Raw genomic sequence first — 57671 nt, forward strand, 5'->3', positions numbered from 1 at the left:
CTCCCGAGTACTTCTGGTACTTGGCGAGGGCTAAGTACTGGGTGAGCAATCAGAGCTTCCCGCACTACCTGCGCCGCCGCAAGGAAGGCATCTTCCTGCAGACCTGGCACGGAACGCCGCTGAAGCATATGGCTTTGGATATCGAGGAGATCCATGGCCGTGATGAGGGGTACGTCCAGCGTGTGCTCAATGCCACCAAGCAGTGGTCTCACCTCATCTCGCCGTCGAAGTACACCACCGAGATCATGAAATCGGCGTATTCATTCTCTGGAATTGCCGCCGAACTTGGATATCCGCGCAACGACATCCTCATGTCCAGCGACGCGCCAGCTAGGGAGGCAAAGATTCGTGAAGGGCTTGGTCTGGCTCCGGGAGTGCAAACCATCCTTTATGCGCCCACCTTCCGAGATGACGCAGGAACAGGCCGCGGTCGATTCAGCTTCGAACTTCCAATGGACCTGGAGGAATTTGACCGGCGTTTCGGTGCGGACACCGTGCTGCTGCTGCGCATGCACGTGCTCGTCTCCAACGCTATTACCATTCCGGAAGAGCTTCAATCACGGATCATGGATGTCTCAAGCTACGCGGATATCCAGGAGTTGTACCTGGCGGCAGACGTTCTGATCACGGATTATTCTTCCGTGTTCTTCGACTATTCCCTGCTGCGTCGACCGATCGTGTTCTACGCCTATGACTTGGAAAACTATCGGGATAACCTTCGCGGGTTCTATCTGGACTACCAGAAGGAAATGCCTGGCCCGATTGTGGAGACCGAAACGGAGCTGTGGGATACCGTGCAGCGAGCCCTGGAAGGCGAGGACATTGGGGGAGTCGAGCGTGAGAGCTTCATTGCCCGCTTCGCCCCATACGACGACGGATCAGCCTCACGGCGCGTCGTGGAACGCTTCTTCCCACGTAGCTGATGGCTAGTCAGTAAAGCCCGGCATCGATAGATCGATGCCGGGCTTTACTGCGGATGGCGGCCAACACGGAAGAAATATAGCTAATTGTCCCGGTAAATAGGGAAGAATCGTCAGGTAGCTCGCGAGCCACTAATGGAAAGCCTGCGTGATCCAGCACGGGCCGATGGTTGAAGGAACACTGTGAATAGATTTAGTACCCGCGTCATCCTAGGCATTGGACGACGTATCGAACATCGCGGCAAATTTCGCCTTGCCGCATTATTCTATGAACGGGCGCTGGCAACGAAGCTCCTGAAATCCGACGAAGTTCGTTTCCGGCTGGGATTCTGCCAGTTCAAGATGAAGAAGTATTCCTTGGCCATGGTCAATATGGAATCCGCCATCGCCCACCAACCGCACCGCTTCGGCTGGATCCAATCCCTTGCCTTGAACATGCAGCGGATGAAAAAGTTTGATCGCGCCCTTGAGCTGTTCGCGGCGGCTTGCGCTGGACAACCGCAAAATATTCGGTGGCATACTCGTTACGCAAAGTGCGCGGTTGCTGCCCGCAAGAAGGATCTTGCCGGGTCAATATTAGAGAATCTCGTTGTCAGGTTCCCATCCGAGCCTGCGAGCTCCGCGGCCCTCGCAGATCATCTGCTTCAAACCGGGCAGCGGTGGCGTGAGCTCGAAGTACGCCAAGCATACGTACCGGTACACGAGCTTGAAGCCAAGTGGATGTCGCTCACCGGCCAGGCGGCACAGTTCATGGCCCGGTTCGAAATATCCCGAGACTATTTCCTGCAGGCCACGGCACTGGATCCGGAGTATTCCAAGGCCTGGTATGGCCTAGCACGAGCCTACGAAGAACTGGGCGAACTCGAGAACGCACAACGAGCCGATGCCCAAGCCGTACTCACCAGCAATGACGAACAAACTTCGACGCTGGGTGTCGGACGGTTGCACGAACGAGCAAACGACTGGACACGAGCCTTGGAATCCTACCGGGAAGCGTTGGCCGCCTCCAGCCGCCCTGGGGACAGGCAGGGGCTCAACTATCGTGCAGGCGAAGTGAACAGCAAGCTGTTCAATCTGGAAGCGGCAGCCAGGCACTTCGGCGAAGCTCGGGCAACCGCAACTACGGTAGAAGGGCAGGTACTATCTGCATACGCCCAAGCACGGGTCTACGCCCGCGCTGGCAACTTCGCCGATGCCGCGGATACCTACTCGAGCTTCGTCGAATTGCTGCCGGAGCAAAGCCGTGTGGAAGAACCCGTGGCGCTCTACCGTTATGCCCATGCGCTACACCGGATGAACGACTATGAACAAGCGGCAAGTGTGTACCTTCGGGCGGCTAGCGCGTGGGGCTACCTCGACGGAACGTTGAAGGTCCCCGCCGCAGCCGGGCCGCGCGCCGCCCACCATATTGACCTAGCACAGGCGGCCGAAGAACGCGGGCGGTGGGATGACGCCGCGGAAGCGTATCGAGACGCGCTATGGCACACCTCTACGACCCAGCGGACGTGGCAGGCACGTGCAGGACAAGCACTGGCCAAGTTCGGTGAGCCGCAAGTTGCCTGCGGATACTTTGAGAATATGCTGCTATTCACCGAGATTTCGGTGGCAGGTTTGGGAACCGCGCTCAAGGGCGTAGGACGGCACCGGGGCGCCTTATACATTCACGCGAGCGAACAACTTCCCCTGGATGAGAAGCTGGTGCTTTTTGAGTCTTCTCACGGAAAAAACGTGCATTGCCATCCTCTGGCCATTTACCAAGCCATGCGCCAAGACGAACGCTTCGAGGGGTTCCGCTACGCATGGGTTTACAACGACCACAACGCGGTCCCTGCGCAGCTTTCGGAAGATCTGGATGTAGCGATTATCAAGCAACACTCGGATGCTTATATCCAGTTACTGGGAACCGCTAAATACCTGGTGAACAACGCTACCTTCCCGGCTTATTACTCAAGGCGTGAGGGGCAGCAAGTGCTTAACACCTGGCATGGTACTCCGCTGAAATTCATGGGAAAGCTCGTCAAGGGCGCCATTGGAGAACACAGAAATGTGCAGCGCAACTTCCTGCACACCACACACCTGATGGTGCCGAACCGGCACACGCTGAAGACGCTGTCGCAGGATCACGACCTGGATGGGATGTTCCCGGCTTCGGTGGCACTGACCGGCAGTCCACGTGTTGACTCGATGGTGAACCTCAGCGCGCGGCGACGTGCAGAGATACTCGCTGAGCTGGGGATCGATCCGCAGAACCAAGAACCCGTCGTGCTCTTTGCTCCCACCTGGCGCGGGCAGATCAATGACCGAAGCTATAACGTGAATTCATTGGTGACGGACGTAGCCCAAATGGCGCGAGGCGCCCATCAGATGTTGTTCCGCGCGCACCGCTTCGCCGAACAGCTCATTGGTGACGCGCAATTGGACGCCACAGTGGTCCCGGCATCGATCGATACCAACGAACTTCTGGCCGTTGTCGACGTGCTGATCACAGACTATTCATCGATTTTCTATGATTTCCTCCCGGCGCGAAAGCCTGTACTCTTCTACACCCCGGATTTCGAAGCCTATGATGCCGAACGCGGGCTGTATTTCGAGCGCGAAAGCTGGCCCGGAGAAGTCAGCGACAACATTGTCGATTTGGTCAGCAGCCTGCGCCGGACGCTGGACGCCCCAGCAGGCACCGCGCACCCGAACTTCGAGGAAAATCTTGCAGAGTTCGCTCCGATGGAGGATGGAAACGCGAGCGCACGGGTCATCGAATTCTTCTTCTTTGACGATCACGCGCACGTACTCGCCCCAGAGGCCGATACTCGGACCAAACTCCTCTTCTACCAGGGTCCATTCAAGCCCAACGGAATCGCAACGGCCTTCGTGAATCTGATTGGCTCCTTGGATTCCGATAAGTATCTCGTCGCGGTGGCCGTAGACATGAACGCGACGGGTTCCGACCCGGCGGCCCTGGAAATCCTCAATTCGCTGCCCAGCCATGTGAGGGTGCTGCCGCGCGCGGGAGCCACGGCGATGTCCGCCGAGGAACGCTGGGTATCGGACTCTTTCCATGCCCAGCGCGGTTTCAGCTCGGCGGAGGCAGAAAACATTCATCTGGGCACCATGGCGCGGGAAATGAACCGCAGCTTCGGCTCCGCTCGCTTCGACATGGCCATCAATTTTGAAGGATATTCACGGTTCTGGGCCGCGCTCTTCGCCGCGGCTCGCAGCCACGCAGCTAGCACGAGCATCTACCTTCACAACGATATGGTTGGCGAATGGCTGCTGCGCTTCGGCACCATGCCAGGCCTTTTCGCCACCTACGGCCACTATGACGCCCTCGTTTCCGTGACCGACAGCGTGGGGGAGATCAATCAACGGCAACTAGGTGAACGATTCGGTATCGACGAATCAATATTCACCGTCTCGGAAAACCTGTTGGATCTGAACAAGCCATCAGACTGGGCGGATCTGTCCGAACCGGTGCACGAGTTCAGCGGAGAGGGGTTGACGGTCTTTGCGAATATGGCACGCCTTTCCCCTGAAAAAGGGCAGGCGAAGCTGCTGCACGCATTCGCTCGGGTGCACGCCGCTCATGCGGATACCCGCCTGCTGCTCATCGGCGACGGCCCGCTGCGTCTGAGCCTGGAAGAACAGATAAACGAACTTGGCTTGGCCGGCAAGGTAGTTATCACCGGTCTGCTGGCCAACCCATTCCCGACCTTGAAATCTGCCGATTGTTTCGTCTTCTCCTCGGACTATGAAGGGCAAGGACTCGCAATGATCGAAGCGATGATGCTGGGACTGCCGGCAATCTCCACCGACGTCGTCGGTTCGCGCAGCGTCCTGTCGGGAGGTTTCGGACTGCTTGTCGAAAATTCCGTCGAGGGACTGGCCGAAGGCATGGAGCGTCATCTCAATGGGTACAGGGCCGAGCATGAGTTTGATGCCCAACGCTACCAATTGCAAGCGCTAGAACAATTCGAAACTCTGGTGAAAAAGCCAGTGCCTACCGGTTCACGTCTGGGCTAGGAGTCGAGCAGGGCGAGCGACTCCGTCAGGAACCGAGCCATGCTCGCGCCGGGCGTGATGTCCCCGAAGTATCTCTCAATGAGGGCATCACGTTCGGCATCCTTGGTTTCCAGCGCTTCACGGACTAGATCGGCAGTGTGCGCGGCTTGAACTGAGCTTAGGCTCGGTAGCTGTTCCAATGCGGGGGAGTCAGCCACGACGGCCTCCGAGGACACGGGTGTGGTGATGAATATGGGTTTGCCGGTAGCAAAGAAATCGTAGGCTACGGCCGAGATGTCAGTGATGCACGCGTCCGCCTTATGCCATTGCCATCCCCAGTGCGCGGTGTCGTCAAAGAGCAGCCGTCCAGCTGATTTCGGATTCGCCGAATTGAGTTTTTCCCGGATCTTGGCCACGTCCGCGCCGTATTGTTCTACGTTGACTCCGGAGCGAGGATGCGGGCGGAAGATGACGTTGAAGCCACCGTTATTGATCAACGAATCGATGACCTGCACGCCGTGGCTTGATACCGATCCGTAGTTCATTGAAGGACGGTCCCCCTCCCAGGTGGGTGCATAGAGCACCGTGGGCAGCGCACTGTTCAGCGCATAGGGAGCCAGATATTCCGCATCAATCTGCGGCCGGCCAACCAGTCGGGTTCGCTGTCCCACATCATAGTTACGCAAGTTCAGCGCTAGCCGGTCACGAGCGGCCTGGCCTGCACTGAAAACATAGTCATAGGCTTTGAGCTGGTTAGACCACATGTAGGCCTTTTCGCTTTCCCCATGGCAGATGAACACGTGGTTGGGTTCGTTGAATCGGAGCATCTGGAAATTGCGGATGTTCTGATTGATGTAGAACACCACGTTGAGATTCTGCGAATCAACTAATTCTTCGATATCGCCAATTGTGGGGGCGAGATACACGGGAAGCGGGCATTCTTCAGACAATGCCAACGCGGTACCGGCATTGCGGGTAATCACCACGACGGGAGCGGATCCGGCCAGGTGCTTCAACGGCTCATACCACTGGCGGATCTGATACGCATTGACCATCGCATCGGCAAAGTACAGTGCCACTCGATACCGTTGCCCACCGGTGGGCTGATGGAATAGGTGCCGAGCGTGCCGCTGGACGTAAGCGCGCTGCTGGCGGGCGTCTAAGCGCATCTTGGCAAATTTAGCTGCACCGGCCAAAACTGGAATCGCGCGCATTTATCCCTCTCATGAACCTCAGAAACTCATGAATCATTCTATGCAAGAGAATATTTCGGGAATTGGTGGACAGGCCAAATGACCGAAAAATTTCAAATCAGGTGATGATCTGGGTTCAAGCAAGCAAAAATCGCAGAAATGGGCGCCTTCTTGTCTCGATGCGGGAGGAAGGTGCGATATTGTGTGTTTAGTGCAACATTGATTCTATGCCGTTTGAAGCGTTCCCGGTTTGGGAACTGAGCTTCAAGCAAGCTAAGATGAAATGTCGGACTATGTTTTTATAGGAGTCATCATTAGCGATAAGCGTTCTGATCGATCGTCACATGGCGCACTCGATCGCAACTCGCCATTGGTTATATCAGCCATGGACCTTGGCCGAGCGCCAGGTTCCATGAAGGCTCTTAACGAACAAGTTCCGGCACCCGCTGATGTGGGTAACGCACTCATTGGTATTCGTGGAGGATCTGAGATTTCCTTAGATCTTCGCCTCGAAGCTGTGCACGAGGGCATTTTGGTATCCGGCATTGCCACGGTGGAAATCGCTGGCGAATGTGGACGGTGCCTTGCGCCTATCGGGTTCAACTACGGGGCTGATATTCAGGAACTCTTCTATTATGAAGAGAGCGATGAATTCGAAGAAGATGATGATGTAGATCAGTATTGGGTTGTCGGTGACTATATTGACATCGATCCGGTATTGCGGAATGCAGTGGGCACAGCCCTACCGTTCCAGCCGGTATGCCGGGATAATTGTTTGGGCCTCTGCAATGAATGCGGAGTCAGCCTCAACGATGAACCTGAGCACCACCACGAGGTAGTAGATCCTCGTTGGGCAGCGCTTGCGCAGCTGTCCGAGGCCGCCACAGAAGATGTGGCAACAGATAAAACGTCAGACGAGAGAGAAGAGAAGTAGTCGTGGCTGTTCCAAAGCGGAAGATGTCCCGTGCGAATACTCGTGCCCGCCGTTCACAGTGGAAGGCTACCGCACCGAGCTTGGTGAAGACCGTTGAAAACGGCCGTGTAACCTACAGCCTGCCTCACCAGGCAAAGGTTGTCACTGACTCAGCAGGTACCGAGTTGTTCCTTGAATACAAGGGTCGCAAGGTCGCAGACGTCTAAGACATGTCTTCTAAAGAAGAACTTTTGAAGCGTCTCGGAATCGACATAGATTCCGAGACGCTTCATCTTTCGTTGACCCACCGTTCGTACTCATACGAAAACGGTGGCATTCCCACTAATGAGCGCCTAGAGTTCCTTGGCGACTCCATCTTGGGCTTTAGCGTTGCAGAGCACCTCTATAAGACGTGCCCCGATCTCCCTGAAGGGGATTTAGCAAAGCTCCGTGCCGCGGTCGTCAGCACCCGCGCCTTGGCTGATATTGCCCGAGGCCTCGAACTTGGCCAGCACATTCTCCTGGGCCGCGGCGAAAGCCAGTCCGATGGCGCAAACAAATCTTCCATCCTTGCAGATACCGTAGAGGCCCTTATCGGCGCCGTCTATCTGGTGCACGGCATGGATGAAGCGCGTGACATGGTGATGCGCCTCGTCGGCCCGTTGCTCTCCGACCCGCGACTGCTCGGCGCTGCCACCGACTGGAAGACCGTCATCCAAGAAGAAGTCGCCGCCGCCAAAAACGGTGAAATGCGCTATGCGGTTACCGGATCCGGCCCTGACCATGCTCGCTCATACGTAGCGGAACTGCTCATTGGCGATAAGTTGCACGGCAAAGGCACCGGTCCGTCGAAAAAGGAAGCCGAGCAAGAAGCTGCGCGGAACACGTGGAATATGCTTCACCCCGGTGAAGATCTCCCGAAACGCTAAGGCACGGATATGCCTGAGCTGCCAGAGGTAGAAGTTGTCCGTGAAGGACTAGACAAATGGGTTCGCGCGCGATTGATCGAGTCTGCCCGGGTCCTGGACCCACGATCCGTTCGGCGACATGCCGATGGTGTGCATGATTTCGAGGAAACCCTGGCCGGATGCACCTTGGCTTCGGTGGTACGGCGGGGTAAGTTTCTCTGGATGGACCTCGAAGGCCTCTCTGAGCCGGCAGCCTTAGTGGCGCATCTTGGGATGAGCGGTCAGCTCCTGGTCGAAGAGCCGGATGCGCCGGATGAAAAGCACCTGAAGGTCCGATTGTCGCTCAGCGAACGCAGCGACGCACCATCCGAGCTGCGCTTCGTGGACCAGCGAATTTTTGGCGGAATGTTCCTGTCCCCGCTGGTACCGACCGAGGATGGGCATCCAGGCGGTGCCGGCAGCGATAAACCGTGTATTGCGCAGGCCGCCGCGCATATAGCTCGAGATGTCTTGGACCCATATAGGGACACGGATTCGCTTTATCTTTCGCTGCGTAAACGCACCACCGATCTGAAGAGAGCGATTCTTGACCAGGGGGTGATCTCCGGTGTTGGCAATATCTACGCCGACGAGGCGCTTTGGCAGGCAGGACTTTCCGGGCTCCGCAACACCGCGACCATCAGGCGCCCAGAGGTCGAACGCCTGGATGCTGCACTCATCGATGTGATGTCCCGTGCACTAGACGCCGGAGGGACCAGCTTCGACTCCCTATACGTCAATGTCAACGGCGCTAGTGGCTACTTTTCCCGTTCCCTGAACGCATATGGACGTGAAGGCAAGGCCTGCCAACGCTGTGCCGGAAACGGGCGAGAATCGGTGATCCGCCGCGATCCTTTCATGGGACGCTCTTCGTACAGCTGTCCTGTATGTCAGCCGCGGCCTCGGCGGCGCTGACGCACCCGGGCTCCTCACCGCCGTCGATCTTCTCATTGCCGAGCCCGAGACGCGCGGCACGGGTCGTCGGTGAGACGCTCACAGGCACCGCGCTTCGCGGCAAGTACCTCTGACTGGTCCTGAATGAGCAGGACGCACTGCTTATTCATCTGGGTATAACTGGACAGATGGTCGCCACATCGCCAGGGTTTTTGGTCGGTTCTCACGATCGGGTGCAGTTCGCATTTACTGATGGCGGCCGTGATCTTCTCTTCGACTATCAGCGCACCTTCGAACATCTTCTGTTTGACGAAGGCAGAGCGATATTTCCGTCGCCGATCTCCCATATTGCCCCGGACCGGTTCGATCCTAAATTTGACCAGGGCTGCTGTGGTCGCGCGAATCAAGATTATGAGCGTCAGGAATAAGCGCTCTATTGAATCAAGCGCTAGTTTCGGGCATCGGGAACATCTACGTCGACGAAGTGCTCTGGGCGGCCGAGAAGCACGGCGAGACCGTTGAGCCTTTGCTGTCCGGGGCGACGATCTCGGAGGTGATTGACTCGGCGCGTTAGGTGTTGGCCAACGCACTCGTTCAAGGAGAAGGATCCTACGATTCGCTCTACGTCGACGTGTCCGCAAGCAGCCGAGTATTTTTCCCGGTGCCTAACCGTGTATGGACTCGCAGAGCATCCCTGCACGCGCTGCGGAACGCCAATTGTACGGGAGCAGTTCATGAACCGTTTGAGCTATTTTTGTCCGGTCTGCCAGCGAAAACGCTTGTCGTGCTTGCATGCTGTCCTAGATTCTCCAAGAATGAGCTAGGTGAGCATCTGGCGGCCTAGTTTCGACACACTCCATGCCAACGAATAAGTTGTAGTAACTCACGAGGTCAACTCGCGATCGATCCGACTCGACTGCTGTCTTAGCCTGCGTTCCAGCGATCGCGGACCGTGCGCCTCCGCGTCCAATCAGATACTGGTCAGGCGCTGGATAGTGCTTGGGATGCGCCTCGAATTCGTGTACCCGGATTCAAGAGCTGACAGCGATTCTGCGACGAAGCTACCTGCGATGCAGTCCATATGCTGAAAGCGCGCGCCTTCCGTCGCTCGTCGCAAATCACAACGGTAGGATTGTTGTGACACAACAAGCCGAACTTCCTGAATCTATGCAGGTGGGATGACTCGGTCGTCGTTCGCGACAATAGCAACCCTTCGTGCAAGGCAGGTGAATAATTTGGCGAGACTCAACCTCAATGGTATCGAGGAGCGCATTTTCCCGCTTGCGGGCCGTGAGCCTGACGACATAGAGTGCACCTTCAACCTGTTGCTCGCTCACGTGAAGCCCCGGAGCCGGGTCTGCGCGTCGTTTTCGAGAACGGCACGGAGTCCAAGATGTACAAGCAGAGCCTAATGGCTCGCATGTACGAGCAGCAGGGTCAAATCCTCGCACGCACCGGTGTCGAAGTGAACGAGGTCCCCGACGGTGATGTGGAGAGCGGGCACATCTATGTCCTACAGTCCTTGAGTACGGACCCGCAGGTTGCGGCATTGGAGGACCTGCACAAGATCAGCTTCTCGACCACGAGTGTCGAGCAGCGCATCAAGAACGCGGAGTTGTCGCCGACGTACTTGAAGGCGCCGGTGCCCGTGGTCGCGGACTACCGGCTCTACAACGTGAGACCGTCAGCAATCGAATACCTTTTGCACCGCATTTTCGCCACAGTCCGTCTCGGCTTGACTCAGGTTGACCGCAAGAGGCAGGACTTCGATCCGTCCGAGGGGTTAATCGTGACTCGGGATGCCATCAATCAGGCTGTCGCGATGATCGTCTCCGGAGAGAGCGTGGAATACGTGTATGACTCTACGAGCCAGCAGCTGATTCCTCGCAAATAGAGGAGGGGAGCCGCAACAACAAGGAGAACTGATCAATGGCCACAGGTTATGAGCGGTACCGCAAGCACCCGGTCTGGGAGACTTTAAAGCTCAAACGCGAGTCACTCAATGCGGCCCGGTACGACGATGCCGTTACCGAGCAGAGTCGGATGGATATCATCGAGTGGCTCGACGAAGCGATTAAGACCAAGGGCGCACTGCAACCGGCGCTGTACCTCAGCTCGCTCGATGGACTCAGTGCCTCACTCAACCAGGTGCCTGTTGACACCGCTCAGTTCCGTCAGTTCGTCGCGAACCGGAGGCACCCAGGTCAGCCCTTCAATCAGTTGGAACTGGCGCTGCGCGCATTACCTCTCCCGCCGCCGAAGGACTTGAAAGCTGCCTACATCGAGCAACTCGACAAGGAGGTCAAAGCGCGGAACGAGATTCTGGGCGATCTCAGGACGCAGGTCACGGAGACCGAGACGTCGCTCCAGGTGCGCCGCGACGAGCTGAAGACGGTCCACGCCGAGGTCGAGAAGCTCCGGGGTGTGATCCAGACCGAGCGCGAGGCCATCGCAGAGGTCAGCAAGATCGCCGATGCAGACATGCGCGCGGCTTGGAAGGAAGCGCTCGAGACGTGGACCCAGGAGCGGAAGAGGATCGACTCCGAGAACGACGCGAAGGCGCTGGAGAGCGTCGCGACCCTCGCTGCGATCACGACCGCCGGTGAAGCGCTGGCCGAGCACGCTGCGGGAGACCTCAGCGCCGCGGACTGGTCGGGCCGGGCGAAGCGCGAGCGACGGAGCGCGCAGTGGATCCGTTTCAGCGCCCTGGCCGCGTTCGTCTTCGCAGGAGCGGTCGGCATCTTCATCGTCGGAGAGGCGATCGCCAACAACTTCGACATCTCGCTGGGCGGCGGCATCCTGAGAGCCTCGGTCGCGATCGTGATCGGCGCGTTCGGTGGACTCTTACTCCGGGAGTCGACCCGCCACTTCCGGGAGGCTGACACTGCCGAGGACGTAGCGCTGTCCCTGAAGGCGCTCGCTCCCTTCTACGCAAACGCGGACGACGACATCCGCCGTGCAGCCCGGGCCGACGTCGGCGACGCCGTGCTGGTTAAAAACGTACTCTCGCGGTTCTCACACCGCGACGCAGCGAAGCACTCGTCGGACGTCAACAACTCCGAACTTCCGGACCTAGTCAAGGAGGCTTCAAAGGTGCTCAATCTGCCCAATGGTAGTCAATCGAACCAATGATCCAACAACATCCGGTGCAATTAGCGTCGGGCTGTCGGCCTGCTCCGACCGGAAGCATCAAAGAACTGAGGACCTGTCAATCCTCCTGCCCCTCGGCCCGTCCACCTCGCCGCGGGCATCGACCCTGCGGTCACTCAGATGATCCGACACGCCTTCGTACGTGAGCATCAGGACTCTGACCTCCAAGGGAATACACACTGAATCTACCGACGAGGAGATCCTTGATCTATACATCCCCGGAGTCTGCCCAGCCGCGGATTATCCCCGCGATTCCGCCTTAACTGTGGGTCGTTTTCGTACGCGAGGGCGATGACCGGGTACGGTTGTGGTCCGTCGTGGACAACCGATGCGAAATCTCGAATGACAGAACTCTGCGCGCCTTCGACCTCGTCATGACCGACCAATTGGCTGGCCTTAGAGACCACCTCTGAATAGAACTTGAAGTCCCCGCTCAACTGGAGGCTCAATGGGCCGACCGCGGCAGGCTATCCGGTATTGGAGATCGCAGACACGCAGCCGGTGCCGTTTCCCGGATTCGATCACCTAATATTGGACCACGCCCGGTTGCAGCCCCTGATGCGTGAACATCGGTACGAGTCTGGGCGCACGGTCACGTCTTCCGTCGTGGGCGTGTACTTAATCACTGACACTCGCGACAAAAGGCAGTACGTCGGCAAAGCCGACGGAGCGGAGAACATACGCCAGGGCTGGAACGCCTACGCGACCAATGGCCACGGTGGCAACGTGGAGCTGCGCAAAGTCGATCCGATGTGATTCCGCTTTTCGCTGCTGCGGGTCATTGATCCTTCGACGCCCACTCCTGTCATCGACGCGGCTGAGAGCCATTTATAGGAAGCCCTCGGCACACGCAAGCACAAGCTAAATCGAAATTGATTACCTATGAATCGACACAAGGAGAGTTTCCATGCGCACGTCGCGAAGGGCCAGCCATGAGGACGCAGTCGCGTTGCTGCGTGAGGTCGCGCCAACACATTCAGATTTACTAGAAGCACGGGCGTACGTTCTTGAGAACCTCGCGAACGGCGCTGCCTTGGAACGCGAGGTTGTCGCTGGGTTCTTGAAGCGCAAAGACCAGACGATGCCGGGTGCACCCGAAGTGTCTGTCGATCTCGCAGACCCTGATTGGCGCGATGTGGTTCTTTCAGCGCCTAGCGTGATCGCTGTGCGGTTGAGCGAAGCGGTCCGCAGTGTGATTTCAGATCTGTACCGCGAGGGTGCCGTCGCTCAGCTTGCTGCAGGAGAGCGCGGCGATGCAGGAACGACGGTCCAGGTGCGGTCTTCACATGGATCTAGTGGCACTCGTAGCAGCGGGACGGTCCCGCACTCTGGCTTCTCCGCGTTCCCTGAACCGGGGAAGCGTTGGGCCCTTGTGGTCCAGCAGGAACATCCCCGCCATGTCTATGGGCGAGCCGAGCTGGCGGCAGACTTCGAGGACCTTCTTGGACCGCGGGGTGTCGAGGTCCTACGCGAAGCACTCGCCTGCTTCCGATCGGCGCACTACCTCGCCGCCGTCGATCTCCTTGCTGCCGCATCGGAGGCTGCATGGCACGGAGTCGCACGCGCCGGGCGCGGACAAGACGACAAGCTCGACCGGCTTGTCAACGCCGGAACAAATGCCGCCGAGGTAATTCAACGCGCACACGACTTGCTGGCCCGCGGCAAAGTCATCGACAAGCAGCAACTCAACGATGTGCGTGCGCAGGCGGCGCGGTTCAGAGACATTCGCAATTACGGCCTGCACCCAGTAGGTCCCCATGACGCTGACCGGGAGGACGTATTCACAGAGGCAGGAGCGACGGTATTGTTCATGACCGCGCGACGCTACTTTGCAATTCTTGCTGATGCGTACGACGCCCTGAGTGCTGCGGATCAGGCGACCAGCTGACGCTCATGCAAGACTGTCCGGTGTGTGATAGTGAACTGGTCGCGCTCCGGCGGTCGAAGGGGTGAAGAGGGTATGGTCTCGGAATACGAATGGCTCTATGTCACCGCCGAGGCGGATCGCCACCGCTGCAGCGCCAAGACCATCTGGCGACGTATCTGGTAGGGCAGACTTTCGACCTGGGCGGCCTTGATAGACGACCGGACATCAAGACATTGATTCGAGTCGCCGACTTGGACTGTGCATTCGGCTCGACTGCACATTATAAGCACGTCCGGAAGATCCGCGCGGCCGTTGACCGATTAGTAGGTAGCCGTCATCTCCGAGGGCCCCAAGACCATGCCAAGCAGGGAACACCCGGCGAAACCGTACCTCCGTACTAGGAGCAACCGGGTCGATCGGCGCTCCAGCGTTGAATTCTAGTGTGTTCGATTGCGTGCTGCCGATCCTGCTTCATGCCCGCCCCGCTGAGAGACAATACAACGGTGGAACGGCTTGCCTCCGGATGAGAGCGTAATTGCTCTACTACCAGCGAATTGCCCATGTTTCCGCGACCGATATTCTCGAAACAACACGACAGGCACACTTCTCCATGAGAAGCAGGCTTATTCTATTTTTGTTTCTGGTGACAGGCGCGCCGGGATCCGAGCGTCAGAGTTTTCGGCAACGCCGTGAACACCGTCACTGTCTGCCCACCATGACGTCGAGCGCTGCTCGCGTGTACCGCTGACCGTCGGCGACTCTGTGAGCTCCTAACTGTCGGTAGCTCCCTGCATACTTTGATATGTGCAGCGATCGGCACCCAAGACCGCTATAACTGCCGGCGGAAGATCCCTGTCTGGACACCGTTCCTGATAGACAAAGATCGGGGAGAGAAGATGAGCGGACCGACGACCGGAGTCGTCCGAGAGCCATTCCTGCTCGCCCAAGTGCGGGAGTCGTTCGGACGTGTGGTCTACAGCCACAAGACGCACGAGAAGCAGGCGGACATCTGCTTCACCAAGCACCGGTGGCAGCAGGGCGTGCTCGTCGGCCTCACGGCTGTCAGTTCCGGCACCTTTCTCGCCGCGGTCGTCGGACTCCTTGGCGACCCCGTAGTGTCGAGTCTCATGACTTCATCCATCGCCCTCCTGGTCACCTGGATCAGCCTGGGCGCGAAGACCTTCCGATTGGCGGACGAGTCCGACGCCCATCGGGGCATCGCCTCCCGACTTTGGGACATCCGTGAGTCCTACATCTCACTGATCGCCGATCTGATGTCAGGCACAGTTTCCGACGCCGAGGGCCGAGAACTCCGCGACGAGCTCCAAGAGGCTTCCCGCGACGCCTATTCCGACGCGCCTAGGACGACATCAATGGCCTTCACCCGTGCACAGAACGGGCTCAAGAACAACGAGGAGATGACATTCACGCCCCGCGAGATCGACCTGTTCCTCCCGGAAGCGCTCCGGATCGAGGAAGGCGAGGTATGACCATGAAGACATCAGAGATCTTCGACGCGCTGTTAGAGAATCTCAAGGTCGGTGACACGGCTAGAGCCGTCGCGTCGCGCCGGGACGAGATAGCCAAAGCGCTCAACAAAGACTTCCGGAGCAAGGACGGCTGCACGGACTACAAGCTCATGATCGGATCTTTCGGGCGGCACACGGCTGTCAAGGGCGTGTCCGACCTCGACATGATTTACATCCTCCCTTCCGGTATTCGGTCGCACTACGACGGGGACACGGGCCCGCGGAGGATACTCGAGCGCGTCCGCGACGACCTGAAAGCGCGGTACCCTAACACCTCGGTCCGGGTCGATCAGTGCGTCGTGCGGTTGCAGTTCACCACCAACGCCTTCAAATTCGAGGTTCAGCCAGCATTAAGAACTCCGACGGCAGCTTCGACTATCCGGACACGAAGGCTGAGGGCTGGAAGCTCACCAAGCCGCGCGAGGAGATCGCCGCGGCCAAGGAGTGCAACAACCAGACCTCGACGAACATGCGGCACCTGGCGCGAATGACCCGGGCATGGAAAAACCAGAACGGCGTCAACATGGGCGGCCTGCTCATCGACACCCTCGTGCACAGGTTCTTCTCCCAGACCAGCAACTACGATTCAGTGGGCACCGGCTCCTTCGGCCTGATGATGCGCGACTTCTTCGACTTCTTGAAGGTTGAACCGGACAAAGACTACTATCTGGCGTTGGGAAGCAATCAGCAGGTGCAGGTGAAGGCCCGTTTCCAACCGAAAGCCACGAAGGCGTACAACCGATGCCTCGAAGCGATCGCGGACGAGGGGAAGGCTGCAGCGAACAAGAAATGGCGCGAGCTCTTCGGGACGTCCTTACCGCTCAAGGCCAGCGAGTCTGCAAGGTCTTTCGATGACATCGAGGAATTCATCGAGGACAAGTATCCCGTCGACATCGTGCACTCGGTGACCATCGACTGCCAAGTCACGCAGGACGGTTGGCGAAAGGCTTCTCTGCTTGAGATGCTACGCAATCGCACCCTGCTCAGGGTGAACAAGGATCTCACGTTCAAGGTGACTTCCTGCACGGTCGCCCATCCGTACGAGATGAAGTGGAAGGTCCTGAACCGCGGAGAAGTCGCCGTGCGGCGGAACAACATCCGTGGGCAGATTATCGGTTCGAGCCAGCCGAATGTGCGGAATGAGCGAACAACCTTCCGCGGGGAGCACGTCGTCGAGTGCTTCGTTGTCAAGGACGGAGTGGTCGTGGCGCGGAACCGCATCGACGTGCCGATAAGCAGCTAAATACCGAGAAATCGGTGAGCGTCCTTTGGAAGTGTCGTGGACTGACCAGCGGAATACGCCGCGGCTGTGTCATCGGTGAATTTGATTCCCGCGCGCTACACCGCAACTCCCAGAAGAAATCAGTAGCGTGCTCCATTTAGACATTGCTGGAGAAACTGTCGCGGATAAGTCAGGGATCCTTGCTGAAGTAGGAGATATCGTGGAGGTATGTCTGAATCGATGACTTCATCAATCGTTCTCCGTAAATGTCGTCCATCTGACGGCATAACATCCATCGCGTCCGGGTGCGCTGGCAAATGAGTCTCACAGATCATCTCAGGATTGCCGGGTCACCTGTCCGAGTGTACCTCGATGGTGTGTCGCCTTGGCTCGCGGATTCCCGGGGAATTTCCCGCGAGGCGAGAAGCATGGTGCAGGCCCTCGGCCTCACCGATCTAGCTACCAGCCGACTAGTAGTGCCGCCGCGCGCCGGCGTCGACGCTGCGCACTCGGGTACAGCGATTGATTTCCGCGCTCGTATTGCGCTCGGCGGCTTCGACCCCCAGGACTCGATCGCGGCGCAGGGTGTGGCTTTGTTGCCTTTCCATGTGGGCGCGGTGGACAACGGCATGCATCGTGCGCGAGTGCTCACCGAAGCATTCGACATGGCCGTGCAGATCCTCAACGCGCCCTCGTCCGAAGATGAAATCGACCGCGCCTGTCTCCTGCTCGCGCACTGTGAGCAAGTCTACCGCGCTGGTGCCACTGCTCTGGCCGGCTCCCTCGGCAAGGCTCTCGATGCGGTCGAAGACGGGCTGGCCTTCGCTTTGGGGATCGATGGACCTTCGCTCGCCGATCTTCGTGCGCTAATGACGGCCAATTCTGACCAGATCGACCAGTGGCGGGAACTGATCGTTAAAGGCGAAAGGTTCGATCCAAACCCTTCCTTTCCCGGCTCAGCCCTCGTTGGCGGTGCCGACGCGGACTGGATCGTGGGTGATACGCTCATCGACAGCAAGGCCTACGCGAAGCTCACTGTGGACTCCCTGCGAAGTTTCCTCCGTCAGCTCCTTGGGTACGTCATGCTGGACTTCGAGGACGCTCTCGGAATTCGCGCCGTCGGCGTTTGGCTGCCCAGGCAGAAGCTGACGCATACTTGGTCACTTGAACGGCTCATCGGCGGGAGCCCCGAAGAGCTGCTGCCGAAGCTACGTGCAGGGTTTCGTTCGGCAGCTGGAGGCAAGCAGGTTGCCGCACGAGAACTGGCTACGCAGCGCCGCAAGCACCAGATCCTCGCCGAGAACAGGCACACCCCGCATAGAATGCTCGCCGATCTGGCGCGCAGCGGGGACGCCGACATCCGCTTCCGTGTTGGGCGGAATGCCGCGACTCCTGAAGAAACGGTCCGGGAGCTCGCCCGGGATCGATACGCGAAGACCCGCGAAGGCGTCGCGAGGAACGAACACGCGCCTGTCGATGTGCTCACGTCCCTCTCCAAAGACGCCAGTGTGGGCGTCCGGCGCGCCGCAGGCGCGAACCCAAGTCTGCCGAAGGAACAGGGGAAAGCCATAGGCACAAAGCCGGCAGAGCCGGCTCGATCCGATGACAGCGAACCAATGGGTGCAGCTCAAGATCCTGCCGACTTGGCAAACAAGGAGCTGCGGATCAGCCAGGTTCGCGAGGATAATGGGATGGATACTCAGTGGTTCGCCGACTTCCTCATGGCCGCGCGCGGCAAGCCGTTAAGGGCTCAGCACCTTCGCTTGCCGTTGCCACACGCAAGTAAGGTCTCCACCTTGCAGCAGGGGCGGTCTCTAGGCGTTCCCGGCTGGTTGAAAAATTGTCTGTCAGAATCGGTGAGATACGATCTGATGCTTGAACACCGGCCTGCCTGGGTACGACGCGCGGTTTCAGGGGATTTTCCCGTCTCTGACCCCGCCGTGCGCGATTGGCTACTAACCGATGTTGATCCCGAAATTCGCTGGTTGACTCTCCAGCGGACGCTTGATTGGCCTGATGATTCCCTGGCACAAATGCTCGGCAAACTCGCGACAGATCGCAAAGCGCGCACGCGATTCCGAATGGAAGGCAAAGGACGCTTTGCAGGAGAGCGCTATCGAACCCCGGCCGAGTACGAGCGGGAGACGCTTTCGCTCGTGGCTTCCCACCCGTCGACACCGCAAGACGCACTCGCAGAGCTGTTAGCTTCGAAGTCGCCGGATGTCCTCATCGCACTTGCTGCGAACTCGGAGCTATCAGTCGATGACCTCACTGCCTTGATTCCCCGGCTGAAGGCGATCGGATCTGACGAGTATCGCGAGCGGCTCGCTGCTTCGAAAGGTCTCCGACCAGCGGTGGCGAAGGCTCTTGTCGATGATCGCGACCAAGTTGTGCGCGCCGCGTTAGCCCGAAACGGAGCTGTGCTGCCCGAAATCCTGGGAAGATTGTCGGAGGATCCGGAGCCTCTTGTTCGCCTAGAGGTCGCAGCGAACCCAGCGACACCGGCCGAGCTGGTTTCCGAAGTCGTCATGCCCTTGCTCATTTCCGCCAAAGATGAAGTTCTACTCCACATCCTCAGGACAACCGAGAATCGTGAGGATCTTGAGCTGCCGGCAGAAATACTCGCCGACGCACTTGAGCGTCTGTCTAAGTCGCGCGTTCGTGAACCCGATATGCGCCTCGTCGTGGCATGCGACGACCGTACCAGCAGTCGGACACTGGGGCGGCTTTCCCGAAGCCGCGTCGATTTCGTACGTGAATCCGTGGCGAATAATCAGAGTGCTTCACCAGAAACACTTGCATTATTGGCCGCTGACTCAGAGCCGTCGGTACGTGCGTCGGTGGCCGCCAACGAAACCCTTGACGCCAGTTTGCTGGCGATGCTAGCGCGCGACGACGAGCCCGAAGTTCGTGCCAGCGCGGCTAGGAGTCCGCGGCTAGCACCCTCGATTTTGTCGAAGCTTCTCCGCGACGACGACCGGAGCGTGCGCTCTTCCGCGTACAGAAATCCATCAACCAAGTCCGAAGACAAGGCCGACATCGACACCGAGCGTGAACGAGCATGGAGAGACGATGCGCCGAGTCGGACCGACTTGGAAGAAATGGTAGCGAGCAAGCGCGCAGAAGTGCGAATGCAAGCCGCCTACGACCCGCGAACGCCTGGAGATATCCTATTCATGCTTGGCGGTGAACGCCGCAGTGTAAGAGTCAGACGAGCCGTCGCCGCAAACCCGAATACGCCAGCCGAGGCCCTCGCCTCGCTCGCGGATGACCAGGACGTCGAGATACTTCAAGCCGTTGCATTCAACGGCTCAACTCCGACTGAGGTGCTCGTCCGGCTCGCTGGTCAGAGCGTCGACCTCGCACTGCTCGTCGCGCTCAACCCTGACGTGTCGGTCAAGCTACTCGATGCCCTTGCCGAGGACGCGGAGCCGTTGGTGGGATGTGTGGCCGTAGGAGCCCGTTCTGAGCGGGCCGCACTAACGATGAGGAAGTACGGCGCGGAATCTCGCGAGGTTCTGTCCTAAGTGGACTCGGCAGCGATACCGGCCACCCGCCAGGCCTCTGAGCCAATGCGCCCGAGCATTCTGACTGACCAGAGCATCGAGAGTATGATGCCTGTGGTGATGCTAGGGCGATAGCCGCTTCATCTCGCGATTTGTCTCTTCAGTAAGACGACGTATGGCTAACAATTGAATACCGGCATGGTTGTCTTGAAAGTCGGTATTGTACACAATTTCCCACAAAGTCGACGAGTCAGAATGAATACGGATCACGAGTGCATACCATCTTCTTCGACGGTTCCACGGAACCCTTCGTGGCATAATGACTGATGCTGATGCTGATGCTGATGCCCTAGACACATGGGTGTAGGCGGGCGGCTAAGGTATAGGTTTGCAGAACTTCACATTGCTGGCTCTGGCAGCGTTCACATCTGCTTGAACGGGTTCCTGGATCAGCCCGTGTTCGTACTCTGAGAACTTTGCTATGAGGTTCAGCTTAAGCCGACCGTTGCGCGTCGAAGGGTCGATTCCGTCGGCACCTTCCTCATCGGCCACTTCATCGACAAGGGCCCACGACGAGCTGAAGTCGTCACTATAGAGACATGCGCCACAGGACTCGTCATATTCGCCGTCACTCTGCTGCTCGCTCCAGCCAACGTGACGCTCGACGGGCCCATTCTCGGCTAGTTCTTCGCTTCGCTGCCGCCGATACGGCACAAACAAACGCCACTCTTCGAATCAAGGGATGCTCCGAGAGCGGCGTACTTCTGCCAGCATCGTGTCTGGGTATTCGCGACAGCGCGCCGTGCAGTCGCATGTGACTCCGACGCGTCGAATTCGCGCTGCTGACGGGCGCGGTGCATTACGGATGTCAGGCGATGTGTCGGCTCCAGAATTCGTCGTCGGCCCAGGTCTCGGGGATGCCCATCCCTGCCAGATTTATCTGCGGTCGCGTGCTGAGCAGTTCATGGAGCCGTCGTGCCCAGCTGCTACGCGGCGAGACCGAGTCGAGTACCGACTGCGGCGAGACGAGCACGGGGTAGAGGCGCTTCCTCGATCGTTCTGGCAGGGCGTCCGTGCCTGCGAGCCACGAGACTGTGGGGGAGTTCGGAATCGCTGGGTAGATGCCGAGGCCGACGTTCCACAGGCGCCCGTGGTGCGCGCAGATGTTCCTCACGCGAACGTAGGTCTGCAGCCAGGACTCCAGCACCGGCGCTGTGAGGCCAATGCTTCTGGCGACCGCAGTCCGGTCGGTACGCCGACGCAGATTGCGGTACGTGTTGGCGAGCTGCCCGATGGTCAGGGTCTCGACCATGAGCCAGGACGGCGGCAGCTCCGGCGAACCGTAGGTCGTCAGGTAGTGCTCGAGGGCCGAGCGATGGACCAGTGAGTCTTCTCCGGCGTCCGGCTTTCCGCGCAGCCGCTCGTCACAGGTGTCCCGGACGATTTTGAGGAGCCCGGAGTGCTTGCCTCGGTGGCCGAAATGACCCGCCTCCACGTACCAGTGCGCGTCTCTATAAGTCGTCGACATGTGATCCGTGAGTGCCGCACGGACCGCGACCTCGACCCGCTCAAGGGCGTCCATGATCAGCAGCCGCAGAGCGCGGTCGAAGACGTATAGGTCGAGCACGTCGTCGAACTCCGTGCCCATATGGAATACATGATCGGGCTGACCCTGCTGGAATGGAATCGTGTAGGGCGAGAGACGGTAGTAGCCGATTTGCCGCAAGTACCGCGTGGCCCGCTCGGGTGCGGGGATGCTCAGACCGCGTTCGGAGAGGCGATCGACGAGCACGTGGAGGCTCAGCGGCGGCTTGTCATAACTCTGCGAGCCGCGCGGACGTGGTGGGCCGGCCATCTGCGCTCCTCCCGGTCATCGGCAAAGAAAATCCCCCAAGTGCGCATCGTGGAGAGGCGTGGGGGATATAGTGCATTCAGCATAACACGGCCAGGCAGACGTCTCATGTCTGCGCCTTCGTCATTGAGGGCATTCTATCTGATCGGTGGGATCCCAAGGCGTCGAGCGTGAGCTGCGCCTGGTGAACTCGGGATCGCGTGTGGCATGGGCGTATCGCTGTGTTCATGTGGATTTCGCCGCAACTGCAATTCCTCTCTGCGGTGGACGGGCCAACCGTGTGATGTCACGTAACCCGCGACTGTAGCTCAAGCTGTCCGATCAGTCCGGTTCTCCTGACAATGGCGAGTGCGAGTCGTGAGCAGGCCCTTAGGAATCAGATTGGGCATAATGGCATCATTCCAGGCCGGCCCGTTCGGCTAGCCGGTTCAGACGTCACTCACGCCTAGCGTAGGCCCCACCAATCTGTTGCCGTGTTCAGGTGGGAGAATGGAGCATCAGTTGCACAAGGAGGGGCGATGGCTAAGAACGAGCTCGTCGTTGGCGAGCCGCGTCTGGGATGGTTCATCGACGGTAACAAGGAGACCGATTCGATCTCGGTCATGCTGCGCGACACGGGCACGACGATCGAACTCACTGTTCCGCTACAGAGCATGTTCGGCTCGAATGACCCATACTCCCGCTGGTGGGCTCACGGCGTTATGTTTGGCGACGATCCGGAGCGTTCAAAGCACAGTTACGGCCCGCCAAAAGTAGTGCTCATGCATGACCACATTGGAGGTGTCGTGCTTGTCGGTTGCAGAGCCACCGGAGCGAGCAACAACCTTCATGTCGGCCAAGGTCGGATCGTTGCCAACTACGCCGTCCTCGGTGGACAATCCTTGAAGTACGACAAGGTCAACGGCATCCGTGCAGAGGTGCCAGCGCTTGCCTCTTGGACGCGGCTCAGCAGCATGAAGGTCGACGTCACGAGCAATGAGTCAAATCGGGTGCAATCCGTGCAGATGACTCTCACCAATGCCCCGAAAGTGAAACTAGCGAGGCCACTCAACTTGACGATGCAGTCAACATGGCGGACGGAGAACCAGCGGGGGAGTTTCCTTGCCTATGAGGGAGTGAAGTTAGAAACGCACATCGCGCAGCCACGAGGATGGGATGACCACCTCCTTCTCCATGGTGCCGTACTCGACCTCGTCTCTCTCGCGGCGTGGCGACCTTTCGGATTCGCTTCCGTCGAGGTCCTTCGCACTGACGACCCTGTTTTGAGCGCTGGCGGCACGGTTCTGTCTGACAAATGGTCGTCGGTCGTGACGCACCGGTTGCCACGACATGAGCCCTGGACGAAAGAGCCTCGTTTCTTGTTCCCCTGGGTTGAGATCGGCCCCCGCGGAGTTGCGCGATGGCTGAAACTTCGCACGGATTACTACCAGGCCGTCAGCCCTGTCCTTAACGTGCTTCGTTCTGACAATGTCTGGAGCCACGCGAGCGCGGTACAGAGCGGTATCGCGCTTGAAGCGCTCGGATATCTGATCGACATGACGAAAAACGATGGCGCTCACCTAAACTCCCGCCGACAGATCAACTTCAAGCCCGCGCTTCAGGTAATCCTCGACGACCTTGTCGAGCCACCGTTTAGCGATACCGCTGGTTGGATTAACAGGGCCAATGATGTGTACATGGGCGCTAAACACCCCGATCGACCTCAGCCGGATTCGCTAATCATGTTGAACACTCTTCGGGAGAATCTGCTCATCGTCCGCTACTGGATCGCGCAGCAACTCGGGGCCACTGCCAACTCGCTTAGTCAAGGGCTCCGTACCGACCCGCTCGCGCGTGAGTTCGAGGCGATCGACTGAATCCGCCCGCACGTGAGGGCAGGGTGTCCTCGGCGGCCATCTCGCTGTAGAGAGTCGGGCTCGCCGTATCGCCGATTGAGTTGTGCTGCTTGCCGTCCACGTCGAGGACGACGCGGTGCTCACCGCCCGAATCGGGCGGAAGAAACCACCATTGAAGGTGCTGTGGGCCCGCTACCTGAACACCGTGCCGCAAGGCAGCGAACGGCATTACCGGTACGAACGGTTCTGTCAGATCATCGCCGAACACGCCCGGGCCAGGGACCTGACCAGGCCGCTCACCCACGAACCGGGACACATCTCATTAGTACTACCACTTACTGTCCTAGGCTGCCCTACTGCAGAGCCACGCGATTCGAATGCCCAAGCCGTAGACCGGAGTCGGGCCGGAGTCATGCCAGTTGCCCTATGAGCTAGATCGGGTAGTCCTTCAGCCCGGACATCGGGTCTTTCCATCCTCGGTTCTTCGGATGGCTGGCCAGCCACTGACGGATATTGATCAGGACTTCGTTGACGTCGCGCATCAGACGTTTTTGCTTGCGCACGAAGGTCCGATCGGTCACGTTACTGCGTAGGGCGTGTGCAGGCTTCTGCCGTGCGGCTCGCACCCCACGCAGCGGCGCAAGTGCCCACTTCGCATTGTCAGGCTCCACACAATTTATCGTCATGAACATCTCGAGCCGCATGAGGGTGCCCAGAGGCTGTCCTGCAGGGTTCTTCTTGGGGACGCCCGCTCTGTCGAGCGCCTTGCTATCGATGTTCTCCGACAAGAGCTTGTCGAAGGAGTGAATGAAGTGGTCCCACTCACGCTGATCGGCACGCAGAATCCATCCGAAGTCGTCGGGCGGCTCGTTGGTCTTGAAGAGCTTCCCTTCCCAAACGTTTTCGAATAAGTTGTTGATGTTCTCGAGCTCCTGTGTCAGCCTCGTGAACGGGCCGATGCCGTCCGGCCAGCTGCCCATCTGTGTGCCGTACCAGACCGGGTGGGGATCGACGTTGTCGGCCTCGACCTGGAAGCTCGCCCATCGCTGCTGGTGCTCTGGCGTCAGATCCTTCAGGTCGCCATAGAACGCCGCAACGCGTCGATTGATTGGTGACTCAGGGTCTTCCGGGTCGTAATGGCTCATGTCGTACGCGAAGCCGAGATGCATCATCCCGACATGGTCCCTGTCGGGCTGATTGTCGTCGTATGCCTCGTCGGATAGCCCGAAATTGATGCCGAAGTCGCCCATGCCAAACCGGAACCGAGCGTCGTTGCGATATCCCTCGAGGACGTCAGCACTGAAGAAAGCCAACTCCAGCGTCGAGCGTCCGCGAGCCATGGCTCGGGAGAACGGAGCGTTCTCGTACCTCTTCGGGAGCTTCGCTCCATTCATAGCCTTCGCCATGGGGTAGAGTGCGACCCCGTAGTCGTCGCCGGAGAGCTCACGCAGCTCCTCGATCTGCACAGCTGGGGTCCGGCGTGACGGCCATGGTCGGATGTGGATGTTCATGTAGTCGGCGGGACCCACAACCTGGACGAGACCGAACTCGACAAGCTCAACGACGGCTCGGATTTTGTCGGAAGACGAGCAGTCGAAGCGGATGTGTAAGCCGTTGAAATCGCCTGACTTTAAGTAGCGTTTCTTCACAGTTTTCAGGAGGTCGCGCGCTGCCGGGCTGAGATCAGTTTTCTTGGCCATGTTGCGGCCTCAGCCGAAAGCCCCGGACATGACCATGGTCGTGAGCCCCTCAACTGTACCCGAAACGGCGGAACTCAGGCCTGCGCCTCCGACCCTCGCTGCGATCGCCTTGAGCTTGCCAACTTTCCCGACTATTTCAGTGGTCGATGGTTCTGTCGACTGCAGTTCGTCTCGGAGATCCTGGATACAAGCCAGCAGCTCCGACTTGACGCTCTCGTCCTGAACGTCGTTGGAAGCATTCTGCACGGAGTCAAGCAGCTTGATCGCATCGTCGATGCTGAGGCCTACTGTCTTCGCGACCGCGTTGCTCCCAATCGCTGCGGGGCCGCTGGTGTTCTGGATCGTGGTGTTGTACTGCACGCCAATATGAGTGCTGACCGCGGCGTCGACGGCGTCCTTCCTCGGCAGCTCCGCGAGCGGTGTATGCGCGGTGAGATCCGCGATCATGTCGACGAGCTGCGTGCGGATCTGGCCGAGAACGCCCGCGAACATTGATCCGGAGAAGATGAACCGCAGGTTCATAACGCGCTGGAACGGGCCGAGCTCTTGATTCCACAGATGCTCAGCGTAGCTGAGCGGCCCGTTCGTGAAAGACGGCGACTTTTTCGTCGCGATCTGCTCAAGCTCTTCGACGGGTTGGTGTAGTAGGAATTCGTCGCCCACAGCCTCGCGTCCTTTGGCCGGCAGCTGCAGGACGCTGTATGTCATGTTTGTCGCCCAGGAGTTCCCGCTCATGGTGTCCGCAGACAGGGGCGGCAGGGGGAGCGTGCGGTAGCTCGGAAGCTCATCGCCCTCGTCGTAGCCGTTCAATTCCTTGCGCGCCCACTGCCTGAGTGAATCGGACCCGGTCTCAGCGCCGAGCAGTAGGCACTTGCGCAGAAGGCCGGCGAGGGGTTCGTTTTCATCCAACATGTGATGTCGCAAAGATGCGAGCAGGCTTTCGTCGGTCATTGTGGTCCTTTTGTCTCCGGATTCGTTGCTCTAAATGTACCGAGGAGCAATGACATCCGCGACTTCGTCGATTGGCCCGACAAAGCGCCACCGCTAAAGCCAAAGTGCGCGATTTATGTGGCATAATAAAGTTCCATCTGAGTCGGCTGTCGGCTCGGGACTGGATGTACAGGAGACTCCGATGGTTCCAGATTCACCTGCCGAGGCGCTCGGCTCTAACGCAAGCATGGTTCGTGATGACGTGATTGACGTAGTGCGCAAGCGGCACGGGTATGCTGCCGACGCTCATCAGGCGGCGCATGCGCGCAACACTCGCGGCTACTCGACGCTATGGCAGGACCTTCTGGTTGACATCCAAGAGAGGTTTCAAAAACAAGGACATAGTCTCCATCGGCTGGCCCCGGCTGGTCACAGGGTGCCGATCGTCAACGGCTGCATCCTCTATGTGTGGCGGGTGCCGGCCTCGAGTGATCCCGTCAACTTCGCCACGAGCCCGACCAAAATGAGTTGCTTCGACGCGACCCTTCCGGATCCTGCATTGTTCGGCCTTGACTTTATGGGTATGCCGGGGACTGAGACCGAAGATCTAGTCGCGCAATCCGAACAGGACGATGAGCTCGAGACAGTGATGAGCTCGGTGGAGGGCACGATGCCGGTTGTGCTCGTTATGGTCCACTCGTCTCCATGGCAGCTCCAATCCATCGAGTGGGCGGTCGCCGAGTTCGACCGTGCGTCTGGCGAGATCAGTTTCCGGGGGCAGGAGACCATTTGGCAGCCTGAGCTCGTCGCAGAGCCGGGGATTTCCGAAGTAGAGTCCTTCGACAGTGGTGCTCCGATTGGTCCTGTCCTTGAGCCTCGGGAGCAGGAGAGGCCGAAGTTCGATGCATGACGATTCGCCGGGCTTGTTCGAGATGCCTGGCTATCAGAAGATGCATGGCCGGTTCGAACCGGCACGGCTCACTCAGGCACGGGTGAGGGCGGCGATGAGCAAGGCGCAGCTCGCAGGGATTGCGGGCGTTTCTGCGGCGGCGATCGGCCAGTACGAGGCCGGCATCAACATGCCTCGCACGGATGTCCTCGATCGCTTGGCTGACGCGCTGGATGTCCAGCCGGGCTTCTTCGGCGTGGGTCGTCCTCTGGCCCGGTTCGAGACGGTCAATGCGCACTTCCGCAGTCTGCGTTCGGCGCGAGTGAGTGATCGGCAGAAGGCGTTGGCGACGGCGACCTTGGTCTGGGAGCTGACGTTCGCCCTGGAGCGCTACGTGAGGCTTCCGGTTGTCGACTTGCCCGAGGTCTCGCCGGGAACGACGCCAGCGGAAGCTGCCGCGCTCCTGCGCCGCCATTGGAGTCTGCCGGGCGGGCCCGTAAAACACCTGGTCGCGACTGCCGAGGCGCATGGGATCGTAGTGTCAGTGCGCCCGGATGGAGAGATCGACGACGTCGACGCCTTCTCCGCCGTGATCGTGGACCGTCCCATTCTCCTCACGACGCCTCGTCGAAGTGGGAAGGTGTTCCCACACCGCTTCTCCGTCGCCCACGAGATCGGTCACCTCCTGCTGCACGGAGACACCGAAGAATATAGTGCCGGAATTGAGAAGGAGGCCGACGAGTTCGCCGCGGCGTTTCTCACACCTGCTTCCGCGATGGATTCATTCCTTCCTCAGCGCCTTGACCTCGCGGCCCTCGACAGGCTGGGCCGTACGTGGGGCGTCTCTCCGCATTCGCTGGTTCGAAGAATGGTTGAGCGGGGCCGTACCACTGAGTCGTCCGCGCGCAGGGCGTACCAGCGCTTGGCGATGACCGAGGACCCGGAGGCCGACCCGACGACCGCGTACCCCGGCGAGGTGCCTACGTTACTGAAGAAGGCGGCGGAGCTCGCAGCTGACCAAGGAGCCGGTGCCCCGGTGTTGGCCGAGCACCTGAAGATCACTCCTCGGCAATTGCGCGAACTACTCGGCGAGCCAGATCAACGACCAAGACTTCGACTCGTAGTTGGTGGGTAGGTCCGGAGTAACAGCTTGGGCGACGACTTTGGCTCTTGGTAGATTGATGAGCGTAAAGCCCCGGTGACTATTCGAGCTACGGCCTGGACTCCCGGGGCAATAGTTTTTCAAGGCACTATTGCACCCACTGTCTTTATGCCAAGGACACGATCGGCATTAAGTCGTCTGACCTCCGATGGGTCTACTACTACGCGAAACACAGGTCGTGAGCGAACGCAAAAACGGCGTTTTATTGTGTGGCAAGTGCCTCGCGGCTCCTCCGACAACAGCGGGGCTGCCGGTCTGCACTTCGCGTTGGTTTTGCTGAGCAGATTGAGTTGCTTAGGGAACGCAAGAATTCTAGAGGAGAATTAGTGCCTGAGGACGAATGGCTCGACGTGGCCGCCGCGGCAAAGCGCCACGAGTGCAGCACCAAGAGTATCTGGCGGCGCGTCTGGAAGGGCAATCTCCCTGCCCGCACCGAGAAGGTAGACGGCCGCGACGGTCGCCCGGTCATCAAGACGCTGATCCGAGTCTCCGATCTGGACCGGGCATTCGGCCTGACCGCTCACATTGAGCATGTCCGGAAGATCCGCGAGGCCGCGCCGCCGCTGACACGCGAGCAGACGACGTTCATCGCCCAGGTCTTCATGGATCACCTGCTCGAACAGGAAGCCAAGCGCAGGACGGAGGTCGCAGTCGAAACCGCATTTGCGCGACGATACAAAGAAGGCGTGGCTCGCGATTAGGTGAGAGCGATGATTCTTTACACTATTGCGTCGCACGAATATCCGGAACTTTAATCTATTCGCATCGATGAACTCAAACTCCGAGGCGAACCACGACGGGACTCAAGATCAACGTCGCAGGAACCAAGCCTGTGAAATGTGTGGTGTGATTAATGGCACTAATGTCGGACCGTGCAGATAATGTGGTGCCTGGGACCGAAAAACAGACAAGACGTGCACAGGGTCCATGCGTTGAGGAGAACAAAAGCCATGAGAATCCATCAACTTGACATCGAGAACTTCCGTGGCATCAAGAATCTCAAGTGGATACTCCCAGTTAGTCAACGATTGATCACGCTTATCGGGCCGGGCGACAGCGGCAAGTCCACGATCCTGGAAGCAATCCACTTGTTGTTAGGCGACCGCTGGAACGTGTCTTTCTCTGACGTAGATTTTTACGGTGTTGATCTAGCGCAGACGATTAAGATTGAGGCGGTGCTGACCGGCATACCTACGCCACTACTCAAGGATAAAACTTTCGGTTTCTGGCAGAGCGGTCTGTCGGCCGACGGGCAAGTCCATCAGGAACCATTAGACGGACTCGCGCCGTGTCTAATCGTTCGTCTGACTGTGGATGATTCGCTCGAGCCACAGTGGGAAGTCGTGAGGGCCGACGGAAATGCACGTAGTATTACGTCGAGCCAGCGGCGCGAGTTCTCTACTTTTCGAGTTGATGACCGAACCGACGCTCAACTGCGTTGGTCACGCTCCTCCGCTCTTGGACGCATGTCGGCCAAGGATGGCGCGGCTCGAGATGCACTGGCCGCCGCTGAGAGGGCTGCTCGTGAGGCACTCCACGGACATGACAGTAAGGCCTTGAAGGATCTGGTCAAGGAGGTGCAGAGCCGCGCCAACGAAGTCGGCGGCAGCGACTTAAAGGCCGTTAGGGCTGGCCTGGACGCTTCGCGATCGGGGATGGGGGCAAATTTAGCGCTTTACGAAGGTGTCGTTCCGCTAATGTCCTATGGTCTTGGTAGTCGTCGATTGATGAGCCTGGCTGTACAACAGATGGCGGCCGGTGAGCGGGCAATCGCTGTGATTGATGAGCTTGAAAGTGGGCTGGAACCACATCGGGCTGTTCGGCTGCTCGCATATTTGGACAGCGATCCATACTCACAGGTATTCGTGACTACGCACTCACCAATCGTTGTTGAGCAAGCTCCGATTGAAAGCCTGTCGGTGGTCCAAACATCGAATGGTGAAGTGACGATTACCTCGCTAGGTGACGCCGACCAAGTTATGAGTGCGCTCCGCCGAGCCGTCCCGTCGTCTCTACTGGCTCGCAAGGTAGTTATAGGTGAGGGCAAGACTGAACACGGCTTGCTGGCCGCATGCTTCGATGCTTGGGACAGGGAGCGCAAAGCCGCGGGGCTGTCATCGTCGGCTGGTGAGGGATTGGCAATTCAGGATGGCAACGGGGGAGAGAAAGCTGTTATCCGAGCTGGGGCAATGGCTCCGCTCGGATGTGCGGTACTGGCGCTAATCGATAACGATGCGCGCACAGCCGATCCACACGTAGTCAGAGCTGAGCAAGCCGGAGCAACTGTCGTACGTTGGGACTACAACCAGTGCATCGAGTCTCAAGTTTGTGCTCAGCTCGATGCTGGCGAACTTCAGAATTTCATCTCTCTTGGGGTGGAGCATCGTGGTGCCGAGAGCACGGTGCTCGATGACATCCAAGTCATCGGCCACGCCCAAGTATCTAGTCTAGTTGTATCGGACTGGCTGCACATCTACAGCAATGAACAGGTTCGTAGCTTCGTGGCGATCGCAGCTTCTCACAGCAAGCGTGGTTGGTTCAAGGACGTTGATGCAGGACGTGCACTTGGCGAGTGGCTACTTGAACGGCGTGCATCCCCAAACCTTGCAGCTGTGTTTGCAAGGCTCGACCGGATCAAGACCTTCGTTTATGGTGCATCGCTGCTTACAGAGACCGCGGGGTCGACTGATGCGGATAGATAGTGATGATCTGAGCAGGTTGGCTGCCGAAGTAATTGCTGAAGCGCCATGCTCGCTGGAGATGCCAGCCGGAACTGGTAAGACTGAGCTTCTGGCAGCCTGCGTGGCTACCGCCGCTGCGCTAGGCGATAGGTCACTAGTGCTCACGCACACCAACGCCGGCGTGGATGCTATCCGTAAACGCCTAAGGCGTTTTGGCGTCTCAGCGAGTGCGGTGCGGGTCGAAACTATTACTAGTTGGGCGTTCACGCTATCGCGTTCCTACCCTGGCATCGCCGGTATCAACGTCCCTGAAGTTCCTGACTGGAACAGCTCCAGAGAATACGTCGAGGGCGCAGTTTTGGTGGCGAAGACGAACGCAGTTCGCAGTTTACATGCAGTGAGCTTCGGCTACCTCTTTGTAGACGAGTACCAGGACTGCACAGTTGACCAGCACGAGCTGGTTGTTCAGATTTCAGAGGCTGTGCCGGGCTCGGTTATCTTGGGTGACCGCTTGCAGGCTATCTTCGGATTCGACAAGAAGCGGCCCCTCATGGATTGGGATACTCATGTTGTGCGGCGATACCCGTCCAAGAACGTTCCTCATCTGCCACAGCGCTGGCGAAACTATAATGTCGCCCTCGGGCAATGGCTCCTCGATATTCGACCATCCCTCGTCGATGGTGGCCATTTCGACTTCTCGACAACCTCTGTCGCTGGGATTGAGTGGCGGCAGTGTGACTTTAAGAATGCGGTGCAGGTTGTTAATAAAGCGGCATATGGGCTCTCCCGCACCGGGGAGTCTACCGTCCTGCTCGACAAACTGGCACAGCAGGTCGCCAATCATGCCAGCCGTCTCGGCGGCTCATTTGCTGTGATGGAGGATGTAGCAGGCCGGTTCATGGCAGCGAAACTCGCTGAACTCCCTGAAGAGAAAAATGCATTGCTGGCCCTTTGGCTCGCTCAAATGGCGAAGAGCTGTTTCGTCGGTTTAGCTGGTCTCGACGCCACGGTGCAGGGACGGCTTGAGAAAGGGCGAACTGTCTCTGACCTAAAGCGCCCTGGGTTACTGACAGTTCAGGCTGCCCTCGATGATCTCATTGCCAACCCGGTCTATGAACAGCTTTGCATGTCAGCTGCCGCGATCCGGGCAACGTCTGGGTTGACCCTCTACAGGCAAGAAGCTTGGGACGATACGATCCAGGCAGTCGGGCGAGGCATAGTGGATGAGACGCCACCGCAGGAATCTTTGGCGGTAGTACGTGACCGGCTTCGCCACGGCGGGCGAGGAGAGCGCAGACAGATCGCGTCCAGGACTCTACTCGTCAAAGGGCTTGAGTTCGACCACGTGATTATTGCGGACGTCCAGAACTTTACGGATCCGAGGCAGCTCTACGTTGCGCTCAGTCGAGCTAGAAAATCGGTTACTGTGATTGGGAAGAGTCCTATACTTCGGCTGGGATACGAGTAGCGATAGATGACGAGTTGAACGCATCTTGTGTGCTAGGGCGGTGTCCGAGTCGAGTCACGATTGCATGCCAGATGACTGATGATTCGACTCGCAGTACATGAACGTACCTATCGTGGGAAGTAGGGCTACTTTTCCCGTTCCCTGAACGCCTACGGACGCGAAGGCAAGGCCTGCCAACGCTGTGCCGGCAACGGAAAAGAATCGCTGATCCGCCGAGACCCTTTTATGGGACGCTCCTCGTACAGCTGTCCCGTGTGCCAGCCGCGGCCTCGGCCGCGCCGCTAACTTATCTGCGAATTACTGGGTAAATTCGCTAATTACTTTATCGTTGTAGGGTGCCCATGCATCCACGGCCCATTGTCCGAATGGCCTATCGGTCAAAGTCACGCAGGCAAGCCGACTTTCGGGATCAACCCAGAGGAACGTACCCGACTGTCCGAAATGGCCAAAGGTCGTCGCCGGGTGGCTTGGGCCGGTCCAGTGCGGATTTTTGGTGGAGCGGATTTCGAAGCCTAGGCCCCAATCATTCGGATCCTGCCTTCCGTAGCCGGGCAGGATGCCGGCCAGGTTTTCGAATTGGATGCTGGTCGCATCGGCCATGGTCTGAGGTGCCAGCAACGTTGGATTGAGCAATTCTGCTGCGAACAATGCAAGGTCGGACGCGGTCGACCGGCCGTCCTTGGCGCAACTTCCGGCTATCTCGGTGTTGCTCATTCCAAGTGGCGCGAAAACGGCTTCTCGAGCGTATTCCGACATGCTCATGCCAGTTTCGTGTTCCAGGTGCTCAGCCAAAACCTCAAACCCGGTGTTCGAATAGCCTCGTTTGGTTCCAACGGCAAAGCGGATGGTGGTCGAGTCGAAGTCGTAGCCGGCCGTGTGCGCCAGCAGATGGTGAACCGTCGAACCCTCGGGACCCGCTGGATCTTCCAACGTCATCGCTTCTTCTTCCAGAGCAATGAGGAACGCATAGGTACTCAGAAGTTTCGTCACGGAGGCTAATGGATAAACGCGCTGAACGTCGCCGTGCTGGGCGTATATCGCACCGTCTCCGTTGACCACGACCGATACCGCGTGATCTACCGGCCATTGTTCGATCTCGGCTAAGACGCTCATGATTTGACCAATCCCTCAATATTCGTTCTCGTGAAAGCGAGCGGGAAACACCCAATCGAGGCATCGCTTCGCTAGAATTACGAGCAAGGATTGGATGGATTCCCCTAGCCAACCATAGCGACACAACGCCAAACATAGGAACTTTACGCCGTGCATTTGAAGACTCTCACCGTTCGCGGATTCAAGTCTTTTGCCTCGGCAACCACCTTTGAATTCGAGCCCGGCGTCACCGCCGTGGTCGGCCCCAACGGATCAGGCAAGTCCAATGTGGTGGATGCACTGGCTTGGGTGATGGGGGAGCAAGGGGCCAAGACCCTGCGTGGCGGCAAGATGGAAGACGTCATCTTCGCAGGCACCTCCGGTCGTGCCCCCTTGGGCCGCGCCCACGTGTCGCTGACTATCGACAACGCCGACGGCAAGCTTCCCATCGATTATGCGGAAGTCACCATTTCGCGAACCCTCTTTCGCGCCGGCGGATCCGAATATGCCATCAATGGATCTTCGTGCAGACTGCTGGATATCCAAGAACTGCTCTCGGATTCCGGCCTGGGCCGTGAAATGCACGTCATTGTCGGCCAGGGCCAGCTGGATAGAATTTTGCACGCCACGGCCGAGGACCGCCGCGGTTTCATTGAAGAAGCCGCAGGCGTGCTCAAGCACCGCAGGCGCAAGGAGAAAACCCTCCGCAAGCTCCAGGGCATGCAGGGCAACCTGGACCGTCTTGAGGATTTGAACTCGGAGGTGCGCCGGCAACTGGCGCCGCTGGGACGCCAGGCAAAAATAGCGCGCCGTGCGCAGAGCGTGCAGCTCGATGTGCGTGATGCCAAGGCGAGGCTTCTCGCCGATGACCTGGTGTCGCTGAACAACAAGTTGGCTCAGGACATTGATGATGAGACCAAGATCCAAGCTCGCCAGCAAGAAACCAACCTCAAGCTGGAACATGTCAAGAAGCATGTGGCCAAGCTGACCGGCGAAATGGAACTACTGGCGCCACGGCTCGGCCTGATCAACGATTCATGGGTGGCGCTGACTACCCAGTCCGAACGATTCCGTTCCCTGGCCGCCTTGGCACGTGAACGCGGGAAGCTGTTGGAAGGCAACCAGGCGCACTTTGATTCGAGCCGCGACCCGGACCGGCTGGAATCCCAAGCGGAGCGCTTAGCCGAAGAGCTGGCAGAGCTCGAGGAATCGGTTGAAGACCGGCATGAAATCCTGGCCGAGGCAATCGAAGCCAAGGAATTGGCCGAGGAGCAATCGCGGGCCGAACAACAGCGGATGGCCGCGCTGCTGCGCGCGGCCGCCGACCGCCGCGAAGGCATGTCGCGCCTGGCGTCCCAAGTCGCCTCGGCGCGCAGCCGGGTGGATGTCACGCGGGCGGAGATTGCGCGCCTGGAAGACGGGTTGCGCTCCTTTGACGCGGATCTCGACGCGGACGCGAAGTCGCACGCCGAGCTTTCGGTGGAACTAGAGCATCGCCTGGCCAGGGAATCCGCGTTGAACGACGAATTCGACCGTGCGGAAAAGGAATACTCTCTGCACACCAGCGCGCAGTCCGAAGCCGCCACGCAGGAACGCGAACTCTCGGTCCAGATTTCCGGACTGAAGGCCCGCCTTGATGCATTGCAGCTCAACACCAAACGCGACGATCATTCCGAAAGAATCATCCAGCAGGCGCCGGAGGCGATCTTGGGCCGCCTCGGCGAGCTTATTTCGGTCACTCCCGGATATGAGCAGGCAATTTCTGCAATCCTTCGCGAATCGGCAGAATCCTTGGTCACCCGGGATCAAGACTCTGCGCTGCAACTGCTTGAGGCCATCGGCACGGACGAAGCCACGCATGCGAGCTTTGTCCATGCCTTGGCCACTCATACAAGCGTCCAGTCGCCAAGGTCTGCCGCGATCGCCGCCCGGGACGTCGTCGCTGCGGGACCGGAGATCGGCAATCTCCTGGACGCGCTGTTTGCGCACCACTACGTCGTGGAGGATCTCACCGAAGCCGCAGCGCTTCTTCAAATCGACCCACACGCTCAGTTCACCACCCTGGAAGGCACCACGGTCTCCGCGTTGCGAAGCTCCGTGGGCGACTCGGCCGGAGCATCACTCATTGCCCAACAGGCCCTGGTAGAGCAGACGGCCTCCGAGCTATCCACCGCCCAGCGAGAGCTGGAAGACTGCGAAGCCAGCCTGGCAGCCCGGGCCCCGGTGCTCTCCGAGGCGCAACTGGCTTACGAGGACGCCCAAGGTGCGCTGGCCGAGTCGGATGCCAGCATCGATGAGATCTCCAGCTACCTGGCCAAGCTGGGGCAGAAGCTTCGCACAGCGCGCACCGATAAAGACACCTTGCACCACCGGGTTCTGGCGACCCGGGAAAAGCTTGAACTCGAGCAAGAGTCCTTGGAAGAGATCACCGAACGCATGGAGATGGCTTCCGAAGACGAAGAGGAAGACGCCGTAGATGATGCCGGGCGGGCGGCCCTGGCGGATGCCGCCTCCTCGGCCCGCCAGCGCGAACTGGAAGCTCGCCTTGCCCTGCACAGCAGCGAGGAACGCGTCAGCGCCCTGCGCTCGCGCGTGGAGGGGCTGCGCCGGACCGCCGCAGCCGAGCGTACCCACCGCGAGGTGGCCGCCCGCCGTGCCGAGGAACGCCGGGCGCAAGCGGCCAATGCGCAACGCGTGGCACAAGCCGCCGAACGCGTCTTGCAGTTCATCGAGGTTTCGGTGGGCCTGGCGGCCCAGGAACGTGAAGAGCTGACCGGCAAGCAGCATGAGCTGGACCAGCTGCTCTCCAGCCAGCGGGCCGAAGCCGAGCAATTGACCGCGGAACTCGCCCGCCTTTCCGACGCGGTGCACCGCGACGAAATGGCGCGCGCCGAACTTCGCATGCGCATCGAGGCCCTGGAGAGCAAGTCCTTGGAAGATCTGGGACTCTCCCCGGATCACCTGATCGCCAACTTCGGCCCGGACCAGCTGATTCCCGAAGAAGCGGACCCCGATGACAAATGGGCCGAGCTTCGCCAAAACGTGGATGAAGAAGGCAATCTCCTCGGGACCAAGCCCTTTGACCGGGCGGAGCAGGAAAAACGGCTGAAAAAGGCCGTGCGGGACCTCGCGGCCCTAGGCAAGGTCAACCCGCTGGCGCTGGAGGAATTTGCGGCCCTGGAAGAGCGGCATAAATTCCTCAGCGGACAGCTGGAGGATCTGAAGAAGTCGCGAAGCGATCTGCAGCAGATCATCAAGGATGTAGACGCACATGTGGAACGCGTCTTCACCGAGGCCTATAACGACACCGCGGTGCAGTTCAAAAGAATCTTCGAACGCCTTTTCCCCGGGGGAGAGGGCCAGCTGGTGCTCACCGACCCGGAGAACATGCTCACCACCGGCATCGAGGTCGAGGCGCGCCCTGCGGGCAAGAAGATCAAGCGGCTCTCCCTGCTCTCCGGCGGCGAACGCTCGCTGACCGCCGTGGCGCTGCTGGTGGCGATCTTCAAGGCGCGCCCCTCGCCCTTCTATGTGATGGACGAGGTTGAGGCCGCGCTCGATGACGTGAATCTGGGGCGCCTGATCACCGTCTTCGAGGAGCTCCGGGAAGCGTCCCAGCTCATTGTTATCACGCACCAGAAGAAGACCATGGAAGTTGCCGACGCGCTCTACGGGGTGACCATGCGCGGGGACGGTGTCTCCACGGTGATTAGCCAGAAGCTCAGTAGAACAAAATAGAATTCAGGTCGGGCCCGCGTTACGCTGGCCCGACCTAAATCAGAAGGGGTTAGGCTTTCCGAGTCACCGGAATAGACTCTGGGCGCTGAGCACCCTTAAACACATTTTGGTAGCTATTTGGCAAGTGCCCTATATCGAGGGCACGTACGCCAAGATTAGCCAGCTTCGAGGCGAGGATTGTTCCGCTCGGTCCTAGTGCGATAAGAACCATGTCTGCGTTTATATCGCTCAGCGTCTCTGTTAAGCGAGGTAGATCTGTGTAAGCATCTACCGACTTAGAGAGGACCGTCTCGTGGCCAGCGAGGTTGTCGAAGAGCTCAGGGATCAATTCAAAGCGTGAATCGGCACCGGTAACAAAGACAACTTTTTTACCTTCCCAAACCTTTCGCCACAGGCGCACCGCTTCGTCTCCGAGAACGGAGAATGCTTGTGGTCGGGTCATGTGTGCATTGGCAAAAGACTGGGAAGAAAGGATTAGTTCCTTCAAATTTGGCCACAGTTCCTGGTACACACCTGACCAATGAGCATCTCGGAATAACTGCGGGAATCCAATCAGTAACTTGTCATTTTCGCTAGTGAACACTTCACGCAACGCGACTTGTAGATCCGGCGAATTGGCCTGAAAACGGAGATTAAAATCGCTCAGCTGCATCAGCCGAAATTCTCCGTCTCCAAATCGTGCCAGTGACTTATCTGTTGTCGCCAAGACATTGAGTGATTCTCTGAATGACATGACCTGACGGGAATGGAAAGTGGATACGGACTGCATGATATCTGACGTAGCAGATAGTCGAATTGTCTCTAATTCGCGTTTTTGTGACTTTAGTTCGCCGTGGAGCTGCCGAAGTATCTTCTCGATCTCCTTGGTATCAGTCATCGAGTTTTCAAGGGAAACAGGGATAGGTTTTCCATTGACCAATTTAACATTGAAAACACGGTCGGCAGCCTTTTTGAGTTTTTCTAACATGTAGATCCTCCGGAACTAGAAATCATGCAACCGATCGTGGTAGCAGTGGTCAATTCAAGTATTGCAGGGTCTGCCACGGTTCATTAACCGTTTGGCCTCGGTAAATACTTGGAACATGCAGTGAACCCAAGAAGTTGGAAGAACTTGGTCAAGGCACCATGCGGGGCATAATCAGGCCATTGGGCTAGTGCTAGACGGGTACGCGGATCAACCGGTTCGATACTCGTCACTGGCCAAGTCACGCGGATGTAGTGGGCTTCATACTAATTGCAACCGGAAGTTGTTAATTATAGGTGAAAGTGTCACCACCAAACCAGCGGAACAGCCACCGATGTGTTGATGCAGTCATCGTCCTGCGACGTAACACAAATAACTAACAATATTCCGAGGAATGTCGGCTCATCGCAGAGCTTGAAGCTGCACCCAGAGTGGTCGAGGATGTTCGGGCATTCTGGATATGTGAAAGGCTCGGAGGGAGCAACCCTCCGAGCCTTTCTGAACTATCTAGCCAAGATCGATCAGCAGATATTCTGCTGGCCATTTTTCTTATAGGCCACGGTCTCGTCCAGCACCACCGGGCCACCGAGCAAGACATTGGTCCAGCCCTTCATGGACCGCATGGCGCTGGCCACCGAAGACGGCATGCAGCTCTTCTTGGTCAGCAACAAGGGCGCATCATTGTAAGAAGCAATCACGGCGCCGGTGAGCCCGTCACGGAAATCGTCGGCCGTGGCCACAAACTGACGCTGTGAACCCTTGGGCCAGAAGGTCTTGGCAATCAGCGCACTGGTGTCATAGCGCGTGGCCCCCTCATAGCGAATCACCTTCGCGTTGGGAACCGCATTGCGTACCTGGCGTTCGGCCTTCGCGGAAATGGCGAGCGGTCCGCCGGCCAGATACACGCGAGTTGGCTTCAGGCGCTTGAGCTCGCGAATGGTTGCCGCCGGAACCGCGGCCTTCTTGGTCAGCAGCATCGGAGCCTCGCGTCCGGAAGCTACGGCTGCCAGCGACATTGCGTCTTCGAATCGCTCGCCGGTTGCCAGGAACACCTGGTTCGAAGTCTTCCAATTCTTGGAAATTAGGGCGCTGGTGTCGTAGAGATTGTTGCCCCATATTCGGGTCACCGGGCCATAGGCTTTAATCTTCTTGACGGTACTGTCGCTGATGGCAATCGGACCGCCCAAGACAATGATGTTCTTTGGCTTCAGCCGTTTCAGCTCGGCGGCCACCGAAGAGGGCAAAGAATTCTTCTGAGTCAAGAGCAGCGGCGCATTTTTCAACGAGGCAAGGGGCGATCCGGCGAGGGCGTCGGGGAAGCGTTCACCGGAGGTGATCACCACGGTGGAAGCCGAAGAAGGGAAGGTGCGCTTGGAAATCGCCACCGGAGTATCAAACCAGCGCTGTCCGTAAAGTCGTACGGGATCTAACCGGGTGGGCCAGACGTCCATATCGCCCAAGTAAGAGGTCACCATCTTGTATGGGGTGCTGCGCGTATTCTTCGCGAAATCCTTCAGCGAAGTCAGGTTGCCGTTCCACACATTGGCATCAACATTCTTTGAATTACCAATAAGGTTTGAGTTTGACGAATACTGCCATACGTTGAAGGTCTTCCAGCCTTCGGGAAGTTCGCGTGGATTCTTGGTCGAGGTATCTGAAGTCGGGAACACTGAGACGTGCAGCGGCCAGGACTTGAAGGCCTCGGAATCGCCGGTGCATTTATCCCACCAGGACTGGGCGGTGTAGATCATCGGCAGGCGTCCGGTGCTCGCCTTGATGGTGCTGCCAAAGCTCTTGATCCAGTTCACTGTCTGGGCCGGAGTCATGCCGTAGCACATATCGCCCTTGCCCTGCGGGTAGGCCTTGGCCGAGTACGGGTTCCATTCGATGTCCAGCAATGGAGGCATGGTCTTGCCGTCGGCAGACCATCCGCCACCATTGGCCAGGAACTCCTTGGCTTGGGCTGCGCCGGAAGAGTGGGCCGGCATGGCGAAGTGGTAGGCGCCGCGGATGACTCCTGCGTTGCGCGAAGCGGCATAGTTCGCATTGAACTTTGGATCTTTGAAGAGGGAGGAAGGCCATGACTGGGTGGCCTTGATGTAGCCGAAGCGCGCGCCATTCTTATAGGCCTGCGTCCAGTCGACGGTCCCTTGGTGGTGGGAGACATCGATTCCCAACGTTCCCGGCGGGCGCCAGGTGCGCAACTCTTCGAGCGACCCCGGCACCGCGAGGTCCAGCTCTTCCTTCTGCCCGGTTTCGTCGGCGACCTCTTGCGCTAGGTCGGCGAGCTCTGCCAGCGTCGGAGCGGTTGGGTCTCCGGACTCATCGATACGCTTCTGGCCTTGGCCCATGGTCGCGTCGATGAAGTCTTCGCCGAGGGCATCCATGGCAAGGTCGGCCAGCGAAATACGTTCTTCGGCCGAAAGTTCGGTGCTTTTGGCCAAACCGTCTTCGATGGCCTTGGCCGCGGACCCGGCAAGGCTCGGGGTGCTCGCTGGCGTCGAAGGTTCGGTGCTCGTCGGCTTAGCGGAGACGCTCGGCGAGGGCGTGGGGGAGGGCGATACGGCAGGGGCGGTTTCTACGGCAGGTTGAGCCACGGCTGGTGCTGTGGCGGCCAGCGGCAAAACCAGTGCCGCCCCCAGGGATAATGCAAGCAGGCGTGAGCCTGCCCAACGGTGTTCAGGCATAAAGACTCCTGTAGGGAATGCGAGTGCGTAAGCGGTGATTCCCCCCAGTCTATAAAATCGGCAAACAAAAGTCGCCCTGTTCCGCGCGCGGAAACGGGAAACATCAGTTATTTGCCTTGATTTGCGTTCTCCGTATCGACGGCCACCGGGCGAATGGTTTTGGGAACCAGCAGCCACGCGACCACGCCGATGAGGCAAGCGGCTCCCGAGGCGCTCAACGCCACCTGGTAGCTGATGGCGTCCGCCATGGCCCCGGCGATCAGCGGGCCGATAATGGCTCCGAGGTCCGTGAACATCTGGAATCCGGCCAGTGCCTTGCCCCCGTTGCGTCCCGAGCCAATGACATCTGCCACGGCCGCCTGCTGGGCTGGGCCCAAGATGCCGCCGCCAAAACCGGCCAAGACCGAAAGGATGATGAACCCGGCCAGCGAGGTGAAGTATCCCATGGCCACAATGGAACCGAGCAGCACCGTCATGCCCACCAGGATCGGGATTTTTCGTCCGATACGATCCGTGAGCTTGCCCGAGAAGGTCAGCGCGATTCCGTTGCCGACGGCAAAGATGGCCAGCGAGATGCCGGCGACCTTCGGGCCGAGGTCCTCGCCGAAGACCGCCAGCGCGAAGAGCGGAATCATGCTGGTGCGAATGCCAAAAGCCAGCCATCCATAGCTGAAGCCCGAGGCCAGGGCCGCCCGGTAGGCCGGAGAGCTCAGCGCTTCGCGGGTGGTGACCACCTCCACCGCCGAGGCGGCGCCGTTCCTGGCCGGATCCTTGTCCAGGTCACGCCGGCGTCCCAGCGCGAAATAGACGACGGCCGCGGCGATCACCAGGGCGGTGCCGTAGATGACGAAGGGGATGCGCATGCCAAAGGGGGCCAAGAGGCTGCCGAGCACCGGGCCGATCACGTTGCCGAGCAAGAAAGAACCGGCATACATGCCGGAGATCCGGCCGCGCGATTCCTGCGGTGCCAGACGGGCAATGAGCGCCATCGCCGAGATGGTGAACATGGTGGAGCCGAAGCCGCCGAGCCCACGCGCGATCAGCAACTGCGTGTAATCCTGGACGACCGCGCACAGCAGCGTGGAGACCGCAACCAGCAGCACGCCGGTGACATAGATGCGCGGTTCGCCCAGCTTGCCCACCAGCACGCCCGCGACCGGTGCGAAGATCAGCCGGGTAAAGGCAAAGATGCTGACGATCACGCTGGCGGCGGCTGCGCCGACATCAAAGCTCACCGCATACTGCGGCAAGATCGGTGCAATGAGCCCGAAGCCCAAGGCAATGATGAAGGCTGCGACCAAGAGGATCCCGATTTCACGGGGGATTGGCGGACGTGGCTTAGTCGATCGTAGACGTGGCATGGTGACCGGTTCCAAACTGTCATCGCGACAGCGTGGCGAGACCTTTCTTGAGGACAATGAAAACTGCTGGCGGTAAGGCCACAGCAAGTCTATGCCGTCTTGGCGAGCCGGCGTTCAACTGGTGACCGAACACTCGTGCGGGTCCTAAGCGCATCGGCTTGGCAAGACTATGAGAGAATTTCACTCGTGACCGATCAGCTATTATTTACCATTATCATTGTCGCGGTCATCGCCGTGGTGGCCATTGGTGTCATCGCGTTCGTGGCCAAGGGGCGCAAGCCCAAGACTCCGTACACTTCCGAGCGCGACGCAGACGATACGCCAACCAGCGCGTCCTCAGCCGAGCCAGGCGATATCCCGGCAGACGGGCAGAGCCCAGCTGGCGCAGTACTGACCGAAGAACCTCCCGTTGAGCCGGCGGCTCCCGCCGCCCGGGCACTGGATGTTCCGGAGCCGGTGCAGGGACGTCTGGCGCGCTTGCGCGCTCGCCTGACCAAGTCGAACAACATGTTCTCCAAGGGCCTGCTGGCCCTGCTCAGCCAGGACTCGATTGATGAGGACGTCTGGGAAGAGATTGAAGAGACCCTGCTGCTGGCGGATCTCGGCACCGAACCAGCCCTCGAACTCGTGGACGCCCTGCGCGAGCGAGTGAAGGTTGAAGGCAGCCGCGACCCGCAGCGGGTGAAGGCAATGCTCCGTGAAGAGCTGCTCAAGCTGGTGGACCCCTCTCTGGACCGCAGCTACCTGCCTGCCCCGCATCCGGACCGGCCAAGCATCATCATGGTGGTTGGCGTCAACGGGGTGGGCAAGACGACCACCATCGGCAAGCTCGCCCGCGTGCTGGTTGCCGAGGACAAGGACGTTCTGCTCGGAGCGGCGGATACCTTCCGTGCCGCAGCCGCCGAGCAGCTGGCTACCTGGGGTGACCGGGTGGGCGTGCCCACCGTGCGTTCGGAGATCGACGGCGCGGATCCGGCATCCGTAGCCTTCGAAGCGGTCTCGGCCGGCATCGACCAGGAAGTCGACATCGTCATGATCGACACCGCCGGGCGCCTGCAGAACAAGGTCGGCCTGATGGACGAACTTGGCAAGATCAAGCGCGTGGTCGAGAAGAAGGCAACCATCGACGAGGTGCTGCTCGTCTTGGACGCCACCACCGGGCAGAACGGCTTGGCCCAGGCCAAGGTGTTCTCCGAGGTCGTCAACGTCAATGGCATCGTGCTGACCAAGCTTGACGGCACCGCCAAGGGCGGCATCGTCGTGGCCATCCAGCGACAGCTCGGTGTTCCGGTGAAGCTCGTGGGTCTGGGCGAGGGCCCGGATGATCTGGCGCCGTTTGATCCAGAAGCATTCGTGGACGCGCTGCTCGAAGGCTAATCTTCGAAATCCGGCAAGAGGCACCTGGCCCTGTACTTCGGTACAGCGCCAGGTGCCTCTTGCATTAACCGGCTTTGGCCTCTTCAATAAGAACTTAAAGCTATAAGTGTTGTACTAATGGGTTCAGAGGTCTATCATCGAAGGCCACAGGTCCGGTGCAACCTCAGCTGGCGTAGCCGGACAACTTGGACTCCCGCAATGGCGCGGGGATCAGAGGAACAACTCATGGCACCTGAACACCTAAAACCCCGCAACGCCCTGACGGTGTGGGTGACATTGTGCGCCATGCTGGCCTTTGGGCTGACCGCACCGGCCACCGCGCCCCAACGAATTCTGGGCTCGAGGCACAGAATATTCGCGTAGCGAGCGGTGCTTTCGACCCCGAAAATGCGCCACCTTCCAAATACATTAAACGAGTCACCGAGACGCGAACCACGGTCAACCTGAACCTGCGCTCCCAGCCGACCACGAATTCCACCTCCTACGGGGTGATGAGCAAGGGAACTGTCGTCACGCTGACCGGCAAGAAAGACGGTGCGTGGAGCCAGCTGAAATGGGGATCCAGGACCGGATGGGCTGCCAGCCAATATCTGGAAACACGCACCTATACCAAGGACGAATCGGTGCGGTACATGACCTCATTCACCCAGATCTTCGCGGAAGCAAATGACAACCGTGCGATTGACGGGGTTAATTTCCGCACCCAGGTCAGCCTGCTCAACGTCAGCGGTTCGTGGTCGCAAATCAAAACGGCCTACTACTACGGCTGGGTGCCATCCTCCAAGGTCACCAAGGTGCGCCCCGCCAAAGCGTACCGCTACGTCTACAAGAGCGGCCCAATCTACTCCCATCAGGACAAGAGCAACTCGAGGGTCGTTGGCCGCATCCACCACTCCGAAAAATACGAATATCGGCGCTGGGACTCCGCAAACCGGCGCGATGAAATCCTGGTCGGCGGCAAATGGGTTTGGAGTTCGGTGACTGACAGGCCGTATGTCTCGCCGCAGTACCGCTACGCACAGGAAAACGGAAGCACCTACAACAAGGCCGATAAATCCAGCGACACCTAAGTCGGAACCATCTCGCGCGGCACCAAGGTGCGTTGGGGCGCCTGGAGCTCGGCAAACCGCCGGGACGAGATCCTGCACAACGGCCGCTGGGTCTGGACCGGGGTCACCAACCGCATGAAGCCTCCCGGATATATCCCGGATACCATTTCCGTTTCGCCTTACGGGCGTTTTGGCTCCAAGAATGCTCCCTTGCGCAAGACCCCGCGCAGTGACCCGTATGACAGCATCCTGACTACTCTGAAAAAGGGGGATAAGGTCACTATCACCGGCAAGGCCGAAGGCGGTTGGGTCAGGGTGAACTAGGGCAGCCGCACCGGCTACGTCAAAGAATCCTATGACCTCCGCCAAGATGGACCGTACTCGATTGCCGTGTACGGCACGCTTCGCACCGGACAGTCGGCCTACAACTTGATGGCGGGATTCCAGCAGAAGGTGATGGATCAGCGCTTTGCACGGTCTTCGCTGTATCAACTGTGGAACGCCAACTGGACCTTCCTGACCAACGGCAGTGGAACGGTGGTCAACGAACAGTTCCAATACTCCGACTCGCGCGGACCGGAGATGCTCCGAAAGCTGGACATCTACGAGAGCCAACTGAAGTACAACGGCAAGCCGATGTATACCAGGCAGCGGGTCGGCATGACAGACGGTTCGCAGTCGTGGACTTATAAGACCACGAGCGAATCCGAGAAGGTCGTGAAGAACTCGGGCCGGTATATTTCTTCCGGCGATTTCCTCAAGCGCTCCTAGCCAGGATCATCACCCTGCCGCCCGCCGGCGGCTCAAGCGGAAAGGCCGCACCATGAACACGAACAAACGGGTTATCGGGCTCACCACCGGTGCATTGCTCGCCGCCGGCGCGGTCACCGGCGCCGTGGTCATGGCCAACGCCAACGACGGCCCTCCGGCGCAGGCCAGCGATACCGCGGAACAGCAGATTGCAGATGTAGCAGCCACCGATCCGCAGACCGGGGCGAAGGTCTATGTGGATTCCGAAGCACAGGTGGTCAAGAAACTTGGCGAGGCTGGAAAACTCACCGTCGAAGGCGAGCGAGCGCCTTCGTTCGAAATCACGGTCAGGAAGGTGCAGGCCTTGGAGAGTTGCCAACTTCGCGGGTTCGGCCAACAGCTCGAACCCGAAAACGGCACCTTTCTGCTGCTCGACATCAGCGCAACCCTCGATGCCTCCGCAGCAGCCGCGGTGGATGAGGACATTGCCTTGATGCCGCTGGACGCGTCGGTCTTTGGGGTATCGCAGGGGGAGAACGAGAACATCACCTATGACCTGGATACCATTGCATCCTATTCATGCGAGGTGCCGAACGCCTTGGATATTGCGGTCGGAGCCGGGGATACGGTCACCGGTCAGTTGATGCTCGATTCGCCGTTCAGCTCAGGCCAGGTGATCTACGATCCGGAGAAAACCGGCGGTTGGACCTGGGGATTCTAGCCAGCAACGGATGCCGGTGCTGCCGGGAATGCTTGCGCACCCCCGAATCCTTTTGCCCGCAATTACCGAATTTTGCTGAGCCTTGGGTCACAATGCCATCGATGCAGATGGGCAACAACCCCCTTGAATGCACCGATGGGTAGGGAAGTTTATATATAGATGCAGATCAAGCCGCTCCCGCGTCAAGCTAAGATTAGGTAACTGTTCAGTCTTTGTTCAGCTTAGATCGATAGACATGAAAAGTAGGCCTCGATTATTCGAGGCCGTTTCTACGTTGGCAAGCCGCGCTTACCCCGTCTTGCCTTGCGAACCTATCCCCGGACAAAGGATCCCGCCGCACGTGAGCCTGCAGCAAACCAAGACTGTCGCGTCCGCGCCACAACCCAAACCGGCGGTTTTCCGTGGGGACATCCAAGGGCTGCGTGCCATCGCGGTGGGAATCGTGGTGCTCTATCACTTCTGGCCCACCGCACTGCCCGGCGGATTTGTCGGGGTCGACGTCTTCTTCGTGATCTCCGGATTCTTGATCACCACGCACCTGATCAAACGCCCACCGCAGAACATCAAGGACGTAGCGCAATTCTGGATGCGCCGCGTCAAGCGCCTGCTGCCCGCCTCATTTCTGGTGATCCTCAGTGCCCTCGTCGGAGTTTGGCTGCTGGCACCGATCACCCTCTGGCAGGACTGGGGATTCCAGGCCATCGCGGCCACCTTCTATTTCCAGAACTGGTACCTGGCCACCTCCAAGGTCGACTATCTCGCCGAGGCGGATTCTCCAAGCCCCTTCCAGCACTTCTGGTCCCTCTCGGGCGAAGAGCAGTTCTATCTGGTCTGGCCGATTCTCATTGGTGCGCTGATCATGGCGGCCGTGCGTTTGGGATGGAACCGGCGCAACGTTGCCTTGGCCGGCGTCGGGCTGATCTTCGCCTTGTCCCTGGGGTATTCCATGTACGCTACGGCCAATGATGCGGGCACCGCCTACTTCTCGACCTTCACCCGTGCATGGGAATTTGCCGCAGGCGCGTTGGTCGCTGCGTTGGGCAAGCGAGCCTACGCCGCAAAGAATAGCGTGCTGAGTATGCTGGCCACCTGGGTGGGGTTAGCGGCCATCGTGTTCAGTGCGCTGAGCTTCGACGGCGAGATGCCTTTCCCCGGATACATTGCACTGATTCCGGTCCTTGGCACCGCTCTGCTGCTGCTAGCTCATTCGACACACAAGTGGTCTCCGAACAAGTTGCTGGCAAACCGCTTCATGGGTTTCTTCGGCGATAATTCCTACGCCATCTACCTGTGGCACTGGCCGATACTGATCCTTGCCCCCTACGTGGTGGCAGATTTTGGAGTGGCGGCCCAGCTCGGTGCGCTGGCTCTGACCTTGGTGCTGTCGGTGCTCACGCAGAAGCTCGTGGAAGTCCGCTTCCGCAAGTTCATCGAGGTATCCAAGCATTTCAGCGCTCCGCGCTTCTTGCTTGCAGGCTCCGCGACCTTGGCCTTGGCCGCCGGCGCGTTCTATTCGATGAGCGGCGCCATCATGGAGGAGTCCAAGGACATCACCGCGTCGGTCAAGCGGGTTAGCGCCCAAGTCGGCGTCGATTGCTTTGCGTCCAACGGGCTGACGGATGATTGCGTGGCCAAAAAGGGCATTCCGGACAGATATCAGCAATTAGCTCCGGCGCCCATCATGGCCAAGGAGGACAAGCCCGATATCTACAAGGACGACTGCTTCGCCGGCCAAGGTGACAACTACTCCGAGCGTCCCGTGTGCAGCTTCGGCGAAGGGAAAATCAAGGTTGCTCTCGTCGGCAACTCGCATGCTGGGCAGTGGGTGCCTGCATTGAAGTCCATTGCAGAAAAGCGCGGTTGGGCGCTGGACACCTACCTGATCAGCCGCTGCGCCGTGATGGGCGAGCCGCAGGACTATGACGAGCAAGCCTCCATCGAGGGCTGCACCGAGTACGCCGGGTGGGTCACCGGCGAGATCGAGAAAAAGGACTACGACCTAGTCATCTCATCGAGCCGGCAGTCGCTGCCGGTGCTCGGGCAAGATCTGGAAGGATCCGCAGAGCCAGCGAAAAAGGCATTTGAAAAGACCCTGCGTGAGTGGGAGGACACCGGAGCGCAGGTCGCGGTCATCCGAGATACCCCATTCCCCGGAAGCACCATGGATAACCTGCCCGATTGCGTAGCCGAAAATGAGCAACGCTTGGGCGAATGCAGCGGTGCGGCCGAAGAATGGATTCCCATGGATCCACAGGTCGATGCGGTGAATTCTCTGGACGATCCGAATATCGTCTCGCTGAGCATGAATGACAAATTCTGCCGGGACGAGATGTGCCACGGCGTTGTTGGCGGGGTGATCGCCTTTTGGGATCACTCTCATCTGTCGCAGACCATGGCCGCGCACCTGGCCAAACCACTGGATGCCCGACTGAAATCGGCGCTCGACAACGACAAGCTGTTCGCCTCGTCCTAAGGGTAAATGCAACCCAGCGCCTTGCCGGTACGGTTCGGCGACAAGCAATCGAATAAAGCTGTGGGGCACGTTTCGTCGACGAAACGTGCCCCACAGCTATGCCGCGCCCAGGGCTTGCCCACTGGCTCTGTTGCGAGCCGGCCGCGTAGGAGTTTGGCAAGTGAACTGCTTGCAAGGATGAACAAATTACAAACAATCGATAAAAAGCTTGCGGGGCATCGCCGGGCTATCTATGCTCGGGATCGTGGCGGATTCCGGTAGGTAATCGATAGCTGGAAAATCAGTTCCTTGGTGGGCGATGGGTGGAGAGTGCTGTCCAATGCGCAAGCAACCTAGACTCGGCCAACGATTCATGGCAATCGTTGGCTTCCTCGCGTTGGCGGCGCCGCTGTCGCTGGCCCCGCCGGCGCATGGCGTAGCGCCGGCCGACTCCGTACCGGTTCAAGTCGCCGGGCAGGAATCGGCGCAAGCAGCACCGGTGACGGACCGGAAGAAAGCCGGCGCGGCCAGCACCACGGTGAACCTGAAGCTGCGCGAGCGACCCGAGACTAGTTCCGCATCCCTGGGCACCATGGCCAAGGGAACCGTCGTGAGCCTCACCGGCAAAGTGCAGGGCAACTGGAGCCAGCTCAGCTGGGGATCCAAGACCGGTTGGTCTGCCACCCGGTACCTGAACACCGGCGGCGAAGCCAAGCAGGAGCCCCAAAGCCTGTTGCGCGGCAATCCGGCGTCCACGCAATATCGCTACGTGCAGCAAAGCGGCGCCACCTACTCGCACTGGGATCCGAAGAAATCCACGGTCCTCGGGCGCATCCACCTCGGTGAAAGGTACGAGGTGCGCCGCTGGGCTGCCAGCAGCCGGCGCGACGAAATCCTGGTCGATGGCCAATGGGTTTGGACCGCGGTGACGGACCGCCAACGAGTGGACCTGCAATACCGGTATGCGCAAAGCACCGGTCCGGTCTACACCGCAAGCGGCAAGGCCACCGGAACCATCCGCCGCGGGACCAAGGTCCAGTACGGGGCTTGGAATTCCAAGACCCGCAGAGACGAAATCAAGCTCAACGGCCGCTGGGCCTGGGCCGGGGTCACCAACCGGACGGCACCGCGAACCGAATACCGCTACGCCCAGAAAAACGGGAACCTCTACGACCGCGCGGATCAAACGCAGGATAAGAAGATCGGCACCATCGGGCGCGGAACCAGGGTCCAGTGGGCGACCTGGAACGCCGCAAACCGCCGCGACGAGGTCAAGGTCAACGGCAAATGGGTCTGGACCGACGTGACCAACCGCCACAAACCCGCAGGCACGCTCCCGCCGGTCAGCAACGTTTCCGACTACGCCCGCTTCACCACAAAATCGCTGTCCCTGCTCAAGGATCCCAGCTACAAGGCAGCATCCGTAGGCCACGCCAACAAGGGAATGAAGGTCATCGTCACCCACAAGGCCGAGGGCGGTTGGGTCAAGATCAAGGTGGGTTCGCTTTCCGGCTTCATCAAGGAAAAGGACAACCTGCGCCTGCATGGGCCCTATCCGGTGGCGGTCTACGGGACGCTGCGCACGGGCCAATCCGCCTATAACGTCATGGGTGGATTCCAGCAGAAGGCGATGAATCAGCGATTCTCCCGGTCATCGCTCTACCAGCTCTGGAACCGGAACTGGACGTTTTTGACCAACGGACCCAAGACGGTGGTGGCCGAACAGTTCCAGTATTCGGATGCCAGGGGACCGGGCATGCTCAGAAAACTGGATATCTACGAAATCCAGCTGCGCTACCAGGGCAGGCCCATGTACACGCGGCAAAACGTGCGACTGACCGATGGCTCGCAGTCCTGGACCTATAAGACGACCGCCTTCTCCGAAAAAGTTGTCAAGAATTCGGGCCGATACATCTCCTCCGGCGACTTCTTGAAGCGTTCCTAGGCGCAGGCCAATACCTCATGAGCATCCCGGCGAAGTGGAAACTGGAGAACCCAATGATTGACCGCAGGAATCCCAAAAAACTAGCGTTCGCCGCCGCGACGGCACTGATCGCGCTGGGCGCCGCGGGCCTGACCGGGTGCGCTTCCACGGCCGAAGCCGAGACGACCGGAGACGAGCTGGCGGAGCAACTAGCCGATGTGGCGAAAACCGATCCGCAGACCGGGGAAAAGGTCATGGTCGATTCCCAGGCCCAGGTCGTCAAGGCCCTGGGCGAAGCGGGGAAGCTGACCGTTGCGGGGGAAACCCAACCCTCATTCGAGATCACCGTGCACAGCGTGGAGGTTTTGGACTCCTGCATCCTGCGCGGCTACGGGGAAAGGATCACGCCGGAAAACGGTGCCTTCCTGCTGCTCGAGGTCAGCGCCAGCCTTGCCGCCTCGGCCGCGGAGGCCGTCGCAGAAGAGATTGCGCTGATGCCGCTGGACGCCTCGGTCTTCGGCACCTCACCCGGGGCTAACCGTGCGGTGTCCTACGACACGGACACGATCGCCGCCTACTCCTGCGAGGTGGATGGTGCGCTGGATATCGCGGTGGGTGCCGGTGACCAGGTGCGCGGCAAGCTGGTGCTGGACGTCCCCGATGCCTCCGGGCAGGTGATTTACGATCCGGAGAAAACCGGAGGCTGGACCTGGAACTACTAGCGAAGCGGCGCTGCGCGCACCGCGCTTGCGAAGGATCGGTTGCCGCTGATCTCCCTGCGCATCTAGATTCCCTCCGGAATTGGGCATACCCTTGAGTCCTGCAAGGAATTCGTGCTTTGGGGGGACCGAATTTTTGTGAATCGCCGTCATCATGCAACCCACTTTTTGCCCAGGCGCAAAATTGTCCAGCGAAGAAAATCGTTGGCTGTCTGGAGCACTTCCGCGCTGTCCGCGGTCACCCTCACCGGCGCGTTGGCCTGGCCGCTGCTCGCGCTGCCGTCCGAAAACCGCTCCGGAACGAGCGCAACGGCACTGGCTGCGCTGGATGGCGGAACCCTGGAGAGCTACCCGATAGCGGTCAGCGAGTATGCGCCGCTGGCGGCCTTCGGGGGATCGGGCAAGGAATTGGCCATCGACGGGCGTCCCGTTGACCTGCCGCTGCTGGTCCCCGATGAGTTGGGTGCACCGTCCGGCCCCGCGGCGGCCATCGGCCAGAACCCGCCGCGAGGTTCGGAAGGCTCCGCGCAGCGGGCATTGCTGCTCGGGACGGTGGGCTCCGTGGGCCAGCTGCCGGGCAACCTGCAGCTCATGCATCCGGTGGCCACCCGGCGCATCTCAAGCCCCTACGGGTGGCGGGCCAACCCCACCGGGGCCGGCCACCAGATCCATATCGGACAGGACTACCCCATTGCCTGCGGCTCACCGGTGCACGCCAGCGAGTCGGGCACCGTGAGCGTCTCGCGCTGGGCCGGGCATTCGGGGATGCGCGTGACACTCGACCACGGGCACAGTGTGCAAACCGGCTACAGCCACAATTCGAAGCTGCTGGTCGCCGTCGGGCAGCGGGTGCAGCAAGGCGAGGTGATCGCCTTGTCCGGAACCACCGGCAATTCAACCGGCTGCCACGTGCACTTCGAGGTGCTGGTCAACGGCCGCTGGAGCGACCCGAGGTTGTATCTGCCGCGGATCCCAGGCCAGGGGCCGGCGCTGATCGACTCGACGCGGCTGACGGTGGACGCGCGGAGCGCGCCCAAAGGCCAGCCTGAGCGCCCTTCGAAGAAGGAGCAGAATCCGGACGTGGTCGTTCCGCAGGACGACACCCCGGCGGTGCCGGACCCCACACCGAAGAAGACACCTGCGCCCACGGAAAAGCCGAAGACTGAACCTACGGAAAAGCCCTCGGCCTCGCCCACGGAAAAGCCGAAGACCGAACCTACGGCAAAGCCCTCGGCCTCGCCTACGGCAAAGCCCTCGAAATCTCCGACCCCCGATCCTTCGCCGGCGCCTTCGAAGTCTCCCTCGGCCAAGCCCTCGCCCAGCCAGAGCGACGAGCCGGAGCCGAGCGAAAGCCCCAGCGGCTCGCCAACCTTGGCGCCTTCGGCTACGCCGACGCCGAGCACGTCGCCCGAACCCAGCACGGCGCCGACGGCGCCGCAGCCGCCGAGCAATTCGTCCACGCCAACCAGCGCACCGACCGCGAGCACCAAGCCGATCCAGTCCCCGGAACCGTCCCCGGACGCCCCGCTCGGCCCCAGCGCCAGCGCAACGCCGCCCAAGCTGCCCGAGCCCAGCGCCAAGGTGCCCCCGGAATCGGAAGAACCAAAGGAGCCAAGCTCCTCGGCCCAAGAGAAATCGACCAAGCCGCCGGAGGCCGAAGCCACCGGTGAATCACCTGGCCTCAGCGCGAACTTCCCCCGGCCTGCGACGGGGCGTTCGGCCCGCGCCTGAACGCGGAGACCGTCGGCTCCCCAGGCAGCCAGAAGCGCCACGGGAATTCGGGGCCACCGGCGCTGCCCGCCACCCCGACCCGCGGACCGCTGGATATCTGCCCGGGAGGCTGCGGGGGATCGCTCAGCCGGAACGGGGCGGCGAATAGATCACGGCCATCGTGCTCGGGGCGCGTAACTCCCAGCGCTTGGGCCAGATTCCCGGGCCCGCGGGCCAGCTGGGCATCCTTGATGGTCCTGCCGGCTCTCCGCGCACGCCGGCGGGTTCGTGCCAGATCCGCGCCTTCGACTACCTCGCCTGCCCTGAGCAGCACTCCCGAGGCTATGCCTGCCGGGGAGCAGACGAAGTTGATTGCAAAATGCATTCCGTAGCTGAAATACACGTACGCGTGCCCGGGGCCCAGGAACATCGAAGAGTTTCGCTCGGTGCGTCGATCCCTGGAATGGCTGCCCGGGTCATAGGGGCCGGCGCTGCCCAGGCCCATATAGGCTTCGACCTCGGTGATGCGCAGGGACACGGTCCCCTCGGGCGAATCCACCGAGAATAGCGTCCCGAGCAGCCGCGGTGCGACCTGCAGCGCATCTGGGATGAAAAGATCTCGGTCCATCATCCAAGTATGCCAAGCACCGCTTAACTGTCGGTAGTTGATGTGATGATGCCTGTTACCGGACGCATGGGGCGTCCGGTGACTCGCCCCAAGGAATGGATCACAATGAAAAAGCTCATGGCCGTTCCGGCCATTTTCCTCGCCCTGCTGTTTGCCCTGACCGCCTGCGGAGTTTCAGTTGAGGAATTCGAAGCGGTCCAGGCTTCCTCCGCCTCGCTGGATAGCGAAAAGCAGGAACTCCAAGCGCAGCTCGAGGCCGTCAGCGCCGAGCTGGACGCTGTGGAAGCCGAAGCGAAGAAACTGCGTGAAGCCGACGAGCAGCGCCAAGCCGAGGCGAAAGCCGAAGATGAACGCAAGGCCAAGGAAAAGGCCGAGAAGGAAGCGGAGAAAGCCAAGCAGGAAGCGGCCAAAAAGGCGGAAAAGGAGAAGGCCAACAAGGCCAAGAAGATCTCCAAGCGTGAACTGGCGCAGATCGTGAAGAAGCCGGACTCTTATGTAGATAAGAACGTCATTATCTATGCCCGTGTCACGCAATTCGATGCGGCCACCGGGCTGTGTTCCTTCCGGGCCAACGTCGCCCACGCACATGTGGGCAAGTACGACTTCGAGCACAATTCATACTTCACGGCCGGTGACGGGATCACCGACTGCTCCATCCTCGATGATGTGCTGGCCGAGGACATAGTTCAGCTCACCGCCACAGTCTCCGGAGCGCTCAGCTACGATACGCAGATCGGAGGGTCCACCACCGTCCCTCAGTTCCAGGTCGTCAAGATCAAACGGCTCTGAGCGACGCAAGAATTCATTTCTCGGCCCGGCAGCCGCCACGCGTGGATGCCAGGCCGAACTGCGCGCAAAAGAACTGCGAAACCTGCCGGAAACACCGAAGAGAACAAACCGTCACGCTAACCGGTGAAATGTCACATCCCCGAAACCAAAGGTGGAGGCCCGCGAAATATCGGTGGCCAAGAATTAGTACTTGAAAGCATTTGATTCACTCACCGATACACCTAACACCTTTGAGGAGATGTGGACCCCATGGAGTTAGATACAGCCAGCCTATGGATAATGATCGCCGCAGCGCTTGTTCTACTCATGACACCGGCACTGGGCCTGTTCTACGGCGGAATGACCCGCTCTACCGGCGTGGTCAATATGATGCTGATGAGCTTCTCGGCGGCCGCGCTCAGCGCGATCGTCTGGATTCTCTGGGGCTATTCGCTCTCGGCCGGGGAGCCGGCCATCGCCGGAGTCATCGGCAACCCGTTCAGCGACATCGCCATGCAGAACACCGAACCCAGCGGGCTGCTCGCGGCCGGATTCTCCGGCACCTTCGCACTGATCTCGGTGGCGATTATCTCCGGCGCGATCGCCGACCGCAGCCGTTTCGCCCCGTGGCTGCTCTTCGTGCCGCTGTGGGTCTCACTGGTCTACGCGCCGGTGGCCTTCTGGATCTGGGGCGGCGGGCTGCTCTCCGAGGACGGCGTTCTCGGCCAGCTCTTCGGTGAAGCCATCGACTTCGCCGGCGGCGCCGTGGTCCACACCAACGCAGGTATCGCAGCTCTTGTCCTGGCTTTGAAGCTTGGACAGCGCCACAACTTCCACGACCGTCCGCAGCCGCATAACACCCCGCTGGTGATGCTGGGCGCAGCACTGCTCTGGTTCGGTTGGTTCGGCTTCAACGCCGGTGCCGCCACCACCGTTGAGCAGGCCGGGCTGATCTGGATCAACACCATGGGTGCTCCGGCCGCGGCGGTGCTTGGCTGGATTCTGGTTGAGAAGCTGCGCGGACAGCGCCCTAGCTCGGTAGGCGTCGCCTCCGGCCTGGTCGCCGGTTTGGTTGCCATTACGCCATCCTGCGCCGATCTGTCTCCCTGGGCGGCCCTGCTGCTTGGACTGATCGCCGGTGCCGGTGCCGCCTGGGCGGTCAACCTGAAGTGGAAGCTTGGCTACGACGATTCGCTCGACGTGGTCGGTGTCCACCTGGTCGCCGGAATCATCGGCACCCTGTACCTGGGCATCTTCGCACTGCCCACCGAGGAGAACGCCGGAGGCCTGTTCTACGGCGGCGGACTGAGCCAGCTGCTTGCGCAGTTCATGACGCTGCTCGTCGTGATCCTCTTCTCGGCGGCCATGACCTGGGTCATCGCCACGGTCATCGACAAGATCGCCCCGTGGCGCGTCTCGGCCGAAACCGAGATCGAAGGCATCGACGTCTCCGAGCACAACGAAAGCGGGTACCACTGGGTCAGCAAATAGCAATGAGGGATGAATAAGGGGTAGAACTCCGGGGCGACTCGGCAGTTCCGCAGGAAGCCTGCCAATGGTTCATGGGGCCAGCGGCAGGCTTCCTCTGCGTTTGCCGTAACCTGTCCGCGGCCTCCGGCCGGCACCAATCAAGGCTGTTGCGTTCCGCTGCCGTCCACACCGAAATCCATATTCCGGCGTTCGTATTCGCGCTGGCTGAAGGTCGCCTGCTGGATCGATTCGACCTGGTCGAAACTCGACCCGATGGCTCCGCCCAGGGTTCCCAGCGACGCCGCCAGCCAGGCGAGGTTGAAGTACTCGGCGAAGCCCACCGGATGCCTCAGCTGGTAGGCGAGGAATCCGTGATCGATGACCACCAGCGAACCGAGCAATAGTGCGACGAACAGCAATAGGTACATTGCGGCTGCCGCCAGCATCACGGTCAGCACCGTAGAGGTGTTGTAGAGCACCAGGCGCTCGCGGTAGTGCTTTCCGCGCGGACGCTCCCAGAGCCTGTTGTGGAACAGCAGCCATAGCCCGAACAGCAGGATGCTGACGACGGTAATCAGTGCCAGGCGGAGGCTGCTGAGGTAGTCGGCCATGGACCAGATGCTGGTATAGAATACGCCGAAGGCACCGGTGGCCGCCGCCCCGGCGAGGGCCGAGGACAACTGGGGGACCAGCCGCCAGGGCCTGTTACTGCGCACCATTCCGCAGACCAGAAAAATCCGTCCACGCAGGCCCTTGAGGCTGACGTATCTTGTTGATGAGCGGCCGTCTTCGCTCGGCTCGTCCAGGCTTCCGCTTACCGAGAAGGCGCGTGCCGACAGGGACGTCGGCATCATCGGCTTCCGGTCGCTGGACAGTTCGCCCATGATGTCAACCAACGAGTTGGTGAGGTTGCGCGGACGGGCCATTCCCAGAGACGGAACCACCAGCGTCGCGGCCCCGTGGAGCTGGCTGATGCTTCGACCCACCGGCTTGCCCTGACCGTACTGCGGGATATCGGTGAGGTAGATGATGTATTCCCAGCCGAACTTCTCGCGCAGCGCGCCGACGTGCTTATTGAGCATCACTTGCCCGGAATCGTCCAGTGGGAGCGTGAGCGGGCCGACCTTGACCGACCAGCGGACTTGATCCTCCTCCTCGCTATTCAACGCGTTTTCGAAGCGTTCGCGCACCTTGCCTGCCAGCACCTGAGCGATCCCCGGGTCGGCAAGCATTCCCACGGTGCGCACTGCCGGCTGTTGCTTTGGAATGATGGACCTCCGAAGTGCGGCATGGTATTTTTCGGCGGCGGCTGCCACTATGCCCACTCTAGGAACTGCAGGGGCAATCGCCAAGCAATCTCAGTCTTTTTGGAGAATCAAGCCAGTGCAGAGCCAGAAAGTCTTCCGCCTTGCCCGGAATTCCTTGCGCTCTCCGAGTCGATGTGGAATTCTCGCAATTATCCCGCCAAGGGCAGAATCGGCGCCGCGCGCAATGAAGAGGAGCATCATGTCATTCTTCGAAGAGGCCAAGGAAAAGATTGGAAACCTTCTCGGCAAGGTGAAGCCGCCGGAGGAGGAGGACATCGAGCAGGAAACCGGCAACGGCAC

45 protein-coding genes and 1 pseudogene (2 of these 46 cut by a window edge) are annotated in these 57671 nt (G+C 59.7%); 36 read left to right on the forward strand and 10 right to left on the reverse strand.

Annotated features, from left to right (window positions below; translation table 11 throughout):
* Positions 1–923, forward strand: partial view of a CDP-glycerol glycerophosphotransferase family protein gene (locus tag CIK76_RS13020; RefSeq protein ID WP_096287132.1) — the end only. It extends 2584 nt beyond the left edge of the window; only the last 923 of its 3507 coding nucleotides appear in the window; its start codon lies beyond the left edge, outside the window; the stop codon is at positions 921–923.
* Between the two features lie 180 nt (positions 924–1103).
* Positions 1104–4937, forward strand: coding sequence for a CDP-glycerol glycerophosphotransferase family protein (locus CIK76_RS13025; RefSeq protein ID WP_096287134.1), 3834 nt, complete (start codon positions 1104–1106; stop codon positions 4935–4937).
* Here CIK76_RS13025 and CIK76_RS13030 read toward each other — a convergent pair.
* The gene (locus tag CIK76_RS13030; protein WP_096287136.1) at positions 4934–6130 is read right to left on the reverse strand and encodes a CDP-glycerol glycerophosphotransferase family protein; all 1197 of its coding nucleotides are present in this window, start codon (positions 6128–6130) and stop codon (positions 4934–4936) included. The two genes, CIK76_RS13025 and CIK76_RS13030, sit on opposite strands and share 4 nt — an antisense overlap.
* A gap of 391 nt (positions 6131–6521) precedes the next feature.
* Here CIK76_RS13030 and CIK76_RS13035 point away from each other — a divergent pair, with 391 nt between their 5' ends.
* The 13 genes from CIK76_RS13035 (at position 6522) to CIK76_RS13100 (ending at position 20158) form a co-directional block, all read left to right on the forward strand.
* The gene (locus CIK76_RS13035) at positions 6522–7043 is read left to right on the forward strand and encodes a DUF177 domain-containing protein (protein WP_096287240.1); all 522 of its coding nucleotides are present in this window, start codon (positions 6522–6524) and stop codon (positions 7041–7043) included.
* A gap of 2 nt (positions 7044–7045) precedes the next feature.
* Positions 7046–7249, forward strand: coding sequence for a 50S ribosomal protein L32 (gene rpmF / locus CIK76_RS13040; RefSeq protein ID WP_060701450.1), 204 nt, complete (start codon positions 7046–7048; stop codon positions 7247–7249).
* A 3-nt stretch (positions 7250–7252) separates the two neighbouring features.
* Positions 7253–7951: a ribonuclease III gene (gene rnc / locus CIK76_RS13045; RefSeq protein WP_096287138.1), complete on the forward strand. Its 699-nt coding sequence runs from the start codon at positions 7253–7255 to the stop codon at positions 7949–7951.
* A 9-nt stretch (positions 7952–7960) separates the two neighbouring features.
* Positions 7961–8884 carry a bifunctional DNA-formamidopyrimidine glycosylase/DNA-(apurinic or apyrimidinic site) lyase gene (gene mutM, locus CIK76_RS13050; RefSeq protein ID WP_096287140.1) on the forward strand — a complete coding sequence of 308 codons (924 nt, stop codon included), beginning with the start codon at positions 7961–7963 and terminating at the stop codon, positions 8882–8884.
* A 167-nt stretch (positions 8885–9051) separates the two neighbouring features.
* Positions 9052–9291, forward strand: a complete 240-nt coding sequence (locus CIK76_RS19105; protein WP_141393557.1) for a hypothetical protein — start codon at positions 9052–9054, stop codon at positions 9289–9291.
* Between the two features lie 8 nt (positions 9292–9299).
* Entirely contained in the window at positions 9300–9437 is a 138-nt protein-coding gene (locus CIK76_RS13060) for a hypothetical protein (protein WP_176484204.1), read from the forward strand.
* 819 nt (positions 9438–10256) lie between these two features.
* Entirely contained in the window at positions 10257–10757 is a 501-nt protein-coding gene (locus tag CIK76_RS13070; RefSeq protein WP_096287148.1) for a GIY-YIG nuclease family protein, read from the forward strand.
* A gap of 35 nt (positions 10758–10792) precedes the next feature.
* On the forward strand, positions 10793–11995 hold the full coding sequence (locus CIK76_RS13075) for a hypothetical protein (RefSeq protein WP_096287150.1): 1203 nt from the start codon (positions 10793–10795) through the stop codon (positions 11993–11995).
* Positions 11996–12625: 630 nt separating this feature from the next.
* On the forward strand, positions 12626–12769 hold the full coding sequence (locus CIK76_RS19830; protein WP_255248465.1) for a hypothetical protein: 144 nt from the start codon (positions 12626–12628) through the stop codon (positions 12767–12769).
* A 151-nt stretch (positions 12770–12920) separates the two neighbouring features.
* Positions 12921–13901, forward strand: a complete 981-nt coding sequence (locus CIK76_RS13085; RefSeq protein ID WP_096287152.1) for a hypothetical protein — start codon at positions 12921–12923, stop codon at positions 13899–13901.
* 875 nt (positions 13902–14776) lie between these two features.
* A complete protein-coding gene (locus CIK76_RS13090) occupies positions 14777–15370 on the forward strand; it encodes an SLATT domain-containing protein (RefSeq protein ID WP_096287154.1) in 594 nt (197 codons plus the stop codon).
* 331 nt (positions 15371–15701) lie between these two features.
* Positions 15702–16652, forward strand: coding sequence for a hypothetical protein (locus CIK76_RS19620; protein WP_255248466.1), 951 nt, complete (start codon positions 15702–15704; stop codon positions 16650–16652).
* Positions 16653–17059: 407 nt separating this feature from the next.
* Positions 17060–20158 (forward strand): hypothetical protein, encoded by a 3099-nt coding sequence (locus tag CIK76_RS13100; RefSeq protein ID WP_176484206.1) that lies wholly within the window; start codon positions 17060–17062, stop codon positions 20156–20158.
* Between the two features lie 847 nt (positions 20159–21005).
* On the opposite strand, the gene CIK76_RS13110 is transcribed toward CIK76_RS13100, so the two are convergent.
* Positions 21006–21992, reverse strand: coding sequence for an Abi family protein (locus CIK76_RS13110; RefSeq protein WP_096287160.1), 987 nt, complete (start codon positions 21990–21992; stop codon positions 21006–21008).
* 515 nt (positions 21993–22507) lie between these two features.
* Here CIK76_RS13110 and CIK76_RS13115 point away from each other — a divergent pair.
* Both CIK76_RS13115 and CIK76_RS19430 read left to right on the forward strand, forming a co-directional pair.
* Positions 22508–23845, forward strand: coding sequence for a hypothetical protein (locus CIK76_RS13115; protein ID WP_096287162.1), 1338 nt, complete (start codon positions 22508–22510; stop codon positions 23843–23845).
* Between the two features lie 82 nt (positions 23846–23927).
* Positions 23928–24254, forward strand: a complete 327-nt coding sequence (locus CIK76_RS19430) for a hypothetical protein (protein WP_176484207.1) — start codon at positions 23928–23930, stop codon at positions 24252–24254.
* Between the two features lies 1 nt (position 24255).
* Here the strand turns inward: CIK76_RS19430 and CIK76_RS13125 are convergent, their stop codons facing one another.
* Together CIK76_RS13125 and CIK76_RS13130 are read right to left on the reverse strand one after the other, a co-directional pair.
* Entirely contained in the window at positions 24256–25524 is a 1269-nt protein-coding gene (locus CIK76_RS13125; RefSeq protein WP_096287166.1) for a hypothetical protein, read from the reverse strand.
* Positions 25525–25533: 9 nt separating this feature from the next.
* Complete coding sequence (locus CIK76_RS13130) at positions 25534–26475, reverse strand: hypothetical protein (RefSeq protein WP_096287168.1); 942 nt, start codon at positions 26473–26475, stop codon at positions 25534–25536.
* A 181-nt stretch (positions 26476–26656) separates the two neighbouring features.
* On the opposite strand from CIK76_RS13130, the gene CIK76_RS13135 reads away from it, so the two are divergent.
* The 6 genes and pseudogenes from CIK76_RS13135 to CIK76_RS19835 form a co-directional block, all read left to right on the forward strand.
* On the forward strand, positions 26657–27364 hold the full coding sequence (locus tag CIK76_RS13135) for a hypothetical protein (RefSeq protein WP_096287170.1): 708 nt from the start codon (positions 26657–26659) through the stop codon (positions 27362–27364).
* Complete coding sequence (locus tag CIK76_RS13140; RefSeq protein ID WP_217990390.1) at positions 27300–28478, forward strand: XRE family transcriptional regulator; 1179 nt, start codon at positions 27300–27302, stop codon at positions 28476–28478. The genes CIK76_RS13135 and CIK76_RS13140 overlap by 65 nt, the downstream gene beginning before the upstream one ends.
* A 353-nt stretch (positions 28479–28831) precedes the next feature.
* Positions 28832–29206: a hypothetical protein gene (locus tag CIK76_RS13145; protein ID WP_096287174.1), complete on the forward strand. Its 375-nt coding sequence runs from the start codon at positions 28832–28834 to the stop codon at positions 29204–29206.
* Between the two features lie 249 nt (positions 29207–29455).
* Complete coding sequence (locus tag CIK76_RS13150; protein WP_176484208.1) at positions 29456–31207, forward strand: ATP-binding protein; 1752 nt, start codon at positions 29456–29458, stop codon at positions 31205–31207.
* The gene (locus tag CIK76_RS13155) at positions 31194–32654 is read left to right on the forward strand and encodes a UvrD-helicase domain-containing protein (RefSeq protein ID WP_255248467.1); all 1461 of its coding nucleotides are present in this window, start codon (positions 31194–31196) and stop codon (positions 32652–32654) included. Before CIK76_RS13150 ends, CIK76_RS13155 begins: the two co-directional genes overlap by 14 nt.
* Positions 32655–32736: 82 nt before the next feature.
* Positions 32737–32939 (forward strand): annotated as a pseudogene (locus tag CIK76_RS19835) (DNA-formamidopyrimidine glycosylase); the annotation flags it as partial.
* 12 nt (positions 32940–32951) lie between these two features.
* Here CIK76_RS19835 and CIK76_RS13160 read toward each other — a convergent pair.
* Positions 32952–33767 (reverse strand): serine hydrolase domain-containing protein, encoded by an 816-nt coding sequence (locus CIK76_RS13160; RefSeq protein WP_096287180.1) that lies wholly within the window; start codon positions 33765–33767, stop codon positions 32952–32954.
* Positions 33768–33917: 150 nt separating this feature from the next.
* Between CIK76_RS13160 and smc the strand changes: the two genes are divergently transcribed.
* On the forward strand, positions 33918–37484 hold the full coding sequence (smc, locus tag CIK76_RS13165) for a chromosome segregation protein SMC (RefSeq protein WP_096287182.1): 3567 nt from the start codon (positions 33918–33920) through the stop codon (positions 37482–37484).
* A gap of 49 nt (positions 37485–37533) precedes the next feature.
* On the opposite strand, the gene CIK76_RS13170 is transcribed toward smc, so the two are convergent.
* From CIK76_RS13170 to CIK76_RS13180, 3 genes are all read right to left on the reverse strand, one after another.
* Positions 37534–38451: a GT-D fold domain-containing glycosyltransferase gene (locus CIK76_RS13170; RefSeq protein WP_096287184.1), complete on the reverse strand. Its 918-nt coding sequence runs from the start codon at positions 38449–38451 to the stop codon at positions 37534–37536.
* 518 nt (positions 38452–38969) lie between these two features.
* Positions 38970–41135 (reverse strand): cell wall-binding repeat-containing protein, encoded by a 2166-nt coding sequence (locus tag CIK76_RS13175; RefSeq protein WP_096287186.1) that lies wholly within the window; start codon positions 41133–41135, stop codon positions 38970–38972.
* 107 nt (positions 41136–41242) lie between these two features.
* Positions 41243–42496, reverse strand: a complete 1254-nt coding sequence (locus CIK76_RS13180; RefSeq protein ID WP_176484210.1) for an MFS transporter — start codon at positions 42494–42496, stop codon at positions 41243–41245.
* 186 nt (positions 42497–42682) lie between these two features.
* On the opposite strand from CIK76_RS13180, the gene ftsY reads away from it, so the two are divergent.
* The 9 genes from ftsY to CIK76_RS13225 all read left to right on the forward strand — a co-directional run bounded on the left by ftsY (position 42683) and on the right by CIK76_RS13225 (position 53219).
* On the forward strand, positions 42683–43873 hold the full coding sequence (ftsY, locus tag CIK76_RS13185; RefSeq protein WP_096287188.1) for a signal recognition particle-docking protein FtsY: 1191 nt from the start codon (positions 42683–42685) through the stop codon (positions 43871–43873).
* Between the two features lie 278 nt (positions 43874–44151).
* Complete coding sequence (locus tag CIK76_RS13190) at positions 44152–44943, forward strand: SH3 domain-containing protein (protein ID WP_217990391.1); 792 nt, start codon at positions 44152–44154, stop codon at positions 44941–44943.
* Between the two features lie 27 nt (positions 44944–44970).
* Entirely contained in the window at positions 44971–45246 is a 276-nt protein-coding gene (locus tag CIK76_RS13195) for an SH3 domain-containing protein (protein ID WP_096287192.1), read from the forward strand.
* Positions 45247–45312: 66 nt separating this feature from the next.
* Positions 45313–45693, forward strand: coding sequence for a gamma-glutamylcyclotransferase (locus CIK76_RS13200; RefSeq protein WP_096287194.1), 381 nt, complete (start codon positions 45313–45315; stop codon positions 45691–45693).
* Positions 45694–45745: 52 nt separating this feature from the next.
* On the forward strand, positions 45746–46393 hold the full coding sequence (locus CIK76_RS13205; protein ID WP_096287196.1) for a hypothetical protein: 648 nt from the start codon (positions 45746–45748) through the stop codon (positions 46391–46393).
* Between the two features lie 340 nt (positions 46394–46733).
* The gene (locus tag CIK76_RS13210) at positions 46734–48866 is read left to right on the forward strand and encodes an acyltransferase family protein (RefSeq protein WP_176484211.1); all 2133 of its coding nucleotides are present in this window, start codon (positions 46734–46736) and stop codon (positions 48864–48866) included.
* Between the two features lie 352 nt (positions 48867–49218).
* Positions 49219–50790 (forward strand): SH3 domain-containing protein, encoded by a 1572-nt coding sequence (locus CIK76_RS13215; protein WP_217990392.1) that lies wholly within the window; start codon positions 49219–49221, stop codon positions 50788–50790.
* Between the two features lie 17 nt (positions 50791–50807).
* Complete coding sequence (locus CIK76_RS13220) at positions 50808–51491, forward strand: hypothetical protein (RefSeq protein ID WP_096287202.1); 684 nt, start codon at positions 50808–50810, stop codon at positions 51489–51491.
* Positions 51492–51692: 201 nt separating this feature from the next.
* Positions 51693–53219: a M23 family metallopeptidase gene (locus CIK76_RS13225; RefSeq protein WP_096287204.1), complete on the forward strand. Its 1527-nt coding sequence runs from the start codon at positions 51693–51695 to the stop codon at positions 53217–53219.
* Here the strand turns inward: CIK76_RS13225 and CIK76_RS13230 are convergent.
* Complete coding sequence (locus tag CIK76_RS13230; RefSeq protein WP_176484213.1) at positions 53170–53826, reverse strand: DNA-3-methyladenine glycosylase; 657 nt, start codon at positions 53824–53826, stop codon at positions 53170–53172. The genes CIK76_RS13225 and CIK76_RS13230 overlap by 50 nt on opposite strands.
* Before the next feature lie 105 nt (positions 53827–53931).
* On the opposite strand from CIK76_RS13230, the gene CIK76_RS13235 reads away from it, so the two are divergent.
* On the forward strand, positions 53932–54615 hold the full coding sequence (locus CIK76_RS13235; protein WP_096287208.1) for a hypothetical protein: 684 nt from the start codon (positions 53932–53934) through the stop codon (positions 54613–54615).
* A gap of 249 nt (positions 54616–54864) precedes the next feature.
* Complete coding sequence (locus CIK76_RS13240; protein WP_096287210.1) at positions 54865–56085, forward strand: ammonium transporter; 1221 nt, start codon at positions 54865–54867, stop codon at positions 56083–56085.
* Positions 56086–56222: 137 nt separating this feature from the next.
* Here the strand turns inward: CIK76_RS13240 and CIK76_RS13245 are convergent, their stop codons facing one another.
* Complete coding sequence (locus CIK76_RS13245) at positions 56223–57380, reverse strand: hypothetical protein (RefSeq protein WP_141393559.1); 1158 nt, start codon at positions 57378–57380, stop codon at positions 56223–56225.
* Between the two features lie 190 nt (positions 57381–57570).
* Here CIK76_RS13245 and CIK76_RS13250 point away from each other — a divergent pair, with 190 nt between their 5' ends.
* A protein-coding gene (locus tag CIK76_RS13250; protein WP_096287214.1) for a hypothetical protein crosses the window boundary here: on the forward strand, positions 57571–57671 show its 5' portion. 94 nt of this gene lie beyond the right edge of the window; the window shows 101 of its 195 coding nt (coding positions 1–101); the start codon lies at positions 57571–57573; its stop codon lies off the right edge, out of view.

The organism is Glutamicibacter sp. BW80, from assembly GCF_002332385.1.
In the GTDB taxonomy this organism is placed as follows: Bacteria; Actinomycetota; Actinomycetes; order Actinomycetales; family Micrococcaceae; genus Glutamicibacter.

Excerpts from the sequence above, each read along its gene's own strand:
- CIK76_RS13030 (WP_096287136.1), bottom strand. The coding sequence starts at position 6,130 with ATGCGCGCGATTCCAGTTTTGGCCGGTGCAGCTAAATTTGCCAAGATG.
- CIK76_RS13035 (WP_096287240.1), top strand. The coding sequence starts at position 6,522 with ATGAAGGCTCTTAACGAACAAGTTCCGGCACCCGCTGATGTGGGTAAC.
- rnc (WP_096287138.1), top strand. The coding sequence starts at position 7,253 with ATGTCTTCTAAAGAAGAACTTTTGAAGCGTCTCGGAATCGACATAGAT.
- mutM (WP_096287140.1), top strand. The coding sequence starts at position 7,961 with ATGCCTGAGCTGCCAGAGGTAGAAGTTGTCCGTGAAGGACTAGACAAA.
- CIK76_RS19105 (WP_141393557.1), top strand. The coding sequence starts at position 9,052 with ATGGTCGCCACATCGCCAGGGTTTTTGGTCGGTTCTCACGATCGGGTG.
- CIK76_RS13070 (WP_096287148.1), top strand. The coding sequence starts at position 10,257 with ATGTACAAGCAGAGCCTAATGGCTCGCATGTACGAGCAGCAGGGTCAA.
- CIK76_RS13075 (WP_096287150.1), top strand. The coding sequence starts at position 10,793 with ATGGCCACAGGTTATGAGCGGTACCGCAAGCACCCGGTCTGGGAGACT.
- CIK76_RS13085 (WP_096287152.1), top strand. The coding sequence starts at position 12,921 with ATGCGCACGTCGCGAAGGGCCAGCCATGAGGACGCAGTCGCGTTGCTG.
- CIK76_RS13090 (WP_096287154.1), top strand. The coding sequence starts at position 14,777 with ATGAGCGGACCGACGACCGGAGTCGTCCGAGAGCCATTCCTGCTCGCC.
- CIK76_RS13100 (WP_176484206.1), top strand. The coding sequence starts at position 17,060 with ATGGTGCAGGCCCTCGGCCTCACCGATCTAGCTACCAGCCGACTAGTA.
- CIK76_RS13110 (WP_096287160.1), bottom strand. The coding sequence starts at position 21,992 with ATGGCCGGCCCACCACGTCCGCGCGGCTCGCAGAGTTATGACAAGCCG.
- CIK76_RS13115 (WP_096287162.1), top strand. The coding sequence starts at position 22,508 with ATGGCTAAGAACGAGCTCGTCGTTGGCGAGCCGCGTCTGGGATGGTTC.
- CIK76_RS13125 (WP_096287166.1), bottom strand. The coding sequence starts at position 25,524 with ATGGCCAAGAAAACTGATCTCAGCCCGGCAGCGCGCGACCTCCTGAAA.
- CIK76_RS13130 (WP_096287168.1), bottom strand. The coding sequence starts at position 26,475 with ATGACCGACGAAAGCCTGCTCGCATCTTTGCGACATCACATGTTGGAT.
- CIK76_RS13135 (WP_096287170.1), top strand. The coding sequence starts at position 26,657 with ATGGTTCCAGATTCACCTGCCGAGGCGCTCGGCTCTAACGCAAGCATG.
- CIK76_RS13150 (WP_176484208.1), top strand. The coding sequence starts at position 29,456 with ATGAGAATCCATCAACTTGACATCGAGAACTTCCGTGGCATCAAGAAT.
- CIK76_RS13155 (WP_255248467.1), top strand. The coding sequence starts at position 31,194 with ATGCGGATAGATAGTGATGATCTGAGCAGGTTGGCTGCCGAAGTAATT.
- CIK76_RS13160 (WP_096287180.1), bottom strand. The coding sequence starts at position 33,767 with ATGAGCGTCTTAGCCGAGATCGAACAATGGCCGGTAGATCACGCGGTA.
- CIK76_RS13170 (WP_096287184.1), bottom strand. The coding sequence starts at position 38,451 with ATGTTAGAAAAACTCAAAAAGGCTGCCGACCGTGTTTTCAATGTTAAA.
- CIK76_RS13175 (WP_096287186.1), bottom strand. The coding sequence starts at position 41,135 with ATGCCTGAACACCGTTGGGCAGGCTCACGCCTGCTTGCATTATCCCTG.
- CIK76_RS13180 (WP_176484210.1), bottom strand. The coding sequence starts at position 42,496 with ATGCCACGTCTACGATCGACTAAGCCACGTCCGCCAATCCCCCGTGAA.
- CIK76_RS13205 (WP_096287196.1), top strand. The coding sequence starts at position 45,746 with ATGAACACGAACAAACGGGTTATCGGGCTCACCACCGGTGCATTGCTC.
- CIK76_RS13215 (WP_217990392.1), top strand. The coding sequence starts at position 49,219 with ATGGCAATCGTTGGCTTCCTCGCGTTGGCGGCGCCGCTGTCGCTGGCC.
- CIK76_RS13220 (WP_096287202.1), top strand. The coding sequence starts at position 50,808 with ATGAGCATCCCGGCGAAGTGGAAACTGGAGAACCCAATGATTGACCGC.
- CIK76_RS13230 (WP_176484213.1), bottom strand. The coding sequence starts at position 53,826 with ATGGACCGAGATCTTTTCATCCCAGATGCGCTGCAGGTCGCACCGCGG.
- CIK76_RS13235 (WP_096287208.1), top strand. The coding sequence starts at position 53,932 with ATGAAAAAGCTCATGGCCGTTCCGGCCATTTTCCTCGCCCTGCTGTTT.
- CIK76_RS13240 (WP_096287210.1), top strand. The coding sequence starts at position 54,865 with ATGGAGTTAGATACAGCCAGCCTATGGATAATGATCGCCGCAGCGCTT.